The sequence below is a fragment of the Rhizobium sp. AAP43 genome, from assembly GCF_001296045.1.
Lineage (GTDB): Bacteria > Pseudomonadota > Alphaproteobacteria > Rhizobiales > Rhizobiaceae > Allorhizobium.
Genome location: NZ_LJHS01000009.1, coordinates 57672 through 113940, shown reverse-complemented (window position 1 = coordinate 113940; position 56269 = coordinate 57672). Strand labels below are relative to the sequence as shown.

The 56269-nt window shown below is 59.3% G+C and carries 56 protein-coding genes and 1 pseudogene (2 of these 57 only partly in view); 27 read left to right on the top strand and 30 right to left on the bottom strand.

Annotation, left to right across the window (positions count from 1 at the left end; genetic code table 11):
• A protein-coding gene (locus IP76_RS08105; RefSeq protein WP_197278317.1) for a hypothetical protein crosses the window boundary here: on the bottom strand, positions 1 to 111 show its beginning. The gene continues 210 nt to the left of window position 1, outside the view; the window shows 111 of its 321 coding nt (coding positions 1–111); its start codon is at positions 109 to 111; its stop codon lies off the left edge, out of view.
• Between the two features lie 72 nt (positions 112 to 183).
• Between IP76_RS08105 and IP76_RS08100 the strand changes: the two genes are divergently transcribed.
• Both IP76_RS08100 and IP76_RS08095 read left to right on the top strand, forming a co-directional pair.
• Positions 184 to 873: a YafY family protein gene (locus tag IP76_RS08100; protein WP_306765473.1), complete on the top strand. Its 690-nt coding sequence runs from the start codon at positions 184 to 186 to the stop codon at positions 871 to 873.
• A gap of 105 nt (positions 874 to 978) precedes the next feature.
• The gene (locus IP76_RS08095; RefSeq protein ID WP_082352458.1) at positions 979 to 2802 is read left to right on the top strand and encodes a methyl-accepting chemotaxis protein; all 1824 of its coding nucleotides are present in this window, start codon (positions 979 to 981) and stop codon (positions 2800 to 2802) included.
• A gap of 111 nt (positions 2803 to 2913) precedes the next feature.
• On the opposite strand, the gene IP76_RS08090 is transcribed toward IP76_RS08095, so the two are convergent.
• On the bottom strand, positions 2914 to 4500 hold the full coding sequence (locus IP76_RS08090; RefSeq protein WP_054157703.1) for a trimethylamine methyltransferase family protein: 1587 nt from the start codon (positions 4498 to 4500) through the stop codon (positions 2914 to 2916).
• A 221-nt stretch (positions 4501 to 4721) separates the two neighbouring features.
• On the opposite strand from IP76_RS08090, the gene IP76_RS08085 reads away from it, so the two are divergent.
• Positions 4722 to 8708, top strand: a complete 3987-nt coding sequence (locus tag IP76_RS08085) for a PAS domain-containing protein (RefSeq protein WP_054157702.1) — start codon at positions 4722 to 4724, stop codon at positions 8706 to 8708.
• Positions 8709 to 8719: 11 nt separating this feature from the next.
• Here IP76_RS08085 and mnmD read toward each other — a convergent pair whose 3' ends face one another.
• Positions 8720 to 9445 carry a tRNA (5-methylaminomethyl-2-thiouridine)(34)-methyltransferase MnmD gene (gene mnmD, locus IP76_RS08080; protein WP_054157701.1) on the bottom strand — a complete coding sequence of 242 codons (726 nt, stop codon included), beginning with the start codon at positions 9443 to 9445 and terminating at the stop codon, positions 8720 to 8722.
• Between the two features lie 2 nt (positions 9446 to 9447).
• Between mnmD and IP76_RS08075 the strand changes: the two genes are divergently transcribed.
• The 3 genes from IP76_RS08075 (at position 9448) to puuE (ending at position 12512) form a co-directional block, all read left to right on the top strand.
• Complete coding sequence (locus IP76_RS08075) at positions 9448 to 10641, top strand: FAD-binding oxidoreductase (protein WP_054157700.1); 1194 nt, start codon at positions 9448 to 9450, stop codon at positions 10639 to 10641.
• A gap of 152 nt (positions 10642 to 10793) precedes the next feature.
• Entirely contained in the window at positions 10794 to 11501 is a 708-nt protein-coding gene (locus tag IP76_RS08070; protein WP_054157699.1) for a DUF1045 domain-containing protein, read from the top strand.
• A gap of 90 nt (positions 11502 to 11591) precedes the next feature.
• The gene (gene puuE / locus IP76_RS08065; protein WP_054157698.1) at positions 11592 to 12512 is read left to right on the top strand and encodes an allantoinase PuuE; all 921 of its coding nucleotides are present in this window, start codon (positions 11592 to 11594) and stop codon (positions 12510 to 12512) included.
• Positions 12513 to 12519: 7 nt separating this feature from the next.
• Here puuE and IP76_RS08060 read toward each other — a convergent pair whose 3' ends face one another.
• On the bottom strand, positions 12520 to 13392 hold the full coding sequence (locus IP76_RS08060) for a LysR substrate-binding domain-containing protein (protein WP_054157795.1): 873 nt from the start codon (positions 13390 to 13392) through the stop codon (positions 12520 to 12522).
• A gap of 122 nt (positions 13393 to 13514) precedes the next feature.
• Here IP76_RS08060 and IP76_RS08055 point away from each other — a divergent pair, with 122 nt between their 5' ends.
• Complete coding sequence (locus IP76_RS08055; RefSeq protein WP_054157697.1) at positions 13515 to 14372, top strand: DUF1989 domain-containing protein; 858 nt, start codon at positions 13515 to 13517, stop codon at positions 14370 to 14372.
• Between the two features lie 212 nt (positions 14373 to 14584).
• Here the strand turns inward: IP76_RS08055 and IP76_RS08050 are convergent, their stop codons facing one another.
• Positions 14585 to 15631, bottom strand: a complete 1047-nt coding sequence (locus IP76_RS08050; RefSeq protein WP_054157696.1) for an NAD(P)-dependent alcohol dehydrogenase — start codon at positions 15629 to 15631, stop codon at positions 14585 to 14587.
• A 225-nt stretch (positions 15632 to 15856) separates the two neighbouring features.
• Here IP76_RS08050 and uraD point away from each other — a divergent pair, with 225 nt between their 5' ends.
• Both uraD and alc read left to right on the top strand, forming a co-directional pair.
• Positions 15857 to 16354: a 2-oxo-4-hydroxy-4-carboxy-5-ureidoimidazoline decarboxylase gene (gene uraD, locus IP76_RS08045; protein WP_054157695.1), complete on the top strand. Its 498-nt coding sequence runs from the start codon at positions 15857 to 15859 to the stop codon at positions 16352 to 16354.
• A 1-nt stretch (position 16355) separates the two neighbouring features.
• Positions 16356 to 17378, top strand: a complete 1023-nt coding sequence (gene alc, locus IP76_RS08040; protein WP_054157694.1) for an allantoicase — start codon at positions 16356 to 16358, stop codon at positions 17376 to 17378.
• Between the two features lie 147 nt (positions 17379 to 17525).
• Here the strand turns inward: alc and IP76_RS08035 are convergent, their stop codons facing one another.
• Entirely contained in the window at positions 17526 to 17705 is a 180-nt protein-coding gene (locus IP76_RS08035; RefSeq protein WP_054157693.1) for a DUF2735 domain-containing protein, read from the bottom strand.
• A 393-nt stretch (positions 17706 to 18098) separates the two neighbouring features.
• Here IP76_RS08035 and IP76_RS08030 point away from each other — a divergent pair, with 393 nt between their 5' ends.
• The 6 genes from IP76_RS08030 to IP76_RS08005 all read left to right on the top strand — a co-directional run bounded on the left by IP76_RS08030 (position 18099) and on the right by IP76_RS08005 (position 21540).
• A complete protein-coding gene (locus IP76_RS08030) occupies positions 18099 to 19139 on the top strand; it encodes a glutamine synthetase beta-grasp domain-containing protein (RefSeq protein ID WP_054157692.1) in 1041 nt (346 codons plus the stop codon).
• Positions 19140 to 19274: 135 nt separating this feature from the next.
• Positions 19275 to 19568, top strand: a complete 294-nt coding sequence (locus IP76_RS08025; protein ID WP_054157691.1) for a nucleotidyltransferase family protein — start codon at positions 19275 to 19277, stop codon at positions 19566 to 19568.
• A complete protein-coding gene (locus IP76_RS08020) occupies positions 19565 to 19930 on the top strand; it encodes a DUF86 domain-containing protein (protein ID WP_054157690.1) in 366 nt (121 codons plus the stop codon). Before IP76_RS08025 ends, IP76_RS08020 begins: the two co-directional genes overlap by 4 nt.
• Positions 19931 to 19936: 6 nt before the next feature.
• Positions 19937 to 20437: an ureidoglycolate lyase gene (locus IP76_RS08015; RefSeq protein ID WP_054157689.1), complete on the top strand. Its 501-nt coding sequence runs from the start codon at positions 19937 to 19939 to the stop codon at positions 20435 to 20437.
• Entirely contained in the window at positions 20434 to 20790 is a 357-nt protein-coding gene (gene uraH / locus IP76_RS08010; RefSeq protein ID WP_054157688.1) for a hydroxyisourate hydrolase, read from the top strand. Before IP76_RS08015 ends, uraH begins: the two co-directional genes overlap by 4 nt.
• A 3-nt stretch (positions 20791 to 20793) precedes the next feature.
• Entirely contained in the window at positions 20794 to 21540 is a 747-nt protein-coding gene (locus tag IP76_RS08005) for a metallophosphoesterase (RefSeq protein WP_054157687.1), read from the top strand.
• Between the two features lie 73 nt (positions 21541 to 21613).
• Here the strand turns inward: IP76_RS08005 and IP76_RS08000 are convergent, their stop codons facing one another.
• The 7 genes from IP76_RS08000 to xdhC form a co-directional block, all read right to left on the bottom strand.
• Positions 21614 to 22765 (bottom strand): alpha-hydroxy acid oxidase, encoded by a 1152-nt coding sequence (locus IP76_RS08000; protein ID WP_054157686.1) that lies wholly within the window; start codon positions 22763 to 22765, stop codon positions 21614 to 21616.
• A gap of 107 nt (positions 22766 to 22872) precedes the next feature.
• Complete coding sequence (locus IP76_RS07995) at positions 22873 to 23307, bottom strand: potassium channel family protein (RefSeq protein ID WP_054157685.1); 435 nt, start codon at positions 23305 to 23307, stop codon at positions 22873 to 22875.
• A 28-nt stretch (positions 23308 to 23335) separates the two neighbouring features.
• Positions 23336 to 23755, bottom strand: coding sequence for a hypothetical protein (locus IP76_RS07990; RefSeq protein ID WP_054157684.1), 420 nt, complete (start codon positions 23753 to 23755; stop codon positions 23336 to 23338).
• Positions 23756 to 23762: 7 nt separating this feature from the next.
• A complete protein-coding gene (gene guaD, locus IP76_RS07985) occupies positions 23763 to 25076 on the bottom strand; it encodes a guanine deaminase (protein ID WP_054157683.1) in 1314 nt (437 codons plus the stop codon).
• Between the two features lie 2 nt (positions 25077 to 25078).
• A complete protein-coding gene (gene puuD, locus IP76_RS07980; protein ID WP_054157682.1) occupies positions 25079 to 26308 on the bottom strand; it encodes a urate hydroxylase PuuD in 1230 nt (409 codons plus the stop codon).
• A 184-nt stretch (positions 26309 to 26492) separates the two neighbouring features.
• A complete protein-coding gene (locus tag IP76_RS07975; RefSeq protein ID WP_054157681.1) occupies positions 26493 to 27386 on the bottom strand; it encodes a LysR substrate-binding domain-containing protein in 894 nt (297 codons plus the stop codon).
• Between the two features lie 393 nt (positions 27387 to 27779).
• Positions 27780 to 28604 carry a xanthine dehydrogenase accessory protein XdhC gene (gene xdhC, locus IP76_RS07970; protein ID WP_054157680.1) on the bottom strand — a complete coding sequence of 275 codons (825 nt, stop codon included), beginning with the start codon at positions 28602 to 28604 and terminating at the stop codon, positions 27780 to 27782.
• Between the two features lie 133 nt (positions 28605 to 28737).
• Here xdhC and IP76_RS07965 point away from each other — a divergent pair, with 133 nt between their 5' ends.
• Positions 28738 to 29604, top strand: a complete 867-nt coding sequence (locus IP76_RS07965) for a hypothetical protein (RefSeq protein WP_054157679.1) — start codon at positions 28738 to 28740, stop codon at positions 29602 to 29604.
• Positions 29605 to 29610: 6 nt separating this feature from the next.
• Here the strand turns inward: IP76_RS07965 and xdhB are convergent, their stop codons facing one another.
• Genes xdhB through IP76_RS07950 form a run of 3 tightly spaced genes read right to left on the bottom strand, consistent with a single transcriptional unit; the run spans position 29611 to position 34222 of the window.
• Positions 29611 to 31947, bottom strand: a complete 2337-nt coding sequence (gene xdhB, locus IP76_RS07960) for a xanthine dehydrogenase molybdopterin binding subunit (protein ID WP_054157678.1) — start codon at positions 31945 to 31947, stop codon at positions 29611 to 29613.
• A gap of 2 nt (positions 31948 to 31949) precedes the next feature.
• On the bottom strand, positions 31950 to 33419 hold the full coding sequence (xdhA, locus tag IP76_RS07955) for a xanthine dehydrogenase small subunit (RefSeq protein WP_054157677.1): 1470 nt from the start codon (positions 33417 to 33419) through the stop codon (positions 31950 to 31952).
• Between the two features lie 29 nt (positions 33420 to 33448).
• The gene (locus tag IP76_RS07950; protein ID WP_054157676.1) at positions 33449 to 34222 is read right to left on the bottom strand and encodes a 3-hydroxybutyrate dehydrogenase; all 774 of its coding nucleotides are present in this window, start codon (positions 34220 to 34222) and stop codon (positions 33449 to 33451) included.
• Between the two features lie 198 nt (positions 34223 to 34420).
• Here IP76_RS07950 and IP76_RS07945 point away from each other — a divergent pair, with 198 nt between their 5' ends.
• Positions 34421 to 35467 (top strand): LLM class flavin-dependent oxidoreductase, encoded by a 1047-nt coding sequence (locus tag IP76_RS07945; RefSeq protein WP_054157675.1) that lies wholly within the window; start codon positions 34421 to 34423, stop codon positions 35465 to 35467.
• Positions 35468 to 35510: 43 nt separating this feature from the next.
• Positions 35511 to 36260, top strand: coding sequence for a type I methionyl aminopeptidase (gene map, locus IP76_RS07940; RefSeq protein WP_054157674.1), 750 nt, complete (start codon positions 35511 to 35513; stop codon positions 36258 to 36260).
• Positions 36261 to 36318: 58 nt separating this feature from the next.
• On the opposite strand, the gene IP76_RS07935 is transcribed toward map, so the two are convergent.
• Positions 36319 to 36549, bottom strand: a complete 231-nt coding sequence (locus IP76_RS07935; RefSeq protein ID WP_054157673.1) for a hypothetical protein — start codon at positions 36547 to 36549, stop codon at positions 36319 to 36321.
• A 300-nt stretch (positions 36550 to 36849) separates the two neighbouring features.
• On the opposite strand from IP76_RS07935, the gene sbmA reads away from it, so the two are divergent.
• A complete protein-coding gene (sbmA, locus tag IP76_RS07930) occupies positions 36850 to 38127 on the top strand; it encodes a peptide antibiotic transporter SbmA (protein WP_054157672.1) in 1278 nt (425 codons plus the stop codon).
• 45 nt (positions 38128 to 38172) lie between these two features.
• On the opposite strand, the pseudogene IP76_RS23465 reads toward sbmA, so the two are convergent.
• The 4 genes and pseudogenes from IP76_RS23465 to IP76_RS07915 all read right to left on the bottom strand — a co-directional run.
• Positions 38173 to 38280: pseudogene (locus IP76_RS23465) on the bottom strand (BA14K family protein); the annotation flags it as partial.
• A 202-nt stretch (positions 38281 to 38482) separates the two neighbouring features.
• Positions 38483 to 38926, bottom strand: coding sequence for a BA14K family protein (locus IP76_RS07925; protein WP_054157671.1), 444 nt, complete (start codon positions 38924 to 38926; stop codon positions 38483 to 38485).
• A gap of 160 nt (positions 38927 to 39086) precedes the next feature.
• Positions 39087 to 39302: a cold-shock protein gene (locus IP76_RS07920; RefSeq protein ID WP_054157670.1), complete on the bottom strand. Its 216-nt coding sequence runs from the start codon at positions 39300 to 39302 to the stop codon at positions 39087 to 39089.
• Between the two features lie 531 nt (positions 39303 to 39833).
• Entirely contained in the window at positions 39834 to 40223 is a 390-nt protein-coding gene (locus IP76_RS07915; protein WP_156318514.1) for a hypothetical protein, read from the bottom strand.
• 258 nt (positions 40224 to 40481) lie between these two features.
• Between IP76_RS07915 and IP76_RS07910 the strand changes: the two genes are divergently transcribed.
• Positions 40482 to 41684: a pyridoxal phosphate-dependent aminotransferase gene (locus IP76_RS07910; protein ID WP_054157668.1), complete on the top strand. Its 1203-nt coding sequence runs from the start codon at positions 40482 to 40484 to the stop codon at positions 41682 to 41684.
• 74 nt (positions 41685 to 41758) lie between these two features.
• Here the strand turns inward: IP76_RS07910 and IP76_RS07905 are convergent, their stop codons facing one another.
• Together IP76_RS07905 and IP76_RS07900 are read right to left on the bottom strand one after the other, a co-directional pair.
• On the bottom strand, positions 41759 to 42985 hold the full coding sequence (locus IP76_RS07905) for a PQQ-dependent sugar dehydrogenase (RefSeq protein ID WP_054157667.1): 1227 nt from the start codon (positions 42983 to 42985) through the stop codon (positions 41759 to 41761).
• A gap of 209 nt (positions 42986 to 43194) precedes the next feature.
• The gene (locus IP76_RS07900; protein WP_054157666.1) at positions 43195 to 44400 is read right to left on the bottom strand and encodes an OpgC family protein; all 1206 of its coding nucleotides are present in this window, start codon (positions 44398 to 44400) and stop codon (positions 43195 to 43197) included.
• A gap of 335 nt (positions 44401 to 44735) precedes the next feature.
• On the opposite strand from IP76_RS07900, the gene IP76_RS07895 reads away from it, so the two are divergent.
• On the top strand, positions 44736 to 45005 hold the full coding sequence (locus tag IP76_RS07895; RefSeq protein WP_054157665.1) for a DUF2188 domain-containing protein: 270 nt from the start codon (positions 44736 to 44738) through the stop codon (positions 45003 to 45005).
• Between the two features lie 54 nt (positions 45006 to 45059).
• Here the strand turns inward: IP76_RS07895 and IP76_RS07890 are convergent, their stop codons facing one another.
• The gene (locus tag IP76_RS07890; protein ID WP_054157664.1) at positions 45060 to 45992 is read right to left on the bottom strand and encodes a LysR family transcriptional regulator; all 933 of its coding nucleotides are present in this window, start codon (positions 45990 to 45992) and stop codon (positions 45060 to 45062) included.
• Positions 45993 to 46081: 89 nt separating this feature from the next.
• Between IP76_RS07890 and IP76_RS07885 the strand changes: the two genes are divergently transcribed.
• Complete coding sequence (locus IP76_RS07885) at positions 46082 to 47116, top strand: NAD-dependent epimerase/dehydratase family protein (protein WP_306765472.1); 1035 nt, start codon at positions 46082 to 46084, stop codon at positions 47114 to 47116.
• 77 nt (positions 47117 to 47193) lie between these two features.
• Here IP76_RS07885 and IP76_RS07880 read toward each other — a convergent pair whose 3' ends face one another.
• The 4 genes from IP76_RS07880 to trxB all read right to left on the bottom strand — a co-directional run bounded on the left by IP76_RS07880 (position 47194) and on the right by trxB (position 50901).
• Complete coding sequence (locus tag IP76_RS07880) at positions 47194 to 48294, bottom strand: alkene reductase (RefSeq protein WP_054157663.1); 1101 nt, start codon at positions 48292 to 48294, stop codon at positions 47194 to 47196.
• Between the two features lie 61 nt (positions 48295 to 48355).
• On the bottom strand, positions 48356 to 48649 hold the full coding sequence (locus tag IP76_RS07875; protein ID WP_054157662.1) for a helix-turn-helix transcriptional regulator: 294 nt from the start codon (positions 48647 to 48649) through the stop codon (positions 48356 to 48358).
• Positions 48650 to 49003: 354 nt separating this feature from the next.
• Positions 49004 to 49900, bottom strand: coding sequence for a LysR family transcriptional regulator VtlR (locus IP76_RS07870; protein WP_054157661.1), 897 nt, complete (start codon positions 49898 to 49900; stop codon positions 49004 to 49006).
• A gap of 20 nt (positions 49901 to 49920) precedes the next feature.
• Complete coding sequence (trxB, locus tag IP76_RS07865; protein ID WP_054157660.1) at positions 49921 to 50901, bottom strand: thioredoxin-disulfide reductase; 981 nt, start codon at positions 50899 to 50901, stop codon at positions 49921 to 49923.
• Between the two features lie 242 nt (positions 50902 to 51143).
• Here trxB and IP76_RS07860 point away from each other — a divergent pair, with 242 nt between their 5' ends.
• From IP76_RS07860 to IP76_RS07835, 5 genes are all read left to right on the top strand, one after another.
• Positions 51144 to 51611: an Lrp/AsnC family transcriptional regulator gene (locus IP76_RS07860; protein ID WP_054157659.1), complete on the top strand. Its 468-nt coding sequence runs from the start codon at positions 51144 to 51146 to the stop codon at positions 51609 to 51611.
• A 45-nt stretch (positions 51612 to 51656) separates the two neighbouring features.
• Positions 51657 to 52232 carry a hypothetical protein gene (locus IP76_RS23090; protein WP_156318513.1) on the top strand — a complete coding sequence of 192 codons (576 nt, stop codon included), beginning with the start codon at positions 51657 to 51659 and terminating at the stop codon, positions 52230 to 52232.
• A 385-nt stretch (positions 52233 to 52617) separates the two neighbouring features.
• Positions 52618 to 53406, top strand: a complete 789-nt coding sequence (locus tag IP76_RS07845) for a hypothetical protein (RefSeq protein WP_054157656.1) — start codon at positions 52618 to 52620, stop codon at positions 53404 to 53406.
• The gene (locus IP76_RS07840; protein ID WP_054157655.1) at positions 53403 to 54245 is read left to right on the top strand and encodes a hypothetical protein; all 843 of its coding nucleotides are present in this window, start codon (positions 53403 to 53405) and stop codon (positions 54243 to 54245) included. The genes IP76_RS07845 and IP76_RS07840 overlap by 4 nt, the downstream gene beginning before the upstream one ends.
• Positions 54245 to 55159 (top strand): glycosyltransferase family 2 protein, encoded by a 915-nt coding sequence (locus IP76_RS07835; RefSeq protein ID WP_054157654.1) that lies wholly within the window; start codon positions 54245 to 54247, stop codon positions 55157 to 55159. Before IP76_RS07840 ends, IP76_RS07835 begins: the two co-directional genes overlap by 1 nt.
• Here the strand turns inward: IP76_RS07835 and IP76_RS07830 are convergent.
• Together IP76_RS07830 and greA are read right to left on the bottom strand one after the other, a co-directional pair.
• On the bottom strand, positions 55156 to 56232 hold the full coding sequence (locus tag IP76_RS07830) for a glycosyltransferase family 4 protein (RefSeq protein ID WP_054157653.1): 1077 nt from the start codon (positions 56230 to 56232) through the stop codon (positions 55156 to 55158). The genes IP76_RS07835 and IP76_RS07830 overlap by 4 nt on opposite strands.
• Positions 56233 to 56248: 16 nt before the next feature.
• Positions 56249 to 56269, bottom strand: the final stretch of a protein-coding gene (greA, locus tag IP76_RS07825; protein ID WP_054157793.1) for a transcription elongation factor GreA. Its footprint extends 456 nt past the window's final position; only the last 21 of its 477 coding nucleotides appear in the window; the start codon falls outside the window, past its right edge; the stop codon is at positions 56249 to 56251.

Genomic DNA, 56269 nt, shown 5'->3' with positions numbered 1-56269 from the left:
GAAACCGGGATAGGCGCTGATGGCCTGCATGGCGACGTTGCGGGCATTCTGGGCAGCTTGTCGGTCAGTTACAGTGCAGACGGCAAGTTCGAGAACCGTGGTGGATGGCATCATGGGGCTCCTCAAGTGATGATGACTTGACCTAGCAGAAGGCAACTGACAACCTTCTGGCCATAGCCTGAAATGAGGTGCCAGATGCGTCCTGCCGACCGCCTTTTCCGGATCATCCAGTTGATGCGCGCCGCCGGCCGGGCGATGACCGCCGCCGAGATTGCCGAGAAAATGGAGGTCGCGCCACGGACCATCTATCGCGACATGGAGCATCTGATCGGCTCCGGTGCGCCGATCGAGGGGGAGCGCGGTGTCGGCTATATGCTGCGCGAGGCCTTTGATGCACCGCCGCTGACCTTCACCTTCGAGCAGTTGGAAGCGCTCGCCTTCGGGCTTCGAGCTGTCGAGATGCTGGGCGATCCGCGCCTTGGTCAGGCGGCCCGGGAGGCGCAGGAGAAAATGCTGGGAATGCTGCCGAAAGAGCATGCCGAGAGGTTGAAATCCGCGCCCATCCACGCCTTTCGTTCCGCGTCGCAGCCGGAAACGCCCGATTGCCTCGGTGACATGCGCATGGCGTTGTCAGCGAAACGCAAGGTCTGGATCGCCTATCATTCTTTGCCAGGGGACCGCAGCCAGCGCGTCGTTTGGCCGCTCAGCCTCTCGGCTTTCGGTGCGATCTGGGTGATGACCGGATGGTGCGAGATGCGGCAAGGATTTCGGGATTTCCGGCTCGACCGTGTGGAAGACTGGAAGATCCTGTCTGACCGTTTTGAACCGGCCCCCCATCAGACGTACCAAGCCTACCTGAAACAGTTAGGATAAATGGTCAAAACGCGAGATATTTTATTATAATTCTATTCTAAATTCCATAAATCTTAAGGGGTCCGGAGCGAGGAAGGGCACTGCAGTCAATTCTGAAAGACGTCCATGAAGAATCTGAGAGTTTCCCGCAAGCTGGCCTTTGCATTTGCCTTCGTTCTGGCCGTTGTCATCGCTTTTTGTTCTGTTGCTTTCGTCTCAATGCAACGGATTCAGGAGGCAACGCTTGCGAATGAGCAAACACAGTCCGTTCTCAAATTGTCCACACAGATTCTTGCGACGCTCGTCGAGCATCAGAACGCCATGCGTGGCTATGTTGCCAGTCTCAATGAAGAGTTTATCGAGCGCATGGCGAAGCATGCCAGTGCTGTGCCGCCGATGATCGCCGAGCTCGAACAGCAGCTCGGCAAGCCCCAGGCGGATGCTTTCCTTCCGCCGCTGCGCCAGGCGATGGACAAGTTCTATGCACAGATGGACGCGACCATTGCCAATGCGCAGGATCCGGCCAAGATCGAGGAAACCCGCAGCAACATTGCCACGACCGCGCGTCTGAGTGACATCCGCAAGGCGCTGACCGCGCTCGATGAGGCCAATGAAACGTTGGCCGACCAGCGAACAGCCCTACAGAATGCGGCGTTCCAGACAGGAACGAACACATTGATCTTTGGTGGAATGGCCGCTGCCGCCGTCGCCGCTGTGATGGGTATGCTGCTCACTCGCAGTCTCGCATCTCCGCTGATCGGGATGACCGGTGCGATGCGCAGACTGGCAGAAGGTGATACGGCAGTCGAAATTCCGGCCATGGATCGCCGTGATGAACTCGGCTTGATGGCCGCTGCCGTCGAGGTCCTGCGCGCCAACGCGATCGCCGCCCGCAAGGTCGAGGACGAGGCCAAGCAACATCAATCCCTGACGGAAGCTGAAAGGGCTGAGCGTGCGAGGCTTGACCAAAGCCGGGCAGAAGCGATGACGCAGGCCACTGCGACACTCGCTGGCGGCCTGGCTCAACTTGCGAAGGGTAATCTTTCGGTCCGCCTGAATGCTCCCTTTGCCCAGGAATTCGAGAAACTGCGCGAAGATTTCAACGATGCCGTCGTGCAGTTGTCTGAAACGCTGTCGGCAGTCGCGCATGCCGCCGGTTCCATCGATAACGGCAGCCGCGAGATCAGCGGCAGCACCGATGATCTTTCGCGCCGCACCGAACAGCAGGCCGCTTCACTCGAGGAAACCGCTGCAGCCCTTGATCAGATTACGGTCAATGTGCGTCATGCTTCCAATCGAGTCGAGGAAGCCCGGGCAGCCGCAGCCGATGCGGCCCATAGTGCCGAAAGCTCGGGTGGCGTGGTCGCGAGTGCGGTGGCTGCAATGGGACGCATCGAGCAGTCGTCGCAATCCATCTCCAACATCATCGGCGTGATCGATGAAATCGCTTTCCAGACCAACTTGCTGGCGCTCAATGCTGGTGTCGAAGCCGCGCGGGCAGGGGAAGCCGGCAAGGGCTTTGCGGTCGTTGCCCAGGAAGTCCGCGAACTGGCCCAACGATCGGCGCAGGCCGCCCGTGAAATCAAGGACCTGATCCGCGTTTCGACCGAGGAGGTCTCGAATGGTGTGAAACTGGTCAGCGATACCGGTGTTGCCCTCAAGACGATCGAGAACTTCATCACCACCGTCAATGTTCAGATGAATGCCATCGCAACCGCCGCCAAGGAGCAGGCGACCGGGCTTGCTGAAGTGAACACGGCGGTCAACCAGATGGATCAGTTCACGCAGCAGAATGCTGCGATGGTCGAAGAGACGAATGCCGCTAGTGCGGGTCTTGCAACCGAAAGTGCCCGCCTTCGCCAGTTGATCCAGCGGTTTGAGATTGTCGCAGGGAAGGCAGCAGCGCCGGCACATAGCGCTTACACGTCGCCTATGCGCCGTTCTGCCTGACACAGTCGCTCGTTGTCAGTCGATCATGAAACAGTTCCGCCTCGTCCCTCACCGGACGGGGCGGACTGGTTCTGGGGTGCGCCCGGCCTGCCTTCCACGTCCGGCGTCCGCTCAAAAATCCGTCGCGACCCCGCCCTCTTCCTTGCGCTTTGCGACGAAGGCATCCAGTTCTTCCTCGACGGCTGGGTCGATTGGCGGGCGTTCGTAACTTGCCAGCTTTTCCTTGAAGATGCGGTTGGCGTGGTCGTATGTTGTGGGCCGGCCGGCTTCCGTCCAGGTCTCGAAGTTGCGCCAGTCGGACAGGATCGGCGAATAGAAGGCCGTCTCGTAGCGGGCGAGCGTATGGGCTGTGCCGAAGAAATGGCCGCCCGGGCCGACGTCGCGCACAGCGTCGAGCGCCAGCGCATCGGGGCTGACATCAAGAGGTGTCAGGAACTCCGCCACCATCTGCAGCATGTCGACATCGAGGATGAACTTTTCGAAGGATGCCGTCAGGCCGCCTTCCGACCAGCCGGCCGAGTGCATGATGAAATTGCCGCCGCCTTGCGTCAGCGCCCAGAGCGAGAAGGCGGATTCGTAGGCTGCTTGCGCATCCAGCGTGTTGGCGGCGTTGGTGTTGGAGGTGCGGTAGGGAATGCCGTAGCGGCGGGCAAGCTGTCCCCCGACAATCACCGCCTTCATGTATTCGGGCGTGCCGAAGGCCGGTGCGCCGCTCTTCATGTCGACATTCGAGGTGAAGCCGCCGTAGATCACCGGCGCGCCGCGCTTGACCATTTGGGTGAAGGCGATCCCGCAGAGCGCCTCGGCATTCTGCTGGACGAGCGCGCCCGCGATCGTCACAGGGGCCATGGCGCCGGCAAGCGTGAAGGGTGTCATGATGACAACCTGGCCGCGGGATGCCATTTCGATGATGCCCTGAAGCATCGGCCCATCAAGGCGCAGGGGCGAGGAGGAGTTGATGACGGTGAACAGCGAGGGCTCGCGCTCCATCTGCTCCATCGAGATGCCACGACCGATCCGGGCGATCTCGATGCCGTCTAGATTGCGCTGCTTGCCGAGAGAATAGCAATGGAACGGCTTGTCGGTCAGCTTTACGAGGTCGGATAGGCAGTCGAGATGGCGCACCGAGGCGTGGATGTCGACAGGCTCAACCGGGTATCCACCCGTGGTGTGGATGACATCGTAGGACTGGGCAAGCTTGACCAGCTTGCGGAAATCTTCCTGGTTGCCAGCCCGCCGCCCGCCTTCACGATCCGCGACGAAGGGAGCGGACGCAATCTGGGCGAAGACCAGATTGTTGCCTCCGATCCGGACGTGGCGTTCCGGATTGCGGGCATGCAGGGTGAATTCCTTCGGTACGGAGGCGATCAGATCCAGGATCAGGTCGCGATCGAAGCGGACGCGCTCGGATCCCGCCGTCACGTCAGCACCTGCTGCCTTCATCAAGGCGCGTGCCTCGGGCAGCATGATGTCCATGCCGATTTCCTCGAGCACGATGAGCGACGCTTCATGGATGTCGTCGAGCGCCTCGGCATCAAGCAACTCTGTCTTGACCAGCCGGTTGACGAGGTTGCGGTACTTCGCCGATCCGGATGCGCGGGCGCGATCCCCGCCTCGTCCTCCAGTGCGGCGTCGCCGCTCGGTGATGCCGTTCACGGCGTTATTTTCGGGCGATGAAGAGCTGGTCATGTCGCTCATGGTCGATCCATTGTGTCAATCTCGACATCAAGTCTCGCAGTTTCCGGGCGCAAAAGGCATTGCCGTTTGCGACGGAAAACCGGCTCATCTGGAACATCGCAAGGAGCGCTCACCCGTGGAGCTCTTTGTCGACACATCTGCAGGTCGCGCTTACCGGCTGTTTACCATTCGCAGTCATTGATCAACGCCAAGGTTTACTCATTTTGAAACCGGGGAAGCGCGTGCTCAATTTGGTCTGCGAGAAGATCGCCGTTCTCGACTTGCCTTCCTATGTGAAGGACAGCGAGCTGCGCTATGTCGTGGTCAACGAAGCCTTTGCCGCACTCTTCGACCTCGATCCGATGAGCTTCGTCGGCCGGAGCGATACGGAGCTGCTCGGTACGCGTCTCGACAGTCTTCGTGACGATACCGAACGCCGTGTGCTGGTCTTCGGTGAAGATGAGCAGCTTGGCTACCGCGCCCGTCCCGACGAGCCGGTGCGCATGCTCCGCATCGAGCGCTTCTATGGCGAGGACGATCAGCTCTATCTTTTCGGCTTCATGGATGCGCCACAGTCAGCCGAGCTGTCTGGGGGTTATTCCGTGCCGTGGTCGGCAGAGATGGAAGTCTTCCGCACGGTGCTTGATCGCTTGCCGGTCGCCGCTTTTGTCCGCGACAACGAACATCGCCTCGTCTTCGCCAATCAGGCCTATGCCGATCTCGCCGAATGCCCTCTGGAGGACTTGCTCGGCAAGACTGAACTCGAAATGTTCCCGCTTGCGGGTCAGATCTACCACGATGACAACAGGCGCATCCTTGATGGTGCCCTGGCTGAAGAAGTGCGGGACATCTTCGTGCGCCCCAATGGCAGCCGCGTGCCGACCTTGTGCCGGATGGGGGCGATCGAAACGCGTGACGGCTCACGCTATCTGATCGGTACCATGACCGATCTCTCCCCGCTGAGGCAGGGTGAGGAGAAACTGGCGGCTGCGCGGCGTGAAGCCGACAATATGCGGAACTACTTCCAGACCCTGCTGCTGTCGTTGCCTGTGGGCATCATGCTGCTGGGGCCGGACCTGCTGATCGAGTATGTCAACACGGCGCTTGTCGATATGGCCGAATTCGGTCCGGAGGTCGAACTGCTCGGGATGAGCTATTCGGAGTTCCTTGAGCGCGTGACCTGGCGCTCGGAGCCTCACTTGGCGGCCGAAGAGGTGCGTAGCCGCATCGCCTTCCGTGTCGAGCAGTTGCTCAGTCTGGACGACGGCCCGCTGATTGATGCGAAGACGCCATCGGGTCGAGCGCTGGCTGCGGGGAGCCGCAAGCTCGAGGGTGGGCGCATCCTCGTCACGTATTCCGATGTCAGCGATATGGTTCAGCGCGAGGAAGAAACGCTGCTCTATCGTGCGGCCCTTGAGCAAATGCAGGTTCCTGTATTCATCCGCGACATCGATCGGCGGCTGATATACGTCAACGGCGCTTATGAGGAACTGCACCAACAGCGCAGGGAAGACATCTACGGCATGACGGAAGCCGAGATGTGGCCGGAGCGTGGCCAGCAACTGACCGAAGAAAATATCCGCTGCCTCGAACATGGCGAAGTGATCGAGCGCCCGAGTGATGTCGTCATTCGTGACGGTGAGGAAATTTCAGTCATTACCCGGATCAACCGGATCACGACCGCGCAGCACAAGCACTTTCTCGTCGGTTCCGTCACCGATGTTTCGGTGATCAAGCGCGGGCAGGAGGCAGTTCGGGAGGCGCAAGCAAGAGCCGAAGCCCTTTATCAGGATCTCGTCGCAATGTTGCACATCATGCCCGTCGGCGTGGTGATCCTCAACGCTGACTACATGGTGGAATTCGCCAACGAAAAATGCCGTGAGATCTGGAGCTGGCCGGAGGACCTGCCGCTGGAAGGTCTCAGCTTCCGTTCGTATTGTGAGCGCAACCATAGCCAAGGCAAGACCTGGCCGGGACTTGAGTTCGAAGAAGGATACAGGCGTCGGATTGCGCAGTTCGATGCACTTGAAGGCTCACAGACGACCGAGCTGTCCTATGATGACGGACAGCATGTGCTGGCGACCATAACGCGGCTGCGCGATCGCAAGATCCTGATGACCTATTCGGATCTGACCGAGATGCGCAAGCGCGAGAAGGAGATCGACGAGGCGCAGGAACAGCTTGAGCGGCTGGGTCAGTTGATGCAGGACACGATGCGCCTGACGTCCCAGGGATTGGTGGCGATCGAGAGAGGCAGGATCGCGGAGATCAATCCTGCATTCGTTCGTATTCTCGACCTCCCGGAGGATCTCGCAGCGATCGGTTCGCGCTGGCGTGACATCTTCAGCTATTGTGCCGAAAGGGGTGATTTCGGCACCGAGGGTCAGGCAATCCTCAGCCAGTGGCAGGCAGCCATGAAGGAAACCACCGGGGTTTCCACGACCTTCATGGCCGGGGCCAAGACATGGGTGAAGCTGGAGGCCACATTCGGTGGATCGGGCAGCTGTGTCGTCGTGCTCACGGATATCACCGAACTCAAGGTGCGCGAGGCGGAACTCGAAGTGCTTCTGGCGCGGAGCGAAGCGGCCGACAAGGCGAAATCCGACTTCCTCGCCAATATGAGCCATGAAATCCGTACGCCGATGAATGGTGTGCTCGGCATGGCGGAGCTTTTGTCCAAGTCGACGCTCGACAGCCGCCAGAAGACTTTCGTCGATATCATCATGAAGTCCGGCAATGCGCTTTTGACAATCATCAACGACATCCTGGACTTCTCCAAGATCGATGCCGGTCAGCTGAAGCTGCGGAATTCGCCCTTTGATCCCGTCGAGGCGATCGAGGATGTCGCAACGCTCCTATCTGCGGCTGCGGCCGAGAAGGACATCGAACTGGTGATTTCTGGCGATCAGGCGGTCGATCATACTTTCCTCGGCGATCCCGGTCGCTTCCGCCAGATCGTCACCAACCTGCTCGGCAATGCGATCAAGTTCACCGAGAAGGGGCATGTGCACATCGACCTGTCGAGCGAGCCGCTGGGTGATGGCAAGGCAAGGTTGATCGTCAGCATTTCCGATACGGGAGTGGGCATTGCGCCGGAGATGCAGGCGCAGATCTTTGAAAAGTTCTCGCAGGTGGACACGTCATCGACCCGTCGCCACGAGGGCACCGGGCTTGGTCTGGCGATTACCGCGGGGCTGATCAAGCTTTTCGGCGGCCAGCTGAATGTGCGCTCGCAACTCGGCAAGGGCTCTGTGTTCACGGTTGAAATACCGCTCAAGGTTGTTGCGGAGCGACGCCGGCAAAAGGAGCTGCCGGCCAACGTCAAGGATGCGCGGGTTCTCGTCATTGATGACAATGCGGTCAACCGCCAGATCCTTGGCGAGCAGCTGTCTATGTGGGGTTTCGACGGCCATGCCGTGGAAAGCGGGCGGCTGGGACTGCAGATCCTGGATGAGGCCCATCGTGCAGGGATCACCGTTGATGCTGTCATCATAGACTATCACATGCCGGAAATGAACGGCACAGATGTCGCGCGGATTATCCGCAACGATCGCCGCTTCGACGACATGCCTCTGATTTTCCTGACCTCCATGGATATGGCAGGCAGCGAGCAACTGTTCGAAAGCCTGAGGGTCCAGGCGCATCTGATGAAACCGGCGCGGGCGAATGTTCTGAGGGGCGCGATCATCGATGTCATTCGCACAACACGGCTGGGTGCCGGGCGCCCTCTGGTGGCTCCGCCTTTGGAGCTGCAGCCGCAGATTGAGCGCTCCGTCGGTAACGCTGCCGAGGCAATGTCGGTGCAGATGCCGGCAGAGGATGTCCGGATCCTGATTGCCGAGGACAATGAGGTGAACCAGATCGTGTTCAACCAGATCCTCGCCGGCAGCGGCATCCGCTACCGCATCGTCGGCAATGGGCAGCTCGCAGTGGATGCCTGGCGAACCCACAAGCCGGATCTGATCCTGATGGATGTATCGATGCCGGTACTCAACGGACATGAGGCCTGCCGCGCCATTCGCAGCGAAGAAATGCTGCACGGCCTGGGCGAGCATGTCCCGATCGTTGGGGTTACTGCCCATGCCCTCGACAGTGACCGCGAGGCCTGTATCGCGGCTGGTATGGACGACTATCTGTCGAAGCCGATTTCGCCGGAAACGCTCATGCGCAAGATCGGCGAATGGTATGCTCTTGAGCCGGGGCAAATTGCCGGGGGGCTCGGCGCCTAGTCCTGGGCCACTTAGACGATCGCTCTTACGCCGCTCAGCATTTCACGCTTGCCGGCAAAACCCGGTCGACGGTCAACGGCAAAGCCTGCGGCCTGCAGATTGCGGCGAACGAAGCCGGCTGCGGCGTAGGTGGCAAAACTGCCGCCCGGACACGTGTGGTCATGGACATTTTGCATCAGCTCCGGCGACCACATGGCGCTGTTGCGCGACGGGGCAAAACCATCGAGATACCAGGCGTCAAAGACCAAGGACGACGCCTGCAGCTGTACAAGCGCATCGCCGCAAAACACCGTCAACCGTGTTTGGTCGTCAAGATCAATGTCGACTTGGCCCGATGGCTCGGACGGCCAGCGGCCAACCAGAGACTTGCGTTCTTCGTCGATCTCCGGCCAGCGCGAAAGCGCGCGATCGATGTCGGCTGCCTGCATGGGATAGAGTTCGAAGGAGACAAAGTGAAGGCTGGCGTCGGCGGACCGCTCCCGCTTCCACTGCCGCCATGTTTCGCAGGCGTTGAGGCCGGTGCCGAAGCCGAGTTCACCGATCCTGAAGGCGGCACTGTCACGCCAACGTTCGGGCAGGCCATTGCCGGCGAGGAAGACGTGGCCGCATTCCAGCCGGCCGTCGGTGCGGCAATAAAAGTGATCGCCAAAGGCAGTCGAATAGGGCATATCGCCCTCTTGCCAAGTGAGGGGCGTCTGTTCTTGGCCCGCCTCGGGCGTAATGTCTAAATGGGTCATGCATGTCCGATAAATTGCTGGCGCTCTCCGGTCAATCGCACGCCGACCTTGTCATCATTGGTGGCGGCATTATGGGGCTCTGGGCGGCACTCAAGGCCGAGCGCCGGGGCATCGATACGATCCTGATTGACGGGGCCGGTCTGGCGCAGGGTGCGAGCGGCGGATTGCTCGGCGCACTGATGGCGCACATGCCGGATCGCTGGAACGAGAAGAAGCAGCTGCAATTCGACGGCTTGCTGTCGCTTGAGGGAGAGATTGCATCCCTTGAAGCCGAGACCGGCCTTTCGACGGGCTATCGCCGCTGCGGGCGGCTGATCCCCTTGCCGAAGCCGCATCTGCGGCCGATTGCCGAGCGTCATCAGGCCGAAGCCAAGGTCAATTGGCAACAGCAGGGCAGGGCTTTTGACTGGCAGGTGCTGGATGAAACGCCGCATGCGGGCTGGCCGGACCTGCATGTCAGTGAAGCCGGTCTGGTTCATGACAGCTTTGCGGGTCGCGTATCACCGCGTGGCTTGACCGGTGCTATCGCGGCAAGGTTGGCAAAGAGCGATCGGGTGCGCATCCTCCAGGGAAGTCCTGTGCAGTCGATCGACCGAACGGCTGGTCAGGTCATGTTGGCGGATGGCAGCCATGTTGCATATGGACATCTTCTGGTTGCTGCGGGTTGGCAGTCATTTCCGCTTTTGACCTCGGTCGGACCCGAATTGCAGCAGCCCCTAGGGCGGGCCGTCAAGGGGCAGGCGGCGCTGTTGAAGGCGGACTTTCCCGGTGATTTGCCGTTGCTCTATCTGGACGGGCTCTATGTCGTTCCGCACGAGGGTGGACATGTCGCGATCGGGAGCACCAGCGAGAACAGTTTTGAGGACCCTTTCGGGACTGACGACAAACTCGCCCTCCTGGTCGCGGCCGCCCGACGACTGGCTCCGGTGCTCGAACGGGCCGAACTGATCGAACGCTGGGCGGGCTTGAGGCCACGGGCGCTTGAAAGCGATCCAATGGTGGGGCCGCATCCGGACGCGCCTGCGATCATTGCGCTGACCGGTGGCTTCAAGGTCAGCTTCGGGATTGCGCATCTTCTGGCGGATGCGGCGCTTGATGCGGTGGAGCGCAAAGTGATGGCCCTGCCAGAGAGCTTCCTGTTATCGCGACATCTTTCCGCCGCTCTCATCGCGAAAGCGACGTCGCCGGCGCCTTGAACTTTTGGCATCCCGAGCACACGCGGACGGATGTCACGCAGCGTGCAATACGGTGTTGTCTCCTTCGTGAAGCTGTCATGTAAATCACCTAACCACTGGGTTGTAACGGTCATTGCTAAAATGACCGACTCGAACCAGGCGGAGGGTTGGACATGCGCTATGCGATCTGTTTTACGCCCTCTGCCGGTAACCCTCTGGCATTGGCTGCCGCAAGCTGGCTTGGCCGCAATGTTTTTTCAGGCTTGCCCGTCGAACACCCCAGCCTGCGTGGCATCGGCCTGCATGAAATCGCCTTTCATACGGCGCTGCCGCGTCGATTCGGCTTCCATGCGACGTTCAAGGCGCCGTTCCGTCTTTCGCATGGCGCCACCGAGGCGGCGTTCCTGAACGACCTGATGCTGTTTGCTGACAGGATGGATCCTGTTCTGTTGCAGGGCCTGCGTGTCGGTCGGATCGGTGATGTCTATGGATTGATTCTTGACCGGCCCTGTCCGGCCGTCGACCACCTTGCTGCCTCGATCGTCCAGGTCTTTGACGGCTTTAGAGCACCACTGAGTGAGGCGGAAATCGAGCGACGTAATCCGGACAGGCTGTCTGCGCCGCAATTTTCCAACCTCAATCGGTGGGGCCATCCTTATGTGATGGACGAGTTCCGCTTTCACATGAGCCTTACTGGGCCGCTTCTTGGGCGTGACTTTGCGCGAATCGAGGAGGCAATGAAGATCCATTTTGACCCGGCACTGGTGGAGCCGATCGTGATCGATCATCTGGCGCTCTTCGTTGAAGCCGAGCCGGGGGCGCCTTTCCAGGTGCATTCGCTGCATCCGCTCGGCCGGATCGCCAATCGGCGTATCGCGTGATTTTCTGCATTGCAGCAATACCTGCTTTTTACGTCTCGACAGCCACCCTTTGCGCCAATAGCTTCTCGACAAAACACGAGAGGTGAACCCATGACGACTGCTCCTTATCCCCGCGATCTCGTCGGCTACGGCCGCAACAGTCCTGATCCGCGGTGGCCGGGAGATGCGCGCGTCGCAGTACAGTTCGTGGTCAACTATGAAGAAGGCGGCGAGAGCAATATCCTCGACGGCGATCCGGCCTCGGAAAATCTCCTGTCGGAAATCGTTGGCGCCCAGCCGTGGCCCGGCCAGCGCAACCTCAACATGGAATCGATCTACGAATATGGCTCGCGCGCTGGCTTCTGGCGGCTATGGCGGATGTTCACCGAGCGCCAGGTGCCTGTCACCGTCTATGGCGTAACGCTCGCCATGGCGCGTAACCCTAAAGCTGTTGCCGCGATGAAGGAAGCGAACTGGGAGATCGCCAGCCACGGCTATCGCTGGCTCGAATACAAGGATTTTCCCGAAGACGTCGAGCGCGAGCATATCCGCGAGGCGGTCCGCCTGCACAAGGAACTGACCGGCTCGCATCCGCTCGGCATGTATCAGGGCAAGCCATCCATGAACACGCTGCGCCTCGTGATGGAGGAGGGCGGTTTCATGTATTCGTCCGACAATTATTCCGACGACCTGCCGTTCTGGGTGCCGGATCTCGACGGGAAGCCCTTCCTGATCATCCCCTATACGCTCGAGACCAATGACATGCGCTTTGCGACCCCGCAGGGCTTCAACTCCGGCGACCAGTTCTTCACCTATCTCAAGGACGCCTTCGACGTGCTCTATGAGGAGGGCAAAAACGGCAGCCCGAAGATGATGTCCGTCGGCCTCCACTGCCGCCTTGTTGGCCGTCCAGGTCGGGCGGCAGCCTTGGCGCGGTTCATCGATTACGTGACGGGTCACGAGAAGGTCTGGATCCCCAAGCGCATCGAGATTGCCGAGCATTGGCACAAGCACCATAAGCCGGCATGGTGAGGCTATCTCAGGGGCCTTGCTCGGCTGCTTCCGCCAGCAACCAATTGCGCAAGATCGCTGCGGGCTCATGCATATCCGCGCCTGACAGGAGCCAGTAGGCCTTGTCCGCGTCGGCGGCGTCTTCGAACAGGACTGTCAGCGAACCGGCTGCCAGATGGTCGGCAATCAGGGCTGTCGGGCACAGGCCGATGCCGAGGCCCGAGAGGACCGAGCTGACCAGCAGATTGAAATCAGCATAGAGCGGGCCTGCGGGTGTCTGGCCGTCGACGTCGTGTCGGGCCAGCCAGGATTGCCATGCGGCCTCAGTCGCGTCATGCAGCAGGTGATGGTTCTGAAGATCGGCTGCACTGGTGATCGGGCCGTGTTTCTCCAGATAGGCCGGTGCGCAGGTCGGCCGGGTGGCGGCGCTGAGAATGGCTTCAGCGCGGCCAGGCGGCCTTGTGCCATGGCGGATCAGGAGATCTGTTCCAGCCTCTTCCGGCGTCAATGCGCCGAGCGGATAGACAACCGAGACCTGGATTTCGGGATGCGCGGCGCGAAAGCGGGGCAGCCTGGGGCCAAGCCAGTGGTTTACCACCGAGGGCTTGCAGGCGAGGCTGACGCGCAGTCCGTTGCGGCGGGCCGTCAAACGCTCGACCGCGCGGGAAATATGGCCGAGACCTTCCGAGCATGCGGCGCCCAGTTCGCGCCCCTCTGCCGTTAAGCGCACGCCGCGGGCTCGCCTCTCGAAGAGGGTGAGTTCCAGCCAGTCCTCCAGCGCCTTCACGTGCTGGCTGATGGCCGCTGCAGTCATGCCGAGTTCCTTTCCGGCCTGCAGAAAACTTTCGCGGCGTGCGGCGGCCTCGAAGGCGCGTAGCGTGGAGGGGGGTGGAAGTTTCATATCGTCATGCATAAGCAAGACTTGCTCATCGGGCAAGAAGAAGCCGCGTTGTCAGGTGCTGGCAGTTCAGGCACCTTGCGGCCTCCTCCTTATACATTTTTCTCTGCAGACCGGAGCATGCCATGTCGCCCTTCAATTCCACGATCCCCGTTCCCGCCGATGCAGCCGACCGCCGGGCAGTGAAACCCGTCGTCTGCTATCCGGTGGAGTCCCTGAAGGCACCCGATATGAGTATCCTGGAGCGGGCGCGGGCAACGATGGAAAAGGTCGGCGAAGTGATCGTGCCGCCGCGCGAGGGCAATACGTTTGAGGTGCCGAAGGGGCATTTCTTCCGCATCGTTAGCGTCGAGGGGCCGCAGGTCGGCGACCTCAACCTCTGGAATGCCAATGACCTTTCCGAACGCTTCTTTTCCGGCAAGACGCGGGCGCTGCATGCGACCCATGTGACGACCGGCAATCGTCTCTGGAGCAACCTGCCGTCGCTGCGCCCGATGGCGACGATCAGCCATGACACGCTCGGCTGGTATGGCTTCGACGAATTTGGCGGGGGCGTGCATGACGTGATCGGCACCCGCTGCGATCCCTATACCAACCGTCTGCTCTCCGGCGGCGACTACCACCATTGCTGCCATTCCAACCTCTGCAGGGCGCTGGCGCATCATACCGGCTCGGACATCAAGGCGGTCGAACCGCATGTACATGACGTGTTGAATGTCTTCATGTGCACCGGCTTTACCCGCGATACGCAGCAGTATTTCATGAAGGCAAGCCCCGTGCGTCCGGGCGATTTCCTGGAGATGTTTGCGGAGATTGATCTCTTGGGCGCGCTTTCGGCCTGCCCGGGTGGCGATTGCAGCACCAGCCATTCGAGCGACGTGGCGAAGTGCTATCCGTTGAAGGTGGAGATTTATCGGCCGGATATGGCCCTGCTTGCAGATTGGCCGTTTCCGGAGCGGAATGGGTATCAGTTGCAGGTTTGAGGCTGCGAAGGGCCTGGCATGAAGGGCTTAAGCTGTGGGGGCGTCATGCTCGGGCTTGTCCCGAGCATCTGCTACGGATCAATTGCATGCGACCTCAGTAGATCCTCGGCACAAGGCCGAGGATGACGTTGCGTTTTGAGGACAGGTTTCTCAACGAAGAAATGGCCCGGCAGTGATGCCGAGCCCTTTCTTCTAAGGCTTCCTAGCAGCCCTCAGTCCTTGTCGAGGCTCGCCATGTCGATGACAAAGCGGTAGCGGACATCACTCTTGATGACGCGCTCATAGGCTTCGTTGACTTGCGCGATGTCGATGATTTCGATTTCCGGGGTGATGTCGTGCTTGCCGCAGAAGTCGAGCATCTCTTGCGTTTCCTGGATCGATCCGATCATCGAGCCCGCGAGCGAGCGGCGGCCAGCGATGAGCGCGAAGGCATGCACGGGAACCGGGTTTTCCGGCACGCCGAGCAGGACCATTGTGCCGTCGACCTTGAGAAGGTTCAGGTAGGCGTTCCAGTCGATCTCGGCGCTGACGGTGCAGAGGATCAGGTCGAAGGAGCTGGCAAGCTTCTTGAATGTCTCCGGATCCGACGTGGCGTAATATTCCTTTGCGCCGAAGGCGAGGCCGTCTTCCTTCTTCGACAGGCTCTGGCTGAGCACGGTAACGTCGGCGCCCATGGCCGCACCGATCTTGACGCCCATGTGGCCGAGACCGCCCATGCCGATGACGGCGACCTTCTTGCCGGGGCCGGCCTTCCAGTGGCTGAGCGGCGAGTAGAGCGTGATGCCGGCGCAGAGCAACGGTGCTGCCTTGTCGAGCGGCAGGTTGTCCGGGATGCGCAGCACGTAGTCTTCCTGCACGACGATTGAATCGGCATATCCGCCCTGGGTCGGGGTCACGCCGTCGACTTCGACAGAGTTATAGGTGCCGACCAGATCGGGCATGTACTGTTCCCGGTAAAGGTCGCGCTCGCAATGCAGGCAGGAGTTGACGAAGCAGCCAACGCCGACCCGGTCGCCGACCTTATATTTCGAGACCTTCGAGCCGACAGCGGTGACGATGCCGGCGATCTCGTGGCCGGGAACCATGGGGAAGGTGGAGTTGCCCCATTCGTTGCGCGCCTGGTGAATGTCCGAATGGCAGATGCCTGAGAACTTGATGTCGATCACCACGTCATCGGCGTTGGGATCGCGACGCTCAAAGGTGAAGGGAACCAATGGCTTGGAGGCGTCCGTTGCGGCATAGCCTTTGGCAATCGGCATGGGGTATCCTTTCGAAATGAAATGGGAACTGCGTGCCTTAGATAGGTCGCCTCTGGTCATCCGCAAGCGAGCGGACTTGCCGTTTATGTTGAAGGTGCCTGTCTCATGCGGAAACTCGACAAGCGCCGGGGCCTCGGCTACTTCTTGTCTCCAGCTGCTTCGCGAGGTTCGCGGACAGACCCACCTTGCCGCCCCTGCGGCCCCACATGACAATGGATAGACGGTATGGACAGAGCGGATTTCGTTCAGCGTTTCGGTGGCGTCTTTGAGCATTCCCCTTTCATCGCCGAGCGTGCCTTCGACGCCGGCATGATCGAGGAGCCGCTCACGGCACTCGATATCCATGATGCCATGGCCGCAATGTTTCGCACGGCGAGCCAGGATGAGCGGTTGGGCGTGCTGAGAGCGCATCCCGATCTCGCGGGCAAGCTCGCCATCGCTGGAGGGCTGACTGAAGACAGCAAGCGCGAACAGGCTGGCGCCGGTCTCGACCGGTTGAGTGCCAGTGAGCATGCCCGCTTCACCGAACTCAACACGACCTATGTCGAGAAATTCGGTTTTCCCTTCATCATTGCGGTCAAGGGGCTGACCAAGGATGACATTCTCGCGGCCTTTGAAAAGCGCATTTCCAATGGCCGCGATCAGGAATTTGACACGGCCTGCCAGCAGGTGGAAAAAATCGCCAGGCTTCGTCTCGAAAGCCTGCTTCCGGAGACACATTGACATGATTGAGACTTCCACCGTCGTCCTGCCGGATTTCGCTGCCGGTGCCGTCAACCTTGCTTCGGCCCGCCTGGGTGCCGTGGGGATCTTCTCGACCGACGAGTTCTTCGCGCCGGTGTCGCGCATGTTGAACGATGATCCGGCGAGCTTCGATCCGGACCTCTACGACGACAACGGCAAATACATGGATGGCTGGGAAAGCCGCCGCAAACGCGTGCCCGGCCATGACTATGCGATCATACGGCTCGCCATGCCAGGCCGGATTTTCGGCTTCGATGTCGATACGCGCTTCTTTACCGGCAACTATCCACCCCACTGCTCGATCGAGGCCGCTTTCGTCGAGGCGGGTGATCCGACCAACGCGACAGTCTGGACCGAACTGGTGACCAAGTCGTCGCTGGGGGCTTCGGCGCAGCACTTCTTCGCCAATTCCGACACGTCAAAGGTCTGGACGCATCTGCGCCTGCATATCTATCCGGATGGCGGCGTGGCGCGTCTGCGCGTCTATGGAGCTGCCCATTTCGACTGGTCGAAGGTGGGTGCCTCGGAAGAGATCGATCTCGCCTACATCTTCCATGGAGCCAAGTCTCTGGCATGGTCGGATGCGCATTACGGCCATCCCGACAAGATTCTCTCGCCCGGTCGCGGCACCAATATGGGCGACGGCTGGGAAACCAAGCGCCGCCGTGGGCCCGGGCATGACTGGGCGATCATCCGGCTCGGCCATGCCGGTGTGATCAACCGGGTGCTGATCGACACCCATTTCTATAAAGGCAACTACCCCGATACTTGCGAGCTGCTCGGCGCCTATCTGCCAGATGCCGGCGACACCTTCAGCGACGCGGAGATTTCAGCATCGGAACAGTGGACGCCAATCCTGACGCGTCAGAAGATGCAGATGGATGCGGAGCATTTTTACGCGGGCGACCAGGTCCAGAAAATCGGGCCAGTTACGCATGTCAGGATCGGTGTGCATCCCGATGGCGGCGTGATGCGCCTCAGGCTCTTTGGGACCAAGGCCTGATGTCTTTGGATTGACGCAATCCAAGGCGCAAAACTGGTTCCCGGTTTTACGACAATCGCTCTGAAAACGAAAAGAGCGGACCAGAAGTCCGCTCGTCGCATGTTGAACCGTCCGCTGAGCGGGCGGTTTTTTTATCGGCTGGATGCCTTACTGCTTCGGCGTCCGTTCGGCTTCGCGGATCGCGGCCTCATGATACCAGCTCGCTGAGCCGCTCTCATAAATGACAGGCTTTGCCGTCTGGCGCTCACGCATGGCCTTAATCCTTGCCGCATCGCCTACCGGGAATTCGTAGATCTTCGCCGATTCCCGAACCATGTTCGTTGTCATGCTACTACCTCTCGTTCACACCTGATGGTGCCAATATCCCGACTATAACACGAGAATTGGCGATTGCACACAGAAAGTGCAGAATGCTTATTTTTTGGGCATTAATGCTGCGAAAAAAGTGATGAATTTAAAATCATCATTCCTGATCGGCAGCATGTTCCGCCGATAGAACGGCCGGACATGTCATGCAGTTCCTGCCACATGAGGCCAATCTACTTAAGGAATCGCTTTTATTTTCGTTTTTTGCTGCTTTGCCTGCGGCAAAATGGTCATGCCGATCCTTGGGGGCGTTAATTGGCACGCTTCCTGCATTTCTCTCAGCGACTCCCGGTGTGACCGGAGAATCAACCCTCTGTGCGCCCATGACTGGCGTAAGACTGAAGAGAGAGCACCATGACCAAGTTTAAGCTCGAGTACATCTGGCTCGATGGCTACAAGCCGGTAGCGAACCTGCGTGGCAAGACGCAGATCAAGGAATTCGACAGCTTCCCGACCCTGGAACAGCTGCCGCTCTGGGGCTTTGACGGCTCCTCGACGATGCAGGCCGAAGGCCACTCGTCGGATTGCGTGCTGAAGCCGGTCGCCATCTATCCCGACCCGGCCCGCACCAACGGTGCGCTCGTCATGTGCGAAGTCATGATGCCCGATGGCGTCACGCCGCATCCGTCGAACAGCCGCGCCACCATCCTCGACGACGAAGGCGCCTGGTTCGGTTTCGAGCAGGAATACTTCTTCTACGAAAATGGCCGTCCGCTCGGCTTCCCGGAGCAGGGCTACCCGGCTCCGCAGGGTCCGTATTACACCGGCGTTGGCTACAAGAATGTCGGCTCGATCGCCCGTGAGATCGTTGAAGAGCATCTCGACCTTTGCCTCGAAGCCGGCATCAACCACGAAGGCATCAATGCCGAAGTGGCCAAGGGCCAGTGGGAATTCCAGGTATTCGGCAAGGGCTCGAAGAGCGCTGCCGACCAGATCTGGATCGCTCGCTACCTGCTCCTGCGTCTTTGCGAAACCTATGGCATCGACGTCGAATTCCATTGCAAGCCGCTCGGCGATACCGACTGGAACGGCTCCGGCATGCACTGCAACTTCTCGACCACCTTCATGCGCGAAGTGGGCGGCAAGGAATATTTCGAAGCCCTCATGGCGGCCTTTGCCAAGAACTGGCAGGAGCACATCGACGTTTACGGTCCGGACAACCATCTGCGCCTGACCGGCAAGCACGAGACGGCTCCGTGGAACAAGTTCTCCTACGGCGTTGCCGACCGTGGTGCCTCGATCCGCGTTCCGCACTCTTTCGTGAACAACGGCTATAAGGGTTACCTGGAAGATCGCCGCCCGAACAGCCAGGGCTGCCCCTACCAGATCGCTTCGATCGTTCTGAAGACGATCTCGGAAGTGCCGACGGCCGACTACGCGAAGAACGCCGCCTGATTTCAGGCTGAGAGATAAGATTGCAGCGCCGGTGGAAACGCCGGCGCTGTTTTCGTTTTGGGGGTATCCTCAGTAAAGTTCAGCATCTTTTGTTTGCGCGAGCTCTGACTTATATTGTCGTCAAGGAGATCGCTGATGCGACCGTCGGATGTGCTGGAACGAAAGAGATATTTGATCCGCGAGGTGACGGCTCGTCACAACGCGGCTAATCCTCGTGTTTTCGGTTCAGTCGCCCGTGGAGAAGACCGGTCAGACAGCGATCTCGATATTCTGGTGGATGCGCTTCCAGGTTCTTCCCTGATGACGCTCGGCGGTCTGCAGTCAGCCCTCGAAGATCTTGCAGAGGGTGTGCCAGTGCATCTCGTGACGACCAGCGAGATACCGCAGAAGCATCGGGGACGTATCCTCGCGGAAGCGCTGCCAATATGAACCGCGAACATCGTATCCGCTCGCTTCTTGATCGGATCCGGAGCGCATCTCTTGATGCTCACGACCTGTTGGGTCCAATAGATCTGAAAGACTTCCGGACAAATCTTCTGGTTCAACGCGGCGTCGGAATGAGTCTTTTGATGGCAAGCGAGAGCGTGGTCCAACTCGAAGCGTTTTCGCCCGACTTCGTTGCTGAGCATCCGGAAATCGATTGGGTGACGATTCGTGGCATGCGGAACAGAATGGCGCACGGATATTTCGACATCAATCTGGACTATCTGTACCAGACTGCGAAATATGAAGCGCTTGATTTGGTTCGGATCATCGACGCCCTAATTCATATCTATCCTGAGGGAGAATAACCCCCCTTGCCCATCGAACTCCCCATCCGTCCTCTGACGGCATCCGCCTTTGCGCCCTTTGGCGATGTCATCGAAGCCGAGCCCTCCACCATGCGGCTGATCAATGGCGGCACGACCGAACGCTTCCATGCGCTGTTCTCGCCCGAGATTGCAGGCGAGGGCGCTCGGGTGATCGTCAATATCTTTCGCGGTCAGCCGCGCGCCTTTCCTTACGAAATCACCATGATGGAGCGCCATCCCTTCGGCAGCCAGAGCTTTTCGCCGCTGTCGGGGCGACCTTTCCTCCTCGCCGTCTCCCTCGATGAGGATGGCAAGCCGGGGCAGCCACAGGTGTTTCTGGCAGCCCCGCATCAGGGCGTGAATTATCGGCGCAACACCTGGCATCACCCTTTGATGGCAATTGATGCGGTCAGCGATTTCCTGGTTGTGGATCGCGATGGACCCGGCAACAATCTTGAAGAGTTCTTTTTCGATACCCCCTTCCTGATTCGGGAGCCCCAGATATGACCGGTCTCACCACCCATGTGCTCGACACGGCACTCGGCAAGCCTGCTCAAGGCTTGCGAATCCAGTTGCTGCGGATGAACGGTGAGGAGGCAGACCTGATCACGACCGTCTTTACCAATGATGACGGGCGTGTCGACGGTGGCCCGATCCTGAGTGGCGAGGCGTTTCAGCCAGGGCAATATGAGCTGCTGTTTCATGCGGGAGACTATCTGAAGGCGGCCGGTCTGGCGCTGACCGATCCGCCCTTCTTGGATGTGATCCCGATCCGTTTCGGCATATCCGACACGACGGCACATTATCATGTGCCTCTGCTGCTCTCGCCCTATGGCTACTCGACCTACAGGGGCAGCTGAGCGATGCGATTTGCCGCCATCGCGGACATTCATGGCAATGCATTGGCGCTTGACGCGGTGCTCGCTGATATCGCCGCCCACGGGATCGCGACACACGAGATTGTCAATTTGGGGGACTGCCTTTCCGGCCCGCTTGAGGCTGGTCGCACCGCCGATATCCTGCTGTCGCTCGGGCTCACGACAGTGCGTGGCAACCATGATCGCTATCTGATCGAGCATGCGGCAGGCGACATGCATGAATGGGAGGCCGATGCCTATTCGCAGCTATCGCAGGCCCATGTCGATTGGCTGCGCGCAATGCCCTTCGAAACCGTGTGGCGTGATACTGCCTATCTCTGCCATGCAACGCCGAAGGACGACAATACCTATTGGCTTGAGGATGTATCGGCGCAAGGCCATGTGCATATGCGTGGCCGTGCTGAGATCGAGGCCTGGGCCGCGGGCATTGCCTGTCCGCTGATCCTGTGCGGGCACACGCATGTCCCCCGTGTGGTTCGTCTTGCGGATGGCCGGTTGATCGTCAATCCCGGCAGTGTCGGCGGGCCTGGTTATAGGGATGATGCGCCTTATCCTCACAAGCTGGAAACCGGCACGCCGCATGCGAGCTACGCCATCCTCGATGATGCGTCGGGCGCTTGGGGCGTCACCTTCCGGCTCGTGCCCTATGATCATATGGCGATGAGCCGGCTCGCCGCCGAGCGCAACCGGCCGGATTGGGCGGTCGCGCTGGCCTCGGGTTTCGTCGCGTGAGCGACCCAGCCTTTGCCTGACGACCGCTCAATCTTGCCGATATCCGCTTTGCTGGCCCTGAGGTTGTGCCATCTCAAACCTTGAACGGGTTTTCCGCTATGATGCTCCCGTCGACATCGGCCATTTGCCGCTTGCCGCAGAGTGCCATGGTGATGTCCATTTCCTTGGCGATAATTTCCAAGGCTTTGGCAACGCCCTTCTGGCCCATAGCGCCCAAGCCATAGAGGAAGGGGCGGCCGATATAGGTGCCTTTCGCACCCAAGGCGATCGCTTTCAGGACATCCTGGCCGGAGCGGATGCCGCCATCGAGATGGACTTCGATCTTGTCGCCGACGGCATCGACGATTTTTGGCAGCATTGATATCGAGGAATGCGCACCGTCGAGCTGGCGGCCGCCATGGTTGGAGACGATGATCGCGTCAGCGCCCGTTTCGGCAGCCATCTTGGCGTCCTCGACGTCTAGAATGCCCTTGATGATCAGCTTGCCGCCCCACTGTTTCTTGATCCATTCGACATCGGCCCAGGAGAGCTTGGGGTCGAACTGCTCGGCCGTCCAGGCATGCAACGAGGAGAGGTCGGTGACGTTCTTGGCATGGCCATGGATATTGCGGAAGGTGCGGCGGTTGGTCTGCAGCATGTTCCAGCACCAGCGAGGGCGGATTGCCATCTGGTAGAGATGCTTCGGTGTCAGCTTCGGCGGGGCGGCGAGGCTGTTGCGGATGTCCTTGTGGCGCTGGCCAAGCAGCTGCAGGTCAGCGGTCAGTACGAGGGCCGAGCAGTTGGCGGCGCGGGCGCGCTCGATCAGGTTCACGACGAAGTCACGGTCGCGCATGACGTAAAGCTGAAACCAGAAGGGCCGCTTTGTGACCGAGGCGACGTCCTCGATCGAGCAGATGCTCATCGTCGAGAGCGTGAAGGGCACGCCAAACTCTTCTGCGGCCTTGGCGGCGAGCATCTCGCCATCGGCATGCTGCATGCCGGTGAGGCCGGTTGGCGACAGAGCCACCGGCATCTTCACCGTCTCGCCGATCATCGTGGTTTCCAGCGTGCGGTCGCTCATATCCACGAGCACGCGCTGGCGCAGCTTGATTTTCGAAAAATCGCCTTCGTTGGCGCGGTAGGTGCCCTCGGTATAGGAGCCGCTATCGGCATAATCGAAGAAGAGTTTTGGCACGCGCTTGCGTGCGAGCTTCTTCAGATCGGAAATTTCAAGGATCGGCCCCATTTTATCTCTCTCCGCCAATGTCTGTCAGACCGCATATCATGCCAATCGGTGGGCTGTGAACAGGCCGGGAGGCTTAGAGGTAAGAAAATTTTACCTGTCTATGGGTTTCAGAAGTGCTCGCCGGATTTGAAGGGGCCGACGCGCATGCCGGCGGCGATCAGATAGGCGGTTGACCAGCCGATCAGCAGGAAGCCGTTGACCCCTTCCAGGGCCGCCAGCATGCGCCATTCCGGGTGGGGCACGACGTCGCCATAGCCAACGGTGGAGAAGGTGATGGTGGAGAAATAGAGGGCCGTCTCGAAATCGTCGACGACGCCGATCAGCGTGAAGCTGGCGGCCCAAAGCCAGACTTCGGCTGTCAGCACGGCAAAGACGCCGATGACCACGGTGTTCATCGCGAGCATGCGGCTGCGGTGGCCATGCAGACGAATGCGATCCGTCACCCAACTCATCATATGGGTCACACCCATGAGGCCGAAAGTGTGGATCACAACCGTCAGCGAGATCATCAAGGTGCCTAGCGCAAGATTGGTGGCCAGCATGGTTCATCCTCCTTGGGATGAGTGCAATTCAACGAAGATCCTTGCGTATCATGAATTTGAGGCCAGACCAGATGTCAGTCACAGCGCAGACTTTGACGTCAACGAGACCGGTTGGCAGGAAAATCCTTCGCAGCACATCTTCTGTGATCGTGGTCGGGACCTTGGAGGCTTTCTTGGGCCAGGAGATCCACATCATGCCTGATGGTTTCAGCATGGTCTTCAGGCGCTCGGCCTGGTCCTCAAGACGAGCGCGTTGCGTCTCGAAGACATGAAGGTAGTCCAGTCCGGAGCGATTTGCGTGTTCTAGGCCGGCGACTTTCGATGCCGCAGGCAGATCGGCAGTCAGCTGGTCGAGGTCTGCAGGCAGATTTACGAACAATGCGGCGAGGTCCGGCTTCAATCCGAGCTTCTTCGGAAGAGGCGTGCCGGAATAGCCGCTTTCGCTCATCTGATCCTCACATCATGATCCCGGGTTTGGACGCCTTGCCTGCCACATAGGTTTCGACTACGGCGCGGTCGTCGCCGAGCGTCTGCAAGAGGAAGAGTTCTTCCGAGAGCGAGGTTACCGTCTCCATCCTCAGGCGCATGGCCGGAGTCGCGGCTGCGTTAAGCACGACGATATCGGCATCGGTGCCTTCGTCCAGCGTGCCGATGCGGTCGGCGAGGTCCAGCGCCACGGCATTGCCGAGGGTCATGTGGTAGAAGCTTTCGAGCGGGTTCATGCGCTCGCCGAGCAATTGCTGGATCTTGTAAGCCTCGTCCATGGTCTTGAACATGGAATAGCTGGAGCCGCCACCGATATCGGTGGCGACTGCGACGGTCACAGGCTTTTCCTGGCGCTTGATCGCCTTCAGCGGAAAGAGGCCGGAACCGAGGAAGAGGTTCGAGGTCGGGCAGTGGACGGCGACAGCACCACTCTCCGCCATGGCATCGGCCTCGCGGTCCGACAGATGGATCGCATGGCCGAAGAGCGCCTTTTTCCGCAGCAGGCCGTAGCGGGCATAGATGTCCGTATAATCCTTGGCGTCAGGATAGAGTTCGCAGGTGAAGTCGATCTCGTCCTTGTTCTCCGACAGATGCGTCTGGATATGCAGATCGGGGAATTCCTCCGCCAGCTTCTGCGTCATCGCCATCTGTTCTGGCGTCGAGGTGATGGCAAAGCGGGGGGTGATGGCGACATGGTTGCGGCCCTTGCCATGCCATTGTTCGATGACGGCGCGGGTCTCGTCGTAGCCGAGTTGCGGTGTGTCGAGGAGACCCTGCGGCGCATTGCGGTCCATCATCACCTTGCCGCCGATCATCAGCGTGCCGCGCTTGAGGCTCTCGGCGAAGAAGGCATCAGCGGAGGCCTTGTGCACCGAACAATAGGCAACCGCCGTCGTCGTGCCCTGCCGCAGGAATTCGTCGAAGAACTGCGTGGCGATCCGCTCGGCATGGGCAGATTCGACGAACCGACATTCCTCGGGGAAGGTGTATGTGTTGAGCCACTCCAGGAGATTGGCGGCATAAGACGCGATCACCTGCATCTGCGGGAAATGCACGTGGCAGTCGATCAGGCCAGGCAGGATCAGGTGCGGCCGGTGGTCGATTTCAGCAATGGCCGCTCCGGCCTTTGGCTTCACATCCGCGTAGGTACCGACAGCTGCAATCTTGCCGTCGCGGACCAGCAGCGCGCCGTCTTCCTCATAGAAATAGCTCTCGTTATCGCCGGCATGATCAGGTGCCCGGCTGAAAGAGAGGAGGCGGCCGCGGATCAGGGTCTCAGTCATTCTTATTTGCCTTCGACCGTCGTCTCGTACCAGGCGACGAGCAGTTTGCGCTCTTCGTCCGAGATTTCGGTGATGTTTCCGGGCGGCATGGCATGGCTGCGGCCGGCCTGGATGTAGATTTCATGGGCATGGGCGGCGATTTCGCCGTCCGTCTCAAACTTCACGTTCTTCGGTGCACGCGCAATGCCTTCCCAGACGGGTTCGGCGGCGTGGCACATTGAACAGCGGCCCTGTACGACATCGCGCACGGCTTCGAAATGGCCGTTCTCGACAAATGTCTGTTGCCGCGGCGAGAGACTTGCCTGTTCCTCCCCGGTTAGCACCTTCGGCACGGTCGACAGCCACATGATGACGATGAAAATGAGCACCGTCACCAACCAGGTCCAGGTCGGCTTGCCCTTCCTGGCATGCGTGGTGTTGAACCAGTGGCGGATGGTGACGCCCATTAGGAAGACGAGGGCTGCGATCACCCAGTTGAACTCCGTGGCAAAGGCCAGCGGATAGTGGTTCGACAGCATGAAGAAGATGACGGGCAGCGTCAGGTAGTTGTTGTGCAGCGAGCGCTGCTTGGCAATCACGCCGTATTTTGGGTCGGGCGTGCGGCCCGCGATCAGGTCGGCGACGACGATCTTCTGATTGGGGATGATGATGAAGAAGACGTTGGCCGACATGATGGTGGCGGTAAACGCGCCCAGATGCAGGAAGGCGGCACGGCCGGTGAACACTTGCGTGTAACCCCAGGCCATGGCGATCAGCACGATGTAGAGGAGCGCCATCAACCCCCAGGTGTTCTTGCCGAACGGTGATTTGCACAGCAGATCGTAGAGGATCCAGCCGACGGCAAGCGATGCGAGCGACAGACAGATCGCCTGCCAGGGGGCAAGTTCCAGCACACTGCGGTCGATGAGGAAGAGATCGGCGCCGCCATAATAGACGACCGCCAGCATGGCAAAGCCGGAGAGCCAGGTGGCGTAGCTTTCCCATTTGAACCAGGTCAGGTGCTCCGGCATCGAGGCGGGTGCGACCAGGTATTTCTGGATGTGGTAGAAGCCGCCGCCATGCACCTGCCATTCCTCGCCATAGGCGCCGACCGGCAGGCCGGGGCGCTTCACGAGACCAAGATCGAGCGCAATGAAATAGAAGGAGGAGCCGATCCAGGCGATGGCGGTGATGACGTGCAGCCAGCGGACGGCGAAGGACAGCCATTCCCAGGCGATCGCGTATTCATACATTTCCCAAGTCTTTCATGTTCCCCATTGTCGAAGACATTGCGAAAAAATCCGAAGGAAGGGAAGGGGGAACGACGCGGTGCAGCAAACGCTGCACGGGAAGTTTTGCGCGCTACGCACGATTACAGCTTGCCTCTCCATATGATCGCGCCAGCGGCTTTCTCTCCCTGGTGCCAGATGACGGATCTCATTCAAAGTCGGGCAGGTTCGCGCGCAGGAAGTCGCGGAAGGCGCGGATTTTTCCGGCATTGCGCCTCGCCTCGGGATAGACGAGCCAGTAATGCGAGCCGTCCTCGCAGGTGAGGTCGAAGGGCTGGAACAGCCGACCGGCTGCCACGTCTTCCGCGTAGAATTCAGGACGCAGAATGGCGACGCCGTGCCCCGCCACCGCAGCGGTGGCCTCAAAGGCCTGGGCGCCAAGCTTGCTGCGCGGATAGACGTCGAGCGCAACATCGGGATGACCTGCTGCCGTGAACCAGATCTGCCACCAGCTGTCGGAGGGGTCGATGATGCGAAGCTTGAGGAGATCGAGTGGGGTGTTGATGCCGCCGACGCTTTCAGCCAGCTGTGGGCTCAGCATGGGCGTGAAATGGTTTCGCATGACGAAATGGGCGCGCAGGCCTGGCCAGTTTCCCTTGCCGTTACGAATGGCGAGATCTGCCTCTATGCGGCTGAAGTCGATCATTTGCTGGGAAGTTTCCAGTCGCACTGCAATGCCGGGATTGCTCAGCTGAAACAGTCCAAGATGGCGCGCCAGCCATTGTGAGGCAAAGGTGGCGGTGGAGTGAATGATCAAGGTGGCCTCTGTCGTGTTGCGCAGATCGGCCAGCGCCTCGCGCAGGAGCTCGAAGCCCTCGACGACTTTCGGCAGCAGGCGATCACCGGCCTCGCTCAAAGCAATCCGGCGCGGCTTGCGCAGGAAGAGTGCCTCACCGACATGCCCTTCCAGAAGCTTGATCTGATAGCTGACCGCCGTTTGGCTCATGCCGAGTTCCGCACCGGCGAGCGTGAAACTTTGCAGCCGTGCGACCGCCTCGAAGACACGGAGTGCATTGAGCGGCAACTGTTTCGACAGTTTCATGGATAAGTTCTCTTTATGCAGCTGCACCGTAATTGAATTGGATCGCCGCTGCAACCGCTGGCATGGTCAGGGCATCAGAAACCCAAAAAGATCAACGCGCTTGGAGGCCGGCAGAATGTCCGCGATCCGCAGAACCGTGCCATTGTATCAGCTCTGGTCGCTCCTTTGGACCAACGTTTCCCGATCCCATCGAGCTCTACCCGTGACCCGTGTCGATGATATTCCCGATGACCTCCTGAAGGATATTGGACTTGAACATCGGGTGTCAGGGTCCGAACGGTTCGGCAATACCCGGCATCGTCGCGGCGGTTTGGGCGACTATCTTCGTCCAGGTCCTCTTTGAGGAAAACGATTTAATTTCCGATGTTTATTTCACTTTCTTGTGAACTGACCTCAGCTTCTGACGCACAGGAGTGAGGTTGTCTGGCCGAGCAAGACGCCCAGCAGTTCCGCCGCCACCATGGCGGCAATCACCGTGGGGCGCTTGTCTCTCACCGTGCTGCCGCCAATCGGCAGGATCAATCGTTCCAGGTCCGCTCGGTTGCCCTGCTCGCGCTCAAGATACGAGGCGAAGGTGGCACGTTTGGTTTTTGAGCCGATCATGCCGACATAGGCGAGATCGGTGCGGGCAAGCGCTTCTCTTCCGATCAAAAAATCCAATGCATGATCATGGGTGAGAATGACGGCAGCACCGCCGTTCGGTATGTCGGATATCACGGTTTCCGGCATGGCGACGTGACGCCTTGTCACCTCAGGCGGCAAGTCTGCCAAGGCTTCGGCCCGGGTCTCGACAATCGTCACGGAGAGCGGCAGCGGCGAAAGGGCATGGGCGAGGGCCAGTCCCACATGGCCGGCTCCGAAAACGAAGACCGAAGGCTCGACTTCCGTTTCCCGCAACAACTTGTCTCCGAGTGCCGCTGCCAGTGACGCGGTGACAGTCGAAAACCGCAGTGTGGTGCGGCCTCCACAGCATTGGCCGATCTCGGGGCCAAGCGGGATGTCCATTACGGCCACGCCTTGGCCGTCGAGCAGTTGCCGGGCATTTTCGATAGCCATGAACTCGAAATGCCCGCCGCCGATCGTGCCCCAGATGGCCTCTCGGGAGACCAGCATCAGCGTGCCGGCATCGCGTGGGGTGGACCCCCGGGCCTCGGTGATTTCAACGAGGATGCTGTGGGGGTGGGCGACGAGGAAGGCGGAAAAATCTGTCTTGGCCATGATGAAGGCATACTAGCATTGTCGAGATGGAACAGGACAGGGCCGCTTTGGGTTTGTCCGCCATGGTTTTGTGACGCCACCGATCCTTCCAGCCGCAACGCGGCTCCCGCCTCGGCTTACCTCAGGAGTGACAATGACCCGGACCAAGGGCACGATCATCTGGTTGACTGTGGCGGCGTTTGCCGTGGCCCTCTTCTTCATCAATCCGCTGGCGGATATTGCCGCACGCTTCAGCCATGATGTGATGATTGGGAGCGGTGCTCTTTATGGAACGCTCAGGATCGCCAATTCGGTGATGAGTGTGGCGCGGGATGCGGATGTGACGGGTGGAGTGGGCGTCGCCTCTGTCACAGCGAGCCCCGGCCAGTTGCTACAGCCGGTGATCAACACGATCGAGCGCATGGTCGATCTCCTGTTTTATCTTGCGATCGTCTCCGGCATCCTGTCGCTGGTGCTCGTGCCGGTCGCCAAGGTCGCGGCAGCGGGGCTTGCCGGTTTCGCGCTCATCTGCGCCGGGCTGACGCTGATTTCCCGTCGTGTACCGCTGGTCATTGAGCGTCTCGCAAGATCCTTTGCCGTGCTCGGCCTCCTTGGCGCGGTGCTGCTTCCGGCATCCTATACGATTGCCTTTTACGCCGGCGACGCCATTACCGACGAGGCCTGGATCAATGCGACCTCTGTGTTCGAAAAGGTCCAAGGCGATCAGGGGCTGGTGGAAGCACAGAGCCAAGTCGAGGCGATGAAGCAGGAGCGATCACCCGACGAAGACCAGGCCTTTGGACGTCTCGGCCAGGCGTTTTCAGGCACCTTGCAGGCTGCATCCGACATGGCCGCCTCGGTGGCGGCCAATGCCCGTGTCATCAATGACGGCATCGCCATTTCGGCGGATCTGTTCAATGCCTCCATCGGCATTGCCATTGCCTATCTGGTCAAGCTGCTCGTGCTGCCGGTGATGATCCTGGCGGCGTTCCTCTATCTTCTGAGGACCGCCTTGCGCTGACGGCCTTCAAGCCTTCTTCAGCCTCTCCACCGCCATCAGCACCCGCTCCGGCGTCGCCGGCGCATCGAGTCTCGGGCAAATCCGGTAGTCCGCGACCGATGCGACGGCCATGGACAGGGCTTCAAGCACCGAGATCGCCAGCATGAAGGGCGGCTCGCCGACGGCCTTGGAACGACCGATCGTCGGCTCGGCGTTTTCTGCCCAGGGCACAAGGCGGGTGTTGAAGATCTTCGGCCGGTCGGAGGCAAGCGGGATTTTGTAGGTGGAGGGGGCGTGGGTGCGTAAGCGTCCCTTGCTGTCCCACCAGAGTTCCTCTGTCGTCAGCCAGCCCATGCCCTGAACGAAACCGCCCTCGATCTGGCCGATGTCGATGGCCGGGTTCAGCGATTTGCCGACATCGTGGAGGATGTCGGTGCGGTCCATCAGATATTCGCCGGTCAGCGTGTCGATCGAGACTTCCGAGCAGCTTGCGCCATAGGCGTAGTAGTAGAATGGTGTACCGCGACCGGCGGCGCGGTCCCAATGGATCTTTGGCGTCTTGTAGAAACCGGCGGCGGAGAGCTGGACGCGGGCGAAATAGGCTTGTTTGGCAAAGTCGCCGAAGGTGAAGATATGCTCGCCGACGCGCACCCGGTTTGGTAGGAACTCGACCTCGGAGGTCGGAACAGCATATTGTTCACAGGCAAACGCGATCAGCCGTTCCTTGATCTGGCGCGCGGCATCAAAGGCCGCCATGCCATTCAGGTCCGAGCCGGAAGAAGCCGCGGTGGCCGAGGTGTTGGGCACCTTGCCGGTCGTGGTCGCGGTGATCTTCACCGTGTCGACATCGACCTGGAAACAGTCGGCGACGACCTGGGCGACCTTGGTGTAGAGGCCCTGGCCCATTTCGGTGCCGCCATGGTTCAGGTGGATCGAACCGTCCTGATAGATATGGACGAGCGCGCCGGCCTGGTTGAAGGCGGTCATGGTGAAGGAGATGCCGAATTTCACCGGGGTCAGCGCAATGCCCTTCTTGATGACAGGGCTCGTCCGGTTGAAGTCGATGATCGCCTGGCGTCTAGCCTGATAATCGCTGGAGCTTTCCAGCTCCTCAACGACGCGTGCGATGATGTTGTCCTCGACCCGCTGGTGATAGGGGGTGAGATCCCGGCCCGAGCCCTTTTCGCCGTAGAAATTGACCTTACGGACCTCGAGCGGATCCTTGCCCAGCGTATAGGCGATCTCTTCAATCACCCGTTCAGCACCCAGCATCCCTTGTGGTCCGCCGAAGCCGCGATAGGCGGTGTTGGAGACGGTGTGGGTTTTGAGCGGCTGCGAGGTCAGCTTTACATGCGGGTAGAAATAGCTGGAATCGGCGTGGAAGAGGGCGCGGTCTGTGACCGGGCCTGAGAGATCGGACGAGTAGCCACAGCGGGCGGCGAAGTTGGCGTCGATGGCTTGGATACGTCCGTCATCATCATAGGCAACGTCGAAATCGACCTTGAAATCGTGGCGTTTGCCGGTGACGCTCATATCCTCGTCGCGGTCGGGGCGGAACTTCACCGCGCGCTTCAGCTTCTTGGCGGCGAGCGCTGCCAAAGCTGCAAACTGGTTGCCCTGCGTTTCCTTGCCGCCAAAGCCGCCGCCCATGCGCCGGGTGTTGACGGTGATGGCGTTCGAGGGAATGTCGAGCACATGGCCGACGATGTGCTGGATTTCCGAGGGGTGCTGGGTGGAGGACCAGACGGTCACATCGTCGTCTTCGCCGGGAATGGCGAGCGCGATGTGGCTTTCGAGATAGAAATGCTCCTGGCCGCCAATGCGCATGGAGCTCTGGATGCGGTGGGCCGCCTTGTCGAGTTCGGTTTCCGGCGTGCCGCGCTTCAGCGTCATCCCTTGGGTGACCACGGGCGCGCCATTTTCGAGTGCGCCGTCGATATCGGTCCAGAAAGGCAGGTCGCGATACTCGATTTTGGCAAGGCGGGCCGCTTTCCGGGCTGCATCGCGGGTTTCGGCAATGACGGCGAAGATGGTCTGGCCGTGGAATTCGATTTTGTCCGTCGCAATCAGCGGCTCGTCGTGGCGGCCTCCAGACGAGACGTCGTTGACGCCGGTGATGTCCTCTGCGGTGAGCACGTAGACAACGCCCGGATAGGTTTTGACGGCAGAGAGGTCGAGCGACAGGATCTCGGCATGGGCCCGATCTGCCATGCCGAGTGCGCCGTGCAACAGGCCTGCGGGTTCGGGCATGTCGTCGATGTAGTCGGCAGTACCGGAGACATGTTTATGCGCCGAGTCATGCCTGAGCGACTGGTGCATGGGGCCCTTGATGTATTTGGTCGTCTCGTAGGTCGCCTTATCCATGATCACGCCTCCTCCGTCGCGAAGCGCTGCAGTTCCTGCGGCGTGCCGGAAACCTCAAGGAAGAACCGGGTGAGCAGGTTCTTTGCCGTCAGCTGGCGGTATTCCGCCGTGGCGCGCCAGTCGGTGAGTGGCTTGTAATCCAGGTCGAAGGCGTCGCGGGCGGCTTCCACGGTCGCCTGGTTAAAGGGCTTGCCGTAAAGAGCGGCCTCGACCGAGCGTGCTCGCTTTGGCGTGGCTGCCATGCCGCCAAAGGCGACGCGGATGTGGGTGACCACGCCGCCAGCATCTCTTTCCAGATGGAAGGCGCCGCAGAGTGCGGAAATGTCCTCGTCGCGGCGCTTGGAGATCTTGTAGATAGCCACATGGCTCGACGTTTTCGGGCGGGGCACAAGCATGCTTTCGACGAATTCGCCCGGCTGCCGGTCCTGCTTGCCATAGTCGATGAAGAAGTCTTCGAGCGGCAAGGTGCGAGTTCCCGATGCGGACCGCAGGGTCACGGTGGCCGAGAGCGCGATGAGCGCTGGCGGACTGTCGCCGATCGGCGAGCCGTTGGCGATATTGCCGCCGATCGTGCCCATGTTGCGAACCTGCTGGCCGCCGATACGCTCGATAAGTCGACCGAAGGCGGGAATTTCAGTGCGCAACACGGTGAGGGCGCTGGAATAGCTGACGCCCGCGCCGATTGTGATGCCGTCAGGCGTGACGGAGATTTTCTGCAGATCTTCCAGATGGTTGATGAAAATCACAGGGTCGAGCACCCGCATCTGCTTGGTCACCCAGAGGCCGACATCGGTGGCACCGGCAACGACGGTCGCCTTGGGATCGGCGGCCAGAGCTTCGGCGAGACCCTCGACACTGCCGGGCACAACGAGGCGGCGGCCATCGGGACCAGAGATCGCGATGGTCTCGCGAGGGGCAAGCTCTTCCAGACGTGCGATGATTTCGGCGCGTTCGCGCTCCAAGGGGTCGAACAAGGCGGAGGGCCTGATGCGGCCGACCTGTTCGGCGGCTTTGACGATCGGTTCATAGCCCGTGCAGCGACAGAGATTGCCTTGAAGTGCCCGCTCGATCTCAGCCCGGCTGGGGTTTTCCGAGGAGAGCCACAAGCCGTAGAGCGACATGACGAAGCCTGGCGTGCAGAAGCCGCATTGCGAGCCGTGACAGTCGACCATGGCCTGCTGGACGGGATGTAGCGTGCCATCCTTTGCGGCCAGATGCTCGATAGTCACCACATGGGTGGCGTTCAGCGAGCCCAGGAAGCGGATGCAGGCATTGACCGTCTCATAGACCAGCCGCCCCTGCAGCACGCGACCGACCAGGACGGTGCAGGCGCCGCAATCGCCCTCGGCGCAGCCTTCCTTAGAGCCTGTCAGGCGTCGTTTCAGCCGCAGGAAATCCAGCAGCGTTTCGGTTGGATCGACCGTCGAGAGAGTAATGTCCTCGCCGTTCAGGATGAAGCGGATGTGGTTCATGAACTGCCTTTCGCTGCGTCAGGGCCGCATTACTGCGCGGTCCAGCCGCCATCGATAGAGATATGGGTGCCGGTGATCTGCCGGGCGGCATCGCTGGCGAGGAAAAGGGCAACGGCGGCCACCTCCTCGATTGCGACGAATTCCTTGGTGGCCTGCAGACGCAGCATCACATCGGACTTCACTTCGGCCTCGGTGATGCCGCGGGCCTTTGCCGTATCCGGGATCTGCTTTTCGACCAGCGGCGTCAACACATATCCGGGGCAGATCGCATTGATGGTAACGCCGAATTCAGCCACTTCCAAGGCGACCGACTTGGTCAGCCCGAGGATGCCGTGCTTGGCGGCAACATAGGCCGATTTGAACGGCGATGCGACGAGCGCATGGGCCGAGGCGACATTGATGATGCGGCCCGCCTTCTTCGCCTTCATGCCGGGCATGGCGGCGCGGATGGTGTGGAACGAGCTCGTCAGGTTGATCGCGATGATCTGGTCCCACTTGTCGATCGGGAAATCCTCGACCGGCGAGACATGCTGGATGCCGGCATTGTTGACGAGCACGTCCAAACCGCCAAACGTCTTTTCCGCGGCTGCGATCAGGTCGGCGATCTCGGCGGGCTTTGTCATGTCCGCACCGTGGTAGATGGCCTTGCCGCCATGTGCTTCCAGAGCATGGCGCGCCGCTTCAATCTCGTCCGCGGGGCCGAAACCGTTGATCACCAGATTGGCGCCTTCAGCCGCGAAAGCCTTTGCGATCCCAAGCCCGATGCCGCTGGTCGATCCGGTGACGACGACGGTTCTTGCCATGCTCTTCTCCCTTGTCTGCGTTCATTTTGCGACGCAACAGATTGAAGAGGTTATGCGCAAACCCGGAGAACTGGCAATCGCGTTTTTCGACACGCCGCTGCTTGTTCGCTCCGGCGCAACAGTCCGTCACCCCTGCCGGATTTGCATCGCTCCGGTTGAACTTCTATGTCTTGCCCAGAGATGCAACGAGGCAGAACCATGGAACTCGGACTTTATACCTTTGCGGACGTTGATCCCAATGCAGCCAACAAGGGTGCAGAAGCGAAGCGACGGGTCGATGAACTTTTAGCCGAAATCCGTCTGGCGGATGAGGTTGGTCTCGATGTCTTCGGGCTCGGTGAACATCACCGGCCGGACTACATGGCGTCGTCGCCCGCGACCATTCTTGCCGCTGCCGCCGTGCAGACGAAAAACATCCGCCTGACCAGTGCCGTCTCCGTTCTCTCCTCCGATGATCCAGTGCGGGTGTTTCAGCAATTTGCCACGGTAGATCTCCTGTCCAACGGGCGCGTCGAGATGATGGCGGGACGTGGCTCGTTCATCGAGAGTTTCCCGCTGTTCGGTTATGATCTCGAACAATATGACCTCCTGTTTGCCGAAAAGCTGCAGCTGTTGATGGAGATTCGCGAGAACGAGATCGTCAGTTGGGAAGGCGAAACCCGCGCACCGATCCGGGGCAGGGGCGTTTATCCCCGACCGTTGCAGGATCCGCTGCCGCTATGGATCGCGATCGGTGGCACGCCGCAATCGGCCGCGCGCGCCGGCTATCTCGGCCTACCGTTGGCGCTGGCCATTATCGGCGGTGAGCCGCATCGGTTTGCGCCGATGTTCGACCTATATCGGCAGAGTGCCGCCAAGGCCGGTGTCGATCCGACGACGCTAAAGACCAGCATCAACGTGCACGGCTTCATTCATGACACGACCCAGTCGGCCGCCGACATTTTCTATGAGCCGCAGGCGGTCGTTATGAACCGTATCGGTCGCGAACGCGGCTGGGGTCCGACCAACCGGGCGCATTTCGATGCGTCGCGTGGCCCGCAAGGCGCGCTCTTTGTCGGTGATCCGGAGACGGTGGCCGCCAAGATCGTCGCGATGCACGAGATCTTCAAGAATGACCGCTTCCTGTTGCAGATGGCCATAGGCCCGATGCCGCACAAGGATATCATGCGCGGGATCGAACTCTACGGGACAAAAGTCGCGCCGCTCGTGCGCAAGGCGTTGACGGACAAGGCTTCGGCTGCGTAAGCAGCGCGCAGGACAGACATAGCCGCAAGGCCGAAGGACCAGCATGATCGTCGAGACTGAAGAGGACCTGGAGCGCCTGAAGGATATCGGGCGTATCTGTGCCATTGCCGTAAAAACCATGGCGGAGGCACTTGAGCCGGGGATCACGACGCGCGAACTGGACCAGATCGGCCGCAAGGTGCTGGAAGACAGCGGTGCGCGCTCGGCGCCGGAGCTCTGCTATCAGTTTCCCGGTGCCACCTGCATCTCGGTCAACGAGGAAGTGGCGCATGGCATTCCCGGCGATCGTGTGATCCGGGCGGGCGATCTGGTCAATATCGACGTGTCGGGTGAGAAGCTCGGCTATTTCGGCGATACCGGCTCGTCCTTCATCGTGCCGCCGGCCAAGCCGAAGCTCGATCGGCTGTTGCGCGATGGCAAGCGGGCCTTATGGGTGGGGCTCAATCAGGTCAGGACCGGTCGGCCGCTGGCCGATATCGGCAACGCGATCGGCGCCTTCGCCAAGAAGAACCGCTATACGCTGATCACCAATCTGGCGAGCCATGGCGTTGGCCGTTCACTGCATGAAGAGCCGACGGAGCTCTCCACTTGGCCGGATCCGGACGAGACGCGGATCATGGAGGAGGGGCTGGTCTTCACCATTGAACCCTTCCTGTCGCTCGGCGGCATGTGGGCAGAGGATGGCGATGATCCGTGGACGCTGTACAGCGAACCTAATGCGCCGACCGTTCAGTTCGAGCACACGATCGTGGTGACGAAAAATGGTCCTGTGGTGTTGACTCTGGCGGAGTGACGACCACTCGCGCCAGCTTTTCGTCGCATCGGCTTGTCGTGCCGCCTCTCGCATGCGCTTAGGCGGTGAAGCTGACGGCAATGCCCTTCTTCTTGAAATAGGACTGCATCATCTTGCGTCCCTGGCGGTTCGGCTGGGCAAGCTTGGCGGTCTCGAAGACGGCTTCCTTGGCACCTTCCTTTGCCATGGCGGCCTTGAGGGCTGCGATATGCGTGTCGATCTCCTCGTTGTCATTGTTGATCGAGGCATAGATGTTGTCGATGGCCTGCTGCAGGCTGAGATCGCTCATGATGGACTCCTTCGAAAGCTTTGCCCCTCCACTAGCGATTTTTGCGGGGAGGGCAAGCAAGGGTTTGTCTGGCGTTCGTCGCGAGTCTCTGTCTCGGCCTCGGCCTCGGCCTCGGCCCAAAGTCGCTTCGTAGGCGGCCGCCCACGAAGTTTCTCGATCCGACAAGCGATATGGCCTTATCGACGTTGGCATTCATTACATTATCTTAACGCAACGATAGGGCCATTGCTGCCCTCACAGTTCTGCCCTAGTTTCCGGCGAGATCTGCCCCCCGTCATTTCATTGCCAGGAAGCTAACCCGTGTTTCATTCCTTCTTCCCTCGGCCCAAGCTGTTCTTTTTGTCCCTGGCCCTCTGGACGTTGCTCGCAATCGCTGTCTGGTATTCGGTTGGCGAAGCACTCGGTACGGCCATAGGCCTTCCGCCGCTGCCTCAGGATTTCCAGGCACCGATCAGCATCGCATTCTTCGTAACCCGCGATTATGTATGGTTTTATTTGTTTGCCGCGGTCTGGATGGTGCCTTTCGGCCTGTTTTGGGAGTTTTATTCCAAGGATCACCGTTGGCGCCACTGGTCAATCTGGGGAACGTTCTTCATCGTCTTCACGACCTATTTTGGGGTGCAAGGTTCGGTTGCCATCAATAACTGGCGCCGCCCATTCGGCGATCTGCTGCAGCGCGCGCTAGATGGTAAGCCAGGCGTCAATTCGCAGCAGTTTTACGATTTGATGCTGCTATTTTGTACGATCGTCTTCGTTAATGTCGTTATCTTTGTGGTAGTCCGCTTCTTCGTTAGCCATTACGTGTTTCGTTGGCGTACCGCGATGAACGAATACTACATGTCGCAATGGGAGCGGGTTCGCCACATCGAGGGTGCATCCCAGCGCGTTCAGGAAGACACAATGCGCTTTGCGTCTACCTTCGAGGGCCTCGGCGTTAGTTTCATAGATGCCATAATGACGCTGATCGCGTTTCTTCCTATCCTTGTCGGCCTTTCATCCTACGTGACGGATCTGCCTATTATCGGCGCAATTCCGCACAGCCTCGTTTGGCTGGCGTTGCTGTGGTCAGTGTTCGGCACGGTTCTCATCGCCGTTGTTGGCATTAAGCTACCAGGGCTAGAGTTCCGCAACCAACGTGTCGAAGCTGCTTACCGTAAGGAACTCGTCTACGGCGAAGATTACGCCGATAGGGCGCAACCACTGACTGTCGCCGAGCTGTTCAACAATGTGCGGATGAATTACTTCCGCCTTTATTTTCACTACCTCTATTTCAATCTTGCTCGTTCGTTTTACATGCAAGCGGACGCGCTGTTCCTGACATTTATGCTAGTACCGACCATCGTCGCGGTGAAGATTACTTTTGGTCTCTATCAGCAGATCACAACCGCGTTCGGTCAGGTGTCTGGCTCCTTCCAATACCTGATCACCGTATGGCCTACTGTTGTAGAGCTGATGTCGATCTACAAGCGTTTGCAAGCCTTCGAGGCGGCCATTGAAGGCGGGCCGCTTCCGGAAATTGATCAGCGTTATCTGGCGCGGGAAGCAGATGAGGGCGAGATTGTTGCGAATCGCCCCTGACTTGAGAAAAAGTACGGTGTTGTCGCGCGAATAGCGGGGCAACACCTAGCCGTCATAGCCGACATAGGTGCCCGTGCGCGGGTTAAAGCTAAGATAGCGCGAGCTACAGTATTCATGCCATGCGCCCGTCCACGGTTCGATGCCATAGGACTGCTGTACGGGACGCGGGCGATAGGCAGGCCGCCGAGGGGGAGATTGCGGCGGACCGTCCGTACTGACCTTGCAGCGAGCTGGCGCGATCGTCATCTCGGCGGTCGCGCCGGCCAAAACGATCGCTCCCGTAAGGTAGACAAAAAAGAACCCGCCGGTGGCCTACCGGCGGGTTCTTTGCATTGATCCAACCGAGCGTGGTCGATCAGCCTGCGGTGCAGAAATGCGAGCGGCCGTCATAGCCGACATAGGTGCCGGTGCGCGGGTTGAAGCTGCGGTAGCGCGAGCTGCAGTATTCATGCCATGCGCCCGTCCAGGGTTCGATGCCATAGGACTGCTGTACGGGACGCGGGCGATAGGCGGGCTGGCGCGGTGGCGGCGGCGGGTAGTCGTCGACGTAGTAGTCTTCCGAATAGTCGTCATAGACGGAGACCGGCTGTTCTTCGACATAGACCCGGCGCTGCGGCGGGCTGGCAAGCGCCGTGCCAACGATAACGCCCGTTGCAAGACCGATCACGCCGGCCGCCAGCGCATCGTCGTTGTTGTGATGACGGCGATAGCGGTCGCCGGCTTCTGCCTGGCTGGCCGCGGCAATCGGAGCCATGGCGACAACGGTCGCCAGCAGCGCGTGTTTTGCTAGTTTCATCATGGCGTCAGTTCCTCAGACGATTGCACCAGATCCGGTGCGAAAAGCTATGCTGCCACATTAGGAGCGGCCGGCTGAACGGAAGCTGAATGAGCGAAATTGTTTCAAAAAGAAAAAACCCGGCATGAATGCCGGGCCGTAATTCAAAGACGTCCGATTGGGGTCAACCGGAAACCTGGAGGTTTACGGCCTTGGGGCCCTTGCCACGGCGGTCAGGCTCGGTGTCGTAGCTCACCTTCTGGTTTTCGGTGAGGCCAGAAAGGCCCGAGGCCTGTACGGCGGAGATATGCACGAAAATATCGGCGCCGCCATTGTCCGGCTTGATGAAGCCGAAGCCCTTGTCGGTATTGAAGAATTTTACAGTGCCAGTGTCGGCCATGCGTCAGGTCCTTTTCTCTCTGCCCGCATTCGGAAGGGCAGCATTACAATGTTCCCCGCAAGCGGGTTAGCGACAGGCATTTGTCGACATTCGAGGAAAGGGGCCCTGTTACCGCAGCCTTTCGTTCGCAACATCACGTTGATCCCGAAATACTGCCCGAGGTTGTTATAGCGTCCTCGGCGCGCATCAATTTATAGGTCTTCCCATGCTCGCAAAATTGCCCGAACGGCGGAAGATTGCTTGCTTTGCAAGAAATTGGCAAGCGAAAGTTTTACCGGTCCGGCAGGGGCAGGGTGCCGGAAAAGCAACGACCATAGCGCGTAAAGAGGCGCGATATACTGTCAGTTGGCGTGCTGGTAAAAATTTATATCGCCAGCGATGCAAATACCGTTGCTAAAATGCGAAAGCACGGCAGATTTCGTTAAAAAATTTTTCGTGTGAACGGAGAGCGGATTTCGCGTCGTTTCCGGTCAACCGAGAGCGCAAAGCGCCCATTTTAGGGTCTTGTTGTTTCTGGCGGGGCGAATGCTCCTAACGGCGCTTGGTTTCCGTCATATCCCTGAAGCCGCGCCGCCACAGGCTGACGGAGCCGATGGCCATCACGCCAAAGCAAATCAGCAGGAGGGCGATTGTCACCTTGCGCTCGCCAAGGCTCATGGCCGAGGCGTCTTCTGCGCGGGCGGCGCCGGCGATCACGCGGGGTGAACTGGGCGTAATGCTCGATGTAAACTCACCGGCGACGGGTGGCAGGATTTCGCTATCCACGACCACCGGCGATGGCGGCAATATGATGGTCTCCTGAGCGGCTTCACTTGCTTCGAAGGCGACAAGGCCAGCGCCAAGCAGAAGTGTCGCCATGATCGCATGCCGCCACGGGCGGCGTGAGGGGGTGGCGGGCAAATCGAGATCAAGATCCTTCATGGCGGGCATGACTCTATACGAGGTTTCGATCCGGTCATCTCGCCTGCATTGCGGGTCGGAATTGTGGCGGCACCGCGAAGTCACGGATTTTTGCAACTCGCTGTGGTGTCGACGCCACGATGGTGATTAAGGCGCTCACGGTGTTTTCTGTCGCGGTGGCGCCTTTTTCCTTGAAAGGGCGGGCCGCTTTCGCCATAGAGCTTGGACCTGAGGCCCCGGGGACCGGGGTCGATGTTCAATCAGCTCAGGACCCGTACAATGGCTTTCCTCGCCGACGCCCTTTCCCGCATCAAGCCTTCCGCGACCATCGCCGTCACGCAGATGGCCCGGGAACTCAAAGCGCAGGGCAAAGACGTCATTTCGCTTTCCGTTGGCGAGCCAGACTTCGACACGCCGCAGAATATCAAGGATGCGGCTGTCGCTGCCATCGCGCGTGGCGAAACGAAGTACACGCCGGTTGCCGGCATTCCGGAGCTGCGCAAGGCGATTGCCGACAAGTTCAAGCGCGAGAACGGTCTCGACTACAAGCCGGAGCAGGTGATCGTCGGCACCGGCGGCAAGCAGATTCTGTTCAACGCCTTCATGGCAACGATCAATCCGGGCGATGAAGTGGTGATCCCGGCGCCGTACTGGGTGTCCTATCCGGAAATGATTGCGCTGTGCGGTGGCACGCCGGTTTTTGTCGAAACCACGATCGAGAACAATTTCAAGCTGACTGCAGAGCAGCTGGACAAGGCGATCACGCCGAAGACCAAGTGGTTCATGTTCAACTCGCCGTCGAACCCGTCGGGTGCCGCCTATAGCAAGGAGGAGCTGAAGGCGCTGACGGACGTGCTGATGAAGCATCCGCATGTTTGGGTTCTGACCGACGACATGTATGAGCACCTCGTGTTCGGCGATTTCGTCTATTACACGCCGGCACAGGTCGAGCCGGCTCTCTACGACCGCACGCTCACGATGAACGGCGTGTCCAAGGCCTATGCGATGACCGGCTGGCGTATCGGTTATGCCGCCGGCCCGCTGCCGTTGATCAAGGCCATGGACATGATCCAGGGCCAGCAGACCTCGGGTGCCTGCTCGGTTGCCCAGTGGGCGGCCGTCGAAGCGTTGAACGGTCCGCAGGACTTCATCACGGAATCGAAGAAGGCCTTCGAAGAGCGCCGCGACCTCGTCGTCTCGATGCTGAACCAGGCCTCTGGCATCGTATGCCCGAAGCCGGAAGGCGCTTTCTACGTTTACCCGTCCTGCGCCGCCCTCATCGGCAAGACTGCACCGTCGGGCAAGGTCATCGCCAATGATGAAGACTTCGTCATGGAGCTGCTGGCCACCGAAGGTGTCGCCACCGTTCACGGCTCGTCCTTCGGCCTCGGCCCGAACTTCCGCGTCTCCTACGCCACCTCGAATGCCAAGCTGGAGGAGGCTTGCAGCCGTATCCAGCGTTTCTGTGCCTCGCTGAAGTAAGCGTCTGGACACTTTGTCTGAAACAGCAAAAGGGCCCGCAATCGCGGGCCCTTTCGTTTGGGTGGGTTCGTCTCTCAGGATTTCGTCAGTTTCAGAATGGTCGAGTTGCCGCCACCGCGCTGTTCGGTTACGGCATAGACGGCGCCATCGGGGCCAACCTTGACGTCGCGAATGCGAGCATTGAGGTCGAGGCGCTCCTCATGCTTGACCCGGTCGTTCTCCATGTGGAGAACGACGACGCCCTGGCTCACCAGTCCACCGACGAGGAATGCGCCCTTCCACTCGGGGATGGCATCGCCGCCATAGAAGGCCATGCCTGAGGGGGCGATAACCGGATCCCAGTAGTAGACCGGCTGTTCCGTATTCGCCATCTGGGTCACGCCGTCGCCGACCTTGTCGCCGCTGTATTCGACGCCATAGGTGACTTCGGGCCAGCCGTAGTTCTTGCCGGCTTGCGGCAGGTTCAGTTCGTCACCACCGCGCGGGCCATGCTCTACCGTCCAGAGGCGTCCCTTGTCGTCGACCGTGGCCGATTGCAGGTTGCGATGGCCGAGCGACCAGATTTCCGGCTGGGCGCCTTCCCTGCCGGCGAAGGGATTGTCGGGCAGGGCTTCACCAGTCTGGCTGATGCGGAAGATCTTGCCGAGGCCGCTTGCCAGGTCCTGTGCCTGGACGCGGGGCTCTGCATCCGATCGCTCGCCGACCGTGACATACAATTCACCTGCCGGACCGAAGGCCAGACGTGAACCGAAATGCTTGTTGCCGCTATAAGTCGGCATCTGGCGAAAGATCACGGCCACATCTTCCAGCTTTCCGCCACCCGCTTCGTCAACGACAAGCCGGGCTGATGCGACAGAAGTGCCGTTGCCGTCATCGCGCGGTTCGGCAAAGGAGAAGAAGATCTTGCCTGACGTGCCATAGTCCGGTGCAAGCGCGACGTCGAGCAGGCCGCCCTGACCTTCGGCATAGACATCCGGTAGACCTTCAATGGCCGGGCCGGGTTTGCCATCCTTGGAAATGATATGCATGTCGCCCTGCTTGGCCGTCACCAGCATGCGGCCATCCGGCAGGAACTCCATGGCCCAGAGATGGGGCAGGGCGTCTGCCACGACCTCTGTCTTGATCTTGGGCATCTGGGCCGGCTGCGGTGCGCGGGTCTGGTTGTCGAAGGCGGGTTTCTGGTCCGGTGCATTGGCCGACCCTGTTTCGACTGGCGTGCCCGAGGTCTGGGCAAAGGCCGGTGCGGCGATAATCCCCGCTGTCAGCATCGTGGATGCGAGGATAAGGGGTAGCGGCTTCATGAGGATCTCCCGTAAAATTGCAGAGTCTGTCGGTGTGCCCAGGGGGCGACAGGTTCAACGGGGGATGTATGGCGTCCGTTCCACGAAACACGGGCAGGCGCGTTCAAGATTGCTTTATTCTGCGTGATCGCCGGAGGCGACGGCTCAAAGAAAAGCGGCACCGAGGCGCCGCATTGTCGCTTTTGCGTGTCTGTCAGTCTGCAAGTCTGTCAGGCCGTGCCTTTCAGCCAGGGGCCAAGCAGGGTGGACTGTCCAAAGAGCCGCTCGCGGTCTCTCCAGAGGGCAGGCAGGGTGAGCAGTGCCAACGCGGCCAGGGCGATCACCGTCTTGGTGAGTTGGGACAGTTCTGGGCTGCGGCCGTCGAGATAGTAGACGACATAGACGATCAGCACGTGCCAGACATAGATCTGCAGCGAATGGCGGCCCAACAGCTGCAGGAAGTTCAGTGTGAACAGGCTGGTCAGGAAGGCCGCGATCTTCTGGATCGTTGCGTTCTGGTGGCGCGGGCCTGCAATCAGCAGCCAGGCGAGGCCATAGGCGACGGCGGCGAAGTTGATGAGATAGACCGGCCCGAAATCTGCTCGCACTTCCATCAGACCGAACTTTTCCAGGACAACGCCCGGCATCAGGCCATGGGCTGTGGCAATGCGCAGCGGCAGGAAGAACAGGGTGATGGCGAGTGCTGTCCAGGCAAGCGTTGCACGGTTCGGGTCGAAGACCTTCTGCCATTCGATCTTCTGCATCGATGTCAGCGTGCCCGCGACAATGCCAGCGAAGAAGACGATCTGCCAGCCGAGCAGATTGAAGCTGACGCGCAGCCCCTCCTGGCCCGTATTGCCGGCAATCCATTCATTGAGCGGGTAGGTGATTAGCCTTTGCAGGCCAAGCTGTGCTGAGAGCCAGATGAGGAGTGAGCCGATCATCACGCCAAGCCACTGGCCGCGCAGGCAAAGCCAGATCACCATGGGCGCAAAGAGCATGTAGACGATGTATTGCGGCAGGATGTCCATGAAGGTCGGTTGCACCAGGAAGGTCGCAACCGGCGCCAATGTCGCAACGTCGAACAGGCTGGTGGGCCCAAGCCAATTCTGCCATGCGGCTGCGCCACTGGGCAGGGCGATCTGCAGAATGAGCACCACCAGGATGATGCCCATCGCGTATTTGTAGAGCTCCAAGGCCCGCGACCAGATGCGATCACGGCCGACGATGTAGCCGTCCTTGATCATCTTGCGGGCATAGACCATCCCGGTCAACAGGCCGGACAGGAAGACAAAGCCCTGAGCATCTTCGACGAATGCAAGGTTTCTGTGGTTGATCTCCACCAGCCACAGACCGCCGGCGAAAACCAGATGGTTGATCAGCATGAATACGAGGAAGTAGCCCCGCATGCCGTCGATAACGTCCAATCTTCTCACATCCGACTCCCGAGTTAGCCCCCCGGTGACCCGTGGTGGCGATCTTCAACCGCATCGTGTTGACAATGCGGCGGACCACCCTCCGTGGGCGAAATCCGTGCCCCGTCAACGGCAGGTTTCCACAAAAGTTCCAGCGGTATGAAGCAGCGCTTGCCTGCAATTGCTGGAGGGCAGCCGGTGAAGGAGGCTGGTTGTGTTGCTTCGGTTCGCGACAATCCGCCGCCATCTCGGATGCAGCGCCCATTGGCATTCGGGCGAGCGGCTCTTTGCCTCCCTGCTCCATTTGCGCCTAGGCTGATTTGATGGAATAATCCTCGAAGCCAAGGAGAAAGCGCATGGTGAAGATCATTTACGAGATCGTTCCTCATGATGGCGGTTGGGCCTATCGGCTTAATGGCGCCTATTCGGAGACCTTTGCGACTCACGATCAGGCTCTTGAGGCCGTTCGAATTGTCATGGCAGAGCAGCAGGTTGGCGACGAGCCGGTCACGATCAGCTACCAGGACGAGAATGGTCGCTGGCGCGAAGAGTACAGTGATGGTGGTGATCGCCCCGAAGTCGAGATGATCGACGATTATGAGAACGGGCCGCCAGCTCAGGCCTGACGTGAGCCCAGTCTCGAATATGGTTATCTGGCCGGCATGTCATGTGTGTCAGGCCTACGTGTCCCGATGACTTTTCGGCTCCCTTTGATTTGCCGTGCCGCTCATATGGTCGTGCAGCCCCTTCACCAGCGCGTCGAAGCTTGCCCTGTGGCGCGGTGTGCTGCGCAGGCTTTCATGCATCACCACAAATGTTTCCAGCGACAAGTCCAGGCTGCCGGGCAGGACTTCGACCAGATCGGGCTCACGGGCGGCAATCGCGTTCTGGCACATGCCGATGCCCAGGCCTGCACGGATGGCGGCGAACTGGACAAGGTTGCTATCGGCCCTGAAGGCAAATTGCAGCGTAGCTAAGTCCTGGCGAGACTTCAGGATGTCGCGGATATAGGCGAGTTGCCGGTCGAAACCAATCAGCCGATGTGCCGACAGATCGGTGATGTGTGCTGGAGTACCATGCTTTTCCAGGTAGCGGCGATGGGCATGGAAGCCGAGCGGTATGCGGCCGATACGGCGGCTGATCAGGGTGGATTGGCTGGGTCGAACCATTCGGATCGCGATATCCGCCTCCTGTTGCAGCAGATCCTCGACGCTGTCAGAGGCGGATAATTCAATCTGGAGATCGGGGTGGAGCTCCTGCAAGTCGGTGAGGATCGGCGGCAGGACCTCGACGGCCATGATTTCGCTGACACTGATGCGTACGGTTCCCCGAATGCTTTCCATGTCGCCCGACGCGATGCGGGCCAGCGATGCCGACATCGCCGCCATGGTCTGCGCATGCCCGCGCATGGATGCAGCCTTTTCTGTTGGCAGCAGGCCTTGCGGCCCGCGCAGGAAGAGTCGACCGCCAAAGGCGTCTTCAAGCGCTTCGATATGTCTCCCGGCTGTGGGTTGCGTCAGGCCGAGACTGCGGGCGGCAGCCGAAAGCGAGCCGGTCTCCAGCACGGCGAGAAAGGTCCGATAGTGATCCCAACTGATATCGTTGTCCCTCATGCAAAAATGTATAGCAGATCGCCGAATTAAGGCAATTTGGATTACCTCGCCTCCGTGGGATTGTCTGCTCATCGAAACAGGAGATGACGATGATGACAGATATGAGCCATGGCGTTTCTCGGCCTCTGGCGCTGGTTCTCGGTGCAACAGGTGGTATTGGTGGGGCGCTCGCAAAAGCACTGCTCGACAATGGCTACCGGGTGCGCGCCATGCACCGGAATCCGGATGCCCAGGCAGAGCGTTTTCCAGCCTATGAGTGGGTCAAGGGCGACGCGATGGTCGCGGCCGATGTCTTGCGCGCAGCAAGCGCGGCGTACGTCATCGTGCATGCGGTGAACCCTCCGGGCTATCGCAATTGGGGCGAATTGGTCCTGCCCATGCTCGACAACACGATTGCCGCTGCATCCTCAGTCGGGGCTCACATCTTGATGCCGGGGACGGTTTATAACTACGGGCCTGATGCTTTTCCGCAGCTTTCCGAGGATAGTGTTCAGGCGCCGCTGACGGTCAAAGGCCGGATCAGGGTTGCGCTCGAGCGCCGCCTCGAAGCGGCCGCATCGCAAGGGACGCCGGTGCTCCTGGTTCGGGCAGGGGATTTCTTCGGTCCCGGTGCTGGCAACAACTGGTTCGCGCAGGGAATGATACAGCCAGGCAAACCGGTACGGTACGTCATCAATCCGGGCCGGGCGAATGCAGGCCATGCCTGGGCCTATTTGCCGGATGTGGCGGAGACCTTCATGCAGTTGCTCAAACTTGCAGACGAGCTGCCGATGTTCGCGCGCTTTCACATGGATGGACACTTCGATGTGGACGGGCTGCAGATGGCCAAGGCCATCGGGCGCGCGGTTGGACGGCCCAGCATTCCCATCTTCTCGTTTCCCTGGCGGCTGGCCGGCTTGCTGCGCCCCTTTGTGCCGCTGCTCAGGGAATTGCATGAAATGCGCTATCTTTGGCGCGAGACCGTCCGCCTCGATAATTGCCGGCTGAAAGACGTTCTGGGAGGCGAGCCGCATACGCCGCTCGATGTCGCAGTCTCCACGACTTTGGCCAGTCTTGGATGCATGTCGCCAACCAGCGCCGCATTTTCCACAGGGCAGCCCTTTCGAGCGGGTGTGGAAGGGTGATGCCTTTTAATCCGCAGAGAGAGAAAGGGCTCCCGACCTGCATCGGGAGCCCCAGGATCTGACCGATGGCTGCGATGTCAGCCGAGTGTCGGGTATGTCGTGTAGCCTTCGGCGCCGCCGCCATAGAGCGTTGCGCCGTCCAGTTCGTTCCAGCTGGCATCTTCTTCCAGTCGACGAACCAGATCCGGATTGGAGATGAACGGCCGACCGAAAGCCACGACATCGGCATAGCCGCTCTCGACGGCGTCGATTGCAGACTGTCGATCATAGCCATTGTTCACCATCCAGACAGCCTTGCCGCCAGCTGCCCGATAGGCGGCCTTTAGAGCAGCCCAGTCGAAGGGGAGAACATCGCGCGGGCCGCCGGTCGCGCCCTCGATCACATGAATGAAGGCAAGGCTGTATTCAGTGAGGCCTTCGACCAATGCTGTGTAGAGCGCCTTCGGATCCGGATCGGATACGTCGTTGGCCGGTGTTGTCGGCGAGATGCGAATGCCGGTTTTATCGGCTCCGATTTCGGCCGTGACGGCTGCGACCACTTCCAGCGTCAGGCGAATGCGGTTTTCGATGGGGCCGCCATACTGATCGTCACGATGGTTGCTGTTCGAGCGCATGAACTGTTCGAGAAGGTAGCCGTTTGCGGCGTGAATCTCGACGCCGTCGAAACCGGCTTCGATCGCCGAGCGCGCGGCCTTGCGATAGTCCTCGATCAAAGTCGGGATTTCGGCCAGATCAAGAGCGCGCGGTTCTGAAGTTTCGACGAAGGCGCCGGTGCCGTCTTCGTTCAGCACATAGGTTTTCGACTTAGCCGCAATCGCGGACGGTGCCACCGGCTTGCCGCCATCAGGCTGCAGCGAGGTGTGGGAAATCCGTCCAACGTGCCAGAGCTGGGTGACGATCTTGCCGCCTGCGGCATGTACGGCGTCGGTGACGCGCTTCCAGCCTTCGATCGCCTCGGTCTTATAAAGACCAGGTACGTCCGCATAACCTTGGGCTTGATGGGTGATGGCTGTGCCTTCGGACACGATCAGACCGGCAGTTGCACGCTGACTATAGTATTCGACGTTAAGATCGTTCGGAATGGCACCCGGCGACCGATTGCGGGTCAGTGGCGCCATGGCGATGTGATTGGCGACGGAAATGCTGCCGATGGTTGTCGGTTCGAATAGCTTAGACATGAAACCTCGCGGGATTGGCCGATATGGGGAGGGAGGACATCGGAGGCCGCGATGTGGGGTTCTATAGCACCTGGTTCAAGGCCTGGATGAAGGCGGAAATGGTATTTTCATCCCGGCGATACAACACCCTCTGGCCGACACGCTTAGAGTGGATCAGGCCGGCGCGCTGCAAGGTGGCCAGATGGGCGGAGACGGCAGATTGCGACAGGCCCGAGCGTTCGAATTGTCCGGCGCTGATGCCATCCGTTGCATCTTCCTGAGACACACCGAAATATTCGTCCGGCTGCTTCAGCCAGACCAGAATGTCCATGCGCGCAGGATGCGCAAGGGCCTTCATCACGTCCTCCAGGACCATGTTTCCTCCATGCCGTCTTCTTGTTTAGGAATTGGCTTTGCTCGATCATCATTGAGGACCGCATCTTGCGGTCCCGGTTGACGTAAAGACGCATGGCGGGAAGCCATTGTTCCATCGATAAGGCAAAAAAAGAGGGCCACCGGAAAACCAGGGCCCTTTTAAATTGTGAAGGTCAAAAACCTCCAGAGGGGAACAGCTGCTGCGGTGGAACTGGGAGGAAAAAGCCACCATGTGCATCAGCTGTGTGCGATATGGTGTTTTCTTGTGCAGTCGGCAATGCATTTTTATGCATGTCAGGCATGCGTCACTTGCAGGACTGTGTGTGTAACCCACGAAAATCAGTGGGTTATAGGCTCAGAAATTCCAGTTTCGCGCCTTGGCAACGATGAAATCTCGAAATGCCTTGAGCTTTGCCGCGTTCTTGATCTCATCTGGATAGCAGAAATAGGTGTCGAAGGACGGCACGTCGGCGCTCGTCACCAGCTGCAACAGGCCCGGGTCGCGGCCCACGATGTAATCGGGGAGCATGGCGATGCCAATGCCCAGCAGGCAGGCGCGTTTGATCGAGGTGAGGCTGTTGATCTGAAGATGCGGCTGGCGCGGATTGTCTGATGATCGTCCGGCCACTTCAAGCCAGTTGACATCGAGCAGGTAGTTCGGTGCCGGCTCGCCGAAGGTGATGATCCGGTGGTCGTCGAGATCTTCAATCGTCTGCGGTTCGCCATAGCGGTTGATGTAGGACGGTGCGGCATAGACGTGCATATGCACGGTGAACAGCTTGCGCTGGATCAGATCCGACTGCTGCGGCTGGCGCAAGCGGATGGCGCAGTCGGCGTGACGCATGTTGACGTCCAGTTCCTCGTTGTCGAGGATCAGCTGGATCGACATTTCCGGATAGAGCTGGAGGAATTCCTGGACCTTGTCGGTCAGCCAGCCCTGGCCGAGGCCGACGGTTGTCGTCACACGCAGTTTGCCGGAAGGCTTTTCCGTGGTTTCGGTCAGCTGCATCTTCACGGTCTGCAGCTTGAGAAGAACGTCGTGGGCAGTGCGATACAGCAGCTCGCCCTGTTCGGTGAGGATCAGGCCACGCGCATGGCGGTGGAACAGCTTGACCCCGATATCCTGCTCCAGCGACGAGACCTGGCGGCTGATTGCCGATTGCGACAGATGCAGCTTGTCGGCTGCATGGGTGAAGGAGCCGGCTTCGGCTGCGGCGTGGAAGATGCGCAGCTTGTCCCAGTCCAGCGGCATTCCGGCTCCTCTCATCATGTTTACTCCGCCGCCTGTCGCGTGCTGTCAATTGCAGCTGCCGTCAGGAAGCGTTCGGCTTCAAGCGCTGCCATGCAGCCCATGCCGGCCGCGGTGATCGCCTGACGGAACACGTCGTCGGTGACGTCGCCAGCGGCGTAGATTCCCTCAACGTCCGTGGCTGTCGAGTCCGGTGCCGTCCAGAGATAGCCGTTCTCCTTGAGCTTCAGCTTGCCCTTGAACAGCTCGACAGCCGGTGCATGGCCGATCGCCACGAACACGCCGTCGATCGGCATCTCTGTGACCGCGCCACTCAACTGGTCCTTCAGCTTTACGCCGGAGACGGAGGGCGGCATGGGCGGCTTGGCCGGGGCGCCGGTGATTTCGTCAACAGTGGTGTTCCACAGGACGCGAATATTCTCCTTGGCGAACAGGCGCTCCTGCAGGATCTTTTCCGAGCGGAAGCTGTCGCGGCGATGTACGACCGTGACCGACTTGCAGATATGCGACAGATAGAGCGCCTCTTCGACGGCGGAATTGCCGCCGCCAACGACGATGACATCCTTGTTGCGGTAGAAGAAGCCATCACAAGTGGCGCAGGCCGAGACGCCGAAGCCCTGGAAATGCTGCTCGCTCTCGATGCCCAGCCATTTGGCCTTGGCACCCGTGCAGATGATCAAGGTATCTGCGGTCCAGATCTGGCCACTATCTGTGTTGACGGTGAAGGGGCGGCGGCTGGTGTCAACTTCGGTTACCAGATCGCTGACGATCTCGGCGCCGACATGCTTGGCCTGGCCGAGCATCTGTTCCATCAGCCACGGGCCCTGGATGGGATCGGCGAAGCCTGGATAATTCTCCACATCCGTGGTGATCATCAACTGGCCACCCTGTTCCATACCGGCAATCAACACGGGCTTCAGCATCGCGCGAGCGGCATAGATCGCGGCGGTGTATCCGGCCGGGCCGGAACCGATGATCAATACCTTGGTGTGGCGGGCAGTCATGTCTGAAATCCTTTCGACCTGCAGCGGCCTCTATCCATGCGGAGTGTAGCCCACTCGCCCAAGCCTGCTGCGTATTTGTTCCGCCCATTTAGGATCGAAGATGCGGGCAATTCAAGGCCGCGAATGCATTAGCAACAGGGCATTGGCGGCTGTATGCGCAATAAGTGTGCGTGAGTGCGACGGATTCTTGCGTCTTGCTGCGTTTCAGGTAGATAACGCACACTCATTCGGAAGGAGCGCGTGTGCTCAAAATAGAACTCGACGCCATTGATCTGCGCATTCTCAAGGAATTGCAGCAGGACGGGCGCATGACAAATGTCGAATTGTCGGAACGTGTCGGCATTTCCGCGCCGCCCTGCCTCAGGCGCGTGCGCAAGCTCGAAGAAGCCGGTGTGATCGAGAGCTATCACGCCATTCTCAACGGAACCAAGCTCGGCTACGATCTCGTCGCCTTCTGCATGGTTGGCCTGAAGCATCAGTCGGAAACCAACCTGAAGGCCTTTGCCGCGGCAACCGACAGCTGGCCCATCGTTCGCCAGGCCTGGATGGTCAACGGCGACAGCGATTTCCTGCTTCACTGCGTTGCCGAAAATCTGACCCGTTTCCAGGATTTCGTCATCGAAGTGCTGACGGCGAATGAGCATGTGGATACCGTCCGGACGATGCTCACGATCCGCCAGGTGAAGAAGATGGGGCTGGTGGAGATTTGAGGGCGGTGCGATGGCCATTGCACTGTTGAATTGAGGGCATAATTCATGGCTGCAAATTTACTACGCAGAGTAAAGCGTGAGTTTTTGAAGAGACAAATAGCTCGTTCCGGCTACGTCTTCATTCACTCCGTGACCAATAATATTGGCGACCTGAAAGCTTGCCCAAAGTCCTACTTTGGCGGAGATTTCGGTGACTGTCCTGTGGTGTCTTGCCGTCATATGGTCGAATTGTTGCGTGAAGAGGGAGTTGCGGCTGGCCTTAGGTTGTTGGCAGGCAAGACTGTCATTTTTGGTGGCGGCGGGCTGATTTCCTTTGACAAGCATTCCATCCATTCCGACGTTTTGATCTTTTTGGATGCGTTTGCCGATGCCGGTGGCAAGGTGGTCGTCTGGGGTGCCGGGCACAATAGGATCAAGGGATTTCGAGAATGGTATAAAGATGCCGCGGTCGAAAAATATCCTGCATTCCTATCCAAGTTTGCTTTGGTGGGTGTTCGCGATTTTCATGGTCCATACCCCTGGGTTCCTCGTGTGAGTTGTATGGATCCAGTTTTTGATAGGCGCGTTGAACCTCGTCATGAAGTGGTTGCCTTCCTGCATGGTCAGGAAGCTGCGAGCTAGCTCGCTAACTTTGATGGGATTCCGACGCTTACGAATATCAAGGCTGGAAGTAAAAAGTGGACGGAACATCGATTCCGTAAGGTTTTCGATCTTATATCTTCTGGATTTTGTCTTGTAACCAATAGCTACCATGGTTTGTGTTGGGCGACATTGCTCGGAAAACCTGTCATAGCTATGCCCAATGCGAGCAAGTTTCTCTCGCATCGTTACAGCTTTATTCAGGTGGATGACTTGTCGGATTGGAGGCAAAGTCTTGGGCAGGCGTTGGGGCTAGCTAAAGGTGATCCAGAGGCTGTTTTGAGCGAGTGCAGGGGCGTCAATGCCGCCTTTCACCAAGCCGTCCTGAATCTGGCTGAAACATAAACGCAGTTGTTGGTTGATTGAAATGGTTGATCCGGTTCTTATCCTCTGCATGAAGTGGGGGGATCTCTACGGTCCCGAATATGTCAATAATCTTGCTGAAGGGGTGAGAAAGCATCTGCGGCGACCGTATCGTATGGTTTGTTTCACAGATGATCCTCACGGTATTGTGCCTGGGGTAGAGATCCTTCCAATTCCAGAATTAGACCTTCCTTCCGGTAAAAAAGATCGTAGGTGGCGAAAGCTCGGTTTGTTTCGGAGCGATCTGTTTGGTCTAACCGGCACCGCGCTCTTCCTCGATCTTGATCTTGTTGTCTTGAACGAGCTTGATAGTTTTTTTGATGTGGAAGGCGATTTCCTCATCGTGAGGGACGATGATCTGTTCAGGCCCAAGCCTTTGCGCCGCCTAAATCCAAAACGTGACAGATTTCTACATTCTGTCGGAAACAGCTCAGTCTTTCGATATGAGATTGGTGCACATGCCTACATTTACGAGTCGCTGGTCGCAGACGTTGATGATGCACTGGCCAGATACGAAATAAGCCAGCAATTCCAGAGTGCCAAAGTGGCGGAGCGGGGTGGCCTTACGTATTGGCCAAAGGGTTGGTGTGTAAGTTTTAAAAATGCGTGCGTACCGCGTGGATTGCGAAGTTACTTTGCTGCCCCCTCGTTGCCCGAAGGGGCAAAGATAGTTGTGTTTGCAGGGAATCCAAAGATGCAGGAAGTCTTGGATGGGGGTGGGCATAAATGGTATCGCCGCATTGGAAATGTTGACTGGTTACGCCGTGCTTGGACGTCGGGGTGTGAAAATTGATCGCTAAGGATTGGTTTAGGCGTTTTAAGCGCGGCATGCGTTTGCAAACGGCTGAGCGTGAGTTGAGGCGGCGTATCGAGGCGACGCTTGTTCAGCGGACACATCCGCTGGACAAGAAGTTGATTGTTTCGCTTACCAGTTACGAGGCCCGTTTCCCTACTCTGTCGAAAACCTTGTTGTGCCTGTTAAATCAGACAATGAAACCCGATATGGTCGTGCTCTGGGTCGCTCGGGAGCAGATGGCCAGCTTGCCACCGGACGTCATCGAATTGCGCTCAGCCGGTTTGGTGATTGAGCCGGTCGAGGATACGCGTTCCTATAAAAAGCTGATACCGGCGTTACAGCGGTTCCCTGAATCAGTCATCGTGACGGCGGATGACGATGTTTACTATTGGGGGACTTGGCTTGAGGAGCTCGTCGAGGCGCACCTGTCGAGCGGAAATCCCGTTGTCTGTCATCGCGCGCACAAGATCACTTTCTGCGACGGTGAGATCGCTTCCTACGGAGATTGGGATCACGCGGTAAGTCGCAGAGAGGCATCAGATCGGATTTTTCCGACCGGGGTTCATGGTATCTTGTATGATAGTGCATGCTTTCATCGCGATGTACTGGAGCGTGATCTGTATCAGGCATTGTGTCCGCATGGCGATGACATTTGGTTCTACTGGATGCATCGATTGATGGGAAGCGCGCCATTGGTGCTGGGTATGCGGCGGCGTATAGTTGAGTGGCCCGATACCCAAGCCCAACAATTGCAGTCGGTTAACATTAGGGATGGCGGGAACGATCGAGCCGTTCGCGCGATGGTGGAACATTACGGAGCTTTACGATTCAATTGATGAGCGCGTTTGTAAATGAACAAGAATTGCGGCCTGAACTTTCAGCGTCAGTAATCGTTACAACTTATAATTGGCCGCAGGCCCTCGAGTGTGTTTTGTGGGGGCTTTTTGCCCAGAGTCGAAAAGATTTCGAGATTGTCATAGCGGACGACGGATCCTCGGTCGCCACGCGAGAGGCCATAGAGCGTTTAGCTCGGCATGCTCCCGTTAGGTTGAAGCATGTCTGGCAACCAGACGATGGCTTTAACAAATGCCGCATACTGAATAAGGCCTTGGCCGTGGCGAGCGGTAAGAGAGTGATTTTTACGGATGGCGACTGCGTGGTCAGGAACGACTTTGTAGATGTTCACGTAGAGAAAGCAGTTTCCGGACGTTTTCTGTCTGGATCATATTACAAGTTGTCAGAGCATGTCAGTGCGGCAATAACGAAGGATGCAATTACCTCGCAGGAGGCCTTCTCCGCAAATTGGCTTATCAGGCATGGTGTAAAGATTGATGCAGGCCTGCTGAAAGTCCTTGCGAAGAATAAGTTCGCAGCTTTCTTGGATGCTGTTTCGACCGCACGGCCTAGCTGGAATGGGCATTCTGCTTCTTGCTTGAGGACCGAAGCTATTGCTGTCAATGGCTTTAATGAGGAAATGGGCTACGGTGGGCTTGATGTTGAGTTTGGTCTGCGACTCAACAGTTATGGCTTGAAAGTGAAGAGAATTCGCTATGCGGCTCTTGCTTTACATCTTCATCATGAGAGACCCTACAATACGCCTGCCATGCGTGAAGTCAGCCAAAGCGTGAAGGAGCGAACCCGCGAATTGGGTTTGATGTGGGCTGAAAAGGGCTTGGATCAATGGTTGCTGCGAGATGGCATCGTTCAGTTGCCTGCCTGCGACCAAGTAACAACCTATGAGGTCTCTTAATTACTTCGATCTAGGTGCAGCCCGTATGCCTCGCCCAACCGGTTCGCTTCGTTTTCTATGGCGAAGCGGCCTGTGGCGTGATCTCGCGATAATTGTTGTTCGTACCTTGCGTGCTCCTCGATCCATGCCTTGATAGCGCCCGTGATGATCGGTAGGTCGTCGCTCTTGATCAGCGTCCCAACATCAGGCCCGCCTCCGGCGAGCAACTCCGCAAACGCCCCCACATCCGTCGCCACCACGGGTACGCCCGTTGCCATGGCTTCCAGCGGTGTCAGGCCGAAGCCTTCCCAGCGTTGGGGGGCGACGAAGAGGTCGAGGGTTCGGTACCAGTCGTCGATGTTCTTGTGTTCGCCGACGAAGAGGATGCGATCGACGAGGCCGGCTGCTGCGGCTTTGGCCTTGAGTTCTTCTTCGAACGCCATGTGTTGCGGTGTTGCGCGCCCGGCGATGATGGCCGACCAGCCGGGATGGCTCGGGAGGAGGGCGATCATGGCGTCGACGAAGAGGTCTGTGCCCTTCTGATGGCGGATCCGGCCGAAACATCCGACATAGCGCAGATCAGGGTCCAGGCCACAGGCGCGTTTGGCGGCGGCCTTGTCATCGGCGGGGCGAAAGCGGTCGCAGTCGATCCCGTGCATGACCACGGTGTTGGGCACTTCGAGATATTGTGCGGTCTTGGCGCTCGTTGCGATTACGGCGTCCATCTGGCGGATCAGGAATTTCGTCCAGCCACTGTGTTTTCGCTGCGAGGCCGAGGTGAAAACGAGCTTCAACGGCATGCGCAGGAGGTCGCGCATCAGGATGCCGGGTAGCATTTCGATGTTGCGGCGGGCATGCCATATGCGGTGATCTGCTCCCTCGGGGCGCCGCCAGAGTTTCCAGAGGTCGCGAAAGCGCAGATGGGGCAGGTGCGCCGGCAATCCAGGCCCGAGCACGGCCACTTTCTGGCCGAGACGATTTTGCACCGGAACGAGTTGGATAATCGTCGATGTGACGCCGGACAGACGTTGCTTGAAGTTTGGGGCGATGACGTGGATCCTGGCGGGATCCACGTAGGTCTTCGTCTTGGGCATCAGCTGGATTGGCCTCTCAGCCCCACTTCACCGCAAG

Coding starts and splice junctions, on each gene's coding strand:
- xdhA (WP_054157677.1), bottom strand. CDS start 33,419: ATGAACCACATCCGCTTCATCCTGAACGGCGAGGACATTACTCTCTCG.
- IP76_RS07965 (WP_054157679.1), top strand. CDS start 28,738: ATGACCCGGACCAAGGGCACGATCATCTGGTTGACTGTGGCGGCGTTT.
- IP76_RS07920 (WP_054157670.1), bottom strand. CDS start 39,302: ATGGCCGACACTGGCACTGTAAAATTCTTCAATACCGACAAGGGCTTC.
- mnmD (WP_054157701.1), bottom strand. CDS start 9,445: ATGACCCATTTAGACATTACGCCCGAGGCGGGCCAAGAACAGACGCCC.
- IP76_RS07875 (WP_054157662.1), bottom strand. CDS start 48,649: ATGGTCCTGGAGGACGTGATGAAGGCCCTTGCGCATCCTGCGCGCATG.
- IP76_RS08060 (WP_054157795.1), bottom strand. CDS start 13,392: ATGAAACTTCCACCCCCCTCCACGCTACGCGCCTTCGAGGCCGCCGCA.
- xdhC (WP_054157680.1), bottom strand. CDS start 28,604: ATGGCCAAGACAGATTTTTCCGCCTTCCTCGTCGCCCACCCCCACAGC.
- IP76_RS08100 (WP_306765473.1), top strand. CDS start 184: ATGAGGTGCCAGATGCGTCCTGCCGACCGCCTTTTCCGGATCATCCAG.
- IP76_RS07945 (WP_054157675.1), top strand. CDS start 34,421: ATGGAACTCGGACTTTATACCTTTGCGGACGTTGATCCCAATGCAGCC.
- IP76_RS08055 (WP_054157697.1), top strand. CDS start 13,515: ATGTCGCCCTTCAATTCCACGATCCCCGTTCCCGCCGATGCAGCCGAC.
- IP76_RS08070 (WP_054157699.1), top strand. CDS start 10,794: ATGCGCTATGCGATCTGTTTTACGCCCTCTGCCGGTAACCCTCTGGCA.
- puuE (WP_054157698.1), top strand. CDS start 11,592: ATGACGACTGCTCCTTATCCCCGCGATCTCGTCGGCTACGGCCGCAAC.
- IP76_RS07895 (WP_054157665.1), top strand. CDS start 44,736: ATGGTGAAGATCATTTACGAGATCGTTCCTCATGATGGCGGTTGGGCC.
- map (WP_054157674.1), top strand. CDS start 35,511: ATGATCGTCGAGACTGAAGAGGACCTGGAGCGCCTGAAGGATATCGGG.
- IP76_RS08090 (WP_054157703.1), bottom strand. CDS start 4,500: ATGAGCGACATGACCAGCTCTTCATCGCCCGAAAATAACGCCGTGAAC.
- IP76_RS07880 (WP_054157663.1), bottom strand. CDS start 48,294: ATGTCTAAGCTATTCGAACCGACAACCATCGGCAGCATTTCCGTCGCC.
- IP76_RS08005 (WP_054157687.1), top strand. CDS start 20,794: ATGCGATTTGCCGCCATCGCGGACATTCATGGCAATGCATTGGCGCTT.
- IP76_RS08020 (WP_054157690.1), top strand. CDS start 19,565: ATGAACCGCGAACATCGTATCCGCTCGCTTCTTGATCGGATCCGGAGC.
- IP76_RS07925 (WP_054157671.1), bottom strand. CDS start 38,926: ATGATGAAACTAGCAAAACACGCGCTGCTGGCGACCGTTGTCGCCATG.
- IP76_RS08035 (WP_054157693.1), bottom strand. CDS start 17,705: ATGACAACGAACATGGTTCGGGAATCGGCGAAGATCTACGAATTCCCG.
- puuD (WP_054157682.1), bottom strand. CDS start 26,308: ATGTATGAATACGCGATCGCCTGGGAATGGCTGTCCTTCGCCGTCCGC.
- IP76_RS07835 (WP_054157654.1), top strand. CDS start 54,245: ATGAGCGCGTTTGTAAATGAACAAGAATTGCGGCCTGAACTTTCAGCG.
- IP76_RS23090 (WP_156318513.1), top strand. CDS start 51,657: ATGGCTGCAAATTTACTACGCAGAGTAAAGCGTGAGTTTTTGAAGAGA.
- IP76_RS07915 (WP_156318514.1), bottom strand. CDS start 40,223: ATGAAGGATCTTGATCTCGATTTGCCCGCCACCCCCTCACGCCGCCCG.
- IP76_RS07950 (WP_054157676.1), bottom strand. CDS start 34,222: ATGGCAAGAACCGTCGTCGTCACCGGATCGACCAGCGGCATCGGGCTT.
- IP76_RS07935 (WP_054157673.1), bottom strand. CDS start 36,549: ATGAGCGATCTCAGCCTGCAGCAGGCCATCGACAACATCTATGCCTCG.
- IP76_RS07885 (WP_306765472.1), top strand. CDS start 46,082: ATGATGACAGATATGAGCCATGGCGTTTCTCGGCCTCTGGCGCTGGTT.
- IP76_RS08050 (WP_054157696.1), bottom strand. CDS start 15,631: ATGCCGATTGCCAAAGGCTATGCCGCAACGGACGCCTCCAAGCCATTG.
- IP76_RS07830 (WP_054157653.1), bottom strand. CDS start 56,232: ATGCCCAAGACGAAGACCTACGTGGATCCCGCCAGGATCCACGTCATC.
- IP76_RS07990 (WP_054157684.1), bottom strand. CDS start 23,755: ATGAGCGAAAGCGGCTATTCCGGCACGCCTCTTCCGAAGAAGCTCGGA.
- IP76_RS08025 (WP_054157691.1), top strand. CDS start 19,275: ATGCGACCGTCGGATGTGCTGGAACGAAAGAGATATTTGATCCGCGAG.
- IP76_RS08075 (WP_054157700.1), top strand. CDS start 9,448: ATGTCCGATAAATTGCTGGCGCTCTCCGGTCAATCGCACGCCGACCTT.
- IP76_RS08030 (WP_054157692.1), top strand. CDS start 18,099: ATGACCAAGTTTAAGCTCGAGTACATCTGGCTCGATGGCTACAAGCCG.
- guaD (WP_054157683.1), bottom strand. CDS start 25,076: ATGACTGAGACCCTGATCCGCGGCCGCCTCCTCTCTTTCAGCCGGGCA.
- IP76_RS07995 (WP_054157685.1), bottom strand. CDS start 23,307: ATGCTGGCCACCAATCTTGCGCTAGGCACCTTGATGATCTCGCTGACG.
- IP76_RS07845 (WP_054157656.1), top strand. CDS start 52,618: ATGGTTGATCCGGTTCTTATCCTCTGCATGAAGTGGGGGGATCTCTAC.
- IP76_RS07910 (WP_054157668.1), top strand. CDS start 40,482: ATGGCTTTCCTCGCCGACGCCCTTTCCCGCATCAAGCCTTCCGCGACC.
- alc (WP_054157694.1), top strand. CDS start 16,356: ATGATTGAGACTTCCACCGTCGTCCTGCCGGATTTCGCTGCCGGTGCC.
- IP76_RS07975 (WP_054157681.1), bottom strand. CDS start 27,386: ATGAAACTGTCGAAACAGTTGCCGCTCAATGCACTCCGTGTCTTCGAG.
- IP76_RS08095 (WP_082352458.1), top strand. CDS start 979: ATGAAGAATCTGAGAGTTTCCCGCAAGCTGGCCTTTGCATTTGCCTTC.
- IP76_RS07905 (WP_054157667.1), bottom strand. CDS start 42,985: ATGAAGCCGCTACCCCTTATCCTCGCATCCACGATGCTGACAGCGGGG.
- xdhB (WP_054157678.1), bottom strand. CDS start 31,947: ATGGATAAGGCGACCTACGAGACGACCAAATACATCAAGGGCCCCATG.
- uraD (WP_054157695.1), top strand. CDS start 15,857: ATGGACAGAGCGGATTTCGTTCAGCGTTTCGGTGGCGTCTTTGAGCAT.
- trxB (WP_054157660.1), bottom strand. CDS start 50,901: ATGACTGCCCGCCACACCAAGGTATTGATCATCGGTTCCGGCCCGGCC.
- IP76_RS07890 (WP_054157664.1), bottom strand. CDS start 45,992: ATGAGGGACAACGATATCAGTTGGGATCACTATCGGACCTTTCTCGCC.
- uraH (WP_054157688.1), top strand. CDS start 20,434: ATGACCGGTCTCACCACCCATGTGCTCGACACGGCACTCGGCAAGCCT.
- IP76_RS08000 (WP_054157686.1), bottom strand. CDS start 22,765: ATGGGGCCGATCCTTGAAATTTCCGATCTGAAGAAGCTCGCACGCAAG.
- IP76_RS07870 (WP_054157661.1), bottom strand. CDS start 49,900: ATGCCGCTGGACTGGGACAAGCTGCGCATCTTCCACGCCGCAGCCGAA.